This window comes from Glutamicibacter sp. 363, assembly GCF_052379505.1.
Lineage (GTDB): Bacteria > Actinomycetota > Actinomycetes > Actinomycetales > Micrococcaceae > Glutamicibacter.
Window position 1 is genome coordinate 1 of record NZ_JBQSYR010000027.1, and the last position, 52,906, is coordinate 52,906.

63 protein-coding genes and 2 pseudogenes are annotated in these 52,906 nt (G+C 60.2%); 30 read left to right on the top strand and 35 right to left on the bottom strand.

The window, feature by feature from the left end; genetic code table 11:
* Positions 1-352: 352 nt before the first annotated feature.
* Positions 353-488, bottom strand: a pseudogene (locus ACT3UA_RS15145) (IS30 family transposase); the annotation flags it as partial.
* Positions 489-611: 123 nt separating this feature from the next.
* Here ACT3UA_RS15145 and ACT3UA_RS15150 point away from each other — a divergent pair.
* Positions 612-1,634, top strand: a complete 1,023-nt coding sequence (locus ACT3UA_RS15150; protein ID WP_444617170.1) for a hypothetical protein — start codon at positions 612-614, stop codon at positions 1,632-1,634.
* Positions 1,635-1,721: 87 nt separating this feature from the next.
* Here ACT3UA_RS15150 and ACT3UA_RS15155 read toward each other — a convergent pair whose 3' ends face one another.
* The 6 genes from ACT3UA_RS15155 to ACT3UA_RS15180 all read right to left on the bottom strand — a co-directional run bounded on the left by ACT3UA_RS15155 (position 1,722) and on the right by ACT3UA_RS15180 (position 7,250).
* Positions 1,722-2,039, bottom strand: coding sequence for a sigma factor-like helix-turn-helix DNA-binding protein (locus ACT3UA_RS15155; protein ID WP_217990436.1), 318 nt, complete (start codon positions 2,037-2,039; stop codon positions 1,722-1,724).
* Positions 2,040-2,049: 10 nt separating this feature from the next.
* Positions 2,050-2,196: a hypothetical protein gene (locus tag ACT3UA_RS15160; RefSeq protein ID WP_141393616.1), complete on the bottom strand. Its 147-nt coding sequence runs from the start codon at positions 2,194-2,196 to the stop codon at positions 2,050-2,052.
* A gap of 268 nt (positions 2,197-2,464) precedes the next feature.
* Positions 2,465-4,438, bottom strand: a complete 1,974-nt coding sequence (locus tag ACT3UA_RS15165; protein ID WP_444617194.1) for an ATP-dependent nuclease — start codon at positions 4,436-4,438, stop codon at positions 2,465-2,467.
* 253 nt (positions 4,439-4,691) lie between these two features.
* The gene (locus ACT3UA_RS15170; RefSeq protein ID WP_176484300.1) at positions 4,692-5,327 is read right to left on the bottom strand and encodes a hypothetical protein; all 636 of its coding nucleotides are present in this window, start codon (positions 5,325-5,327) and stop codon (positions 4,692-4,694) included.
* Positions 5,328-5,529: 202 nt separating this feature from the next.
* The gene (locus ACT3UA_RS15175) at positions 5,530-6,312 is read right to left on the bottom strand and encodes a MerR family transcriptional regulator (protein ID WP_217990435.1); all 783 of its coding nucleotides are present in this window, start codon (positions 6,310-6,312) and stop codon (positions 5,530-5,532) included.
* Between the two features lie 29 nt (positions 6,313-6,341).
* Positions 6,342-7,250 (bottom strand): DUF2268 domain-containing protein, encoded by a 909-nt coding sequence (locus ACT3UA_RS15180; protein WP_096288923.1) that lies wholly within the window; start codon positions 7,248-7,250, stop codon positions 6,342-6,344.
* Positions 7,251-7,620: 370 nt separating this feature from the next.
* Between ACT3UA_RS15180 and ACT3UA_RS15185 the strand changes: the two are divergent.
* The 3 genes and pseudogenes from ACT3UA_RS15185 to ACT3UA_RS15195 all read left to right on the top strand — a co-directional run.
* A pseudogene (locus ACT3UA_RS15185) lies at positions 7,621-8,454 on the top strand (ApeA N-terminal domain 1-containing protein); the annotation flags it as partial.
* A 48-nt stretch (positions 8,455-8,502) separates the two neighbouring features.
* Complete coding sequence (locus ACT3UA_RS15190; RefSeq protein ID WP_444617196.1) at positions 8,503-9,036, top strand: HEPN domain-containing protein; 534 nt, start codon at positions 8,503-8,505, stop codon at positions 9,034-9,036.
* 326 nt (positions 9,037-9,362) lie between these two features.
* Positions 9,363-10,355: an Abi family protein gene (locus ACT3UA_RS15195; protein ID WP_444617173.1), complete on the top strand. Its 993-nt coding sequence runs from the start codon at positions 9,363-9,365 to the stop codon at positions 10,353-10,355.
* Between the two features lie 105 nt (positions 10,356-10,460).
* Here the strand turns inward: ACT3UA_RS15195 and ACT3UA_RS15200 are convergent, their stop codons facing one another.
* Positions 10,461-10,835 (bottom strand): VOC family protein, encoded by a 375-nt coding sequence (locus ACT3UA_RS15200; protein WP_096288919.1) that lies wholly within the window; start codon positions 10,833-10,835, stop codon positions 10,461-10,463.
* 416 nt (positions 10,836-11,251) lie between these two features.
* On the opposite strand from ACT3UA_RS15200, the gene ACT3UA_RS15205 reads away from it, so the two are divergent.
* Positions 11,252-11,557, top strand: a complete 306-nt coding sequence (locus tag ACT3UA_RS15205) for a helix-turn-helix domain-containing protein (RefSeq protein ID WP_096288917.1) — start codon at positions 11,252-11,254, stop codon at positions 11,555-11,557.
* Between the two features lie 337 nt (positions 11,558-11,894).
* On the opposite strand, the gene ACT3UA_RS15210 is transcribed toward ACT3UA_RS15205, so the two are convergent.
* Entirely contained in the window at positions 11,895-12,839 is a 945-nt protein-coding gene (locus tag ACT3UA_RS15210; protein WP_217990434.1) for an NADP-dependent oxidoreductase, read from the bottom strand.
* A 71-nt stretch (positions 12,840-12,910) separates the two neighbouring features.
* Between ACT3UA_RS15210 and ACT3UA_RS15215 the strand changes: the two genes are divergently transcribed.
* The 4 genes from ACT3UA_RS15215 (at position 12,911) to ACT3UA_RS15230 (ending at position 15,625) form a co-directional block, all read left to right on the top strand.
* Positions 12,911-13,867 (top strand): GlxA family transcriptional regulator, encoded by a 957-nt coding sequence (locus tag ACT3UA_RS15215; RefSeq protein ID WP_096288915.1) that lies wholly within the window; start codon positions 12,911-12,913, stop codon positions 13,865-13,867.
* A 703-nt stretch (positions 13,868-14,570) separates the two neighbouring features.
* The gene (locus ACT3UA_RS15220) at positions 14,571-14,807 is read left to right on the top strand and encodes a dicarboxylate/amino acid:cation symporter (RefSeq protein ID WP_141393613.1); all 237 of its coding nucleotides are present in this window, start codon (positions 14,571-14,573) and stop codon (positions 14,805-14,807) included.
* A 247-nt stretch (positions 14,808-15,054) separates the two neighbouring features.
* Complete coding sequence (locus ACT3UA_RS15225) at positions 15,055-15,336, top strand: type II toxin-antitoxin system RelE/ParE family toxin (RefSeq protein WP_096288909.1); 282 nt, start codon at positions 15,055-15,057, stop codon at positions 15,334-15,336.
* Complete coding sequence (locus tag ACT3UA_RS15230; protein WP_096288907.1) at positions 15,323-15,625, top strand: HigA family addiction module antitoxin; 303 nt, start codon at positions 15,323-15,325, stop codon at positions 15,623-15,625. Before ACT3UA_RS15225 ends, ACT3UA_RS15230 begins: the two co-directional genes overlap by 14 nt.
* A 705-nt stretch (positions 15,626-16,330) precedes the next feature.
* Here the strand turns inward: ACT3UA_RS15230 and ACT3UA_RS15235 are convergent.
* The gene (locus ACT3UA_RS15235) at positions 16,331-16,999 is read right to left on the bottom strand and encodes a FadR/GntR family transcriptional regulator (protein WP_096288905.1); all 669 of its coding nucleotides are present in this window, start codon (positions 16,997-16,999) and stop codon (positions 16,331-16,333) included.
* Positions 17,000-17,170: 171 nt separating this feature from the next.
* Here ACT3UA_RS15235 and ACT3UA_RS15240 point away from each other — a divergent pair, with 171 nt between their 5' ends.
* On the top strand, positions 17,171-18,985 hold the full coding sequence (locus tag ACT3UA_RS15240; RefSeq protein ID WP_096288903.1) for a 2-isopropylmalate synthase: 1,815 nt from the start codon (positions 17,171-17,173) through the stop codon (positions 18,983-18,985).
* 240 nt (positions 18,986-19,225) lie between these two features.
* Here ACT3UA_RS15240 and ACT3UA_RS15245 read toward each other — a convergent pair whose 3' ends face one another.
* The 5 genes from ACT3UA_RS15245 to ACT3UA_RS15265 form a co-directional block, all read right to left on the bottom strand.
* The gene (locus tag ACT3UA_RS15245; RefSeq protein WP_096288901.1) at positions 19,226-19,993 is read right to left on the bottom strand and encodes an SCO1664 family protein; all 768 of its coding nucleotides are present in this window, start codon (positions 19,991-19,993) and stop codon (positions 19,226-19,228) included.
* Complete coding sequence (locus ACT3UA_RS15250; RefSeq protein ID WP_096288899.1) at positions 19,993-20,553, bottom strand: DUF3090 domain-containing protein; 561 nt, start codon at positions 20,551-20,553, stop codon at positions 19,993-19,995. Before ACT3UA_RS15250 ends, ACT3UA_RS15245 begins: the two co-directional genes overlap by 1 nt.
* Positions 20,554-20,562: 9 nt before the next feature.
* Positions 20,563-21,270, bottom strand: a complete 708-nt coding sequence (locus tag ACT3UA_RS15255) for a histidine phosphatase family protein (RefSeq protein WP_096288897.1) — start codon at positions 21,268-21,270, stop codon at positions 20,563-20,565.
* A gap of 136 nt (positions 21,271-21,406) precedes the next feature.
* Positions 21,407-22,486 (bottom strand): hypothetical protein, encoded by a 1,080-nt coding sequence (locus ACT3UA_RS15260; protein ID WP_444617179.1) that lies wholly within the window; start codon positions 22,484-22,486, stop codon positions 21,407-21,409.
* Entirely contained in the window at positions 22,483-22,860 is a 378-nt protein-coding gene (locus ACT3UA_RS15265) for a PadR family transcriptional regulator (RefSeq protein WP_096288893.1), read from the bottom strand. Before ACT3UA_RS15265 ends, ACT3UA_RS15260 begins: the two co-directional genes overlap by 4 nt.
* 136 nt (positions 22,861-22,996) lie before the next feature.
* Between ACT3UA_RS15265 and ACT3UA_RS15270 the strand changes: the two genes are divergently transcribed.
* Positions 22,997-23,494 carry a GNAT family N-acetyltransferase gene (locus ACT3UA_RS15270; protein ID WP_096288945.1) on the top strand — a complete coding sequence of 166 codons (498 nt, stop codon included), beginning with the start codon at positions 22,997-22,999 and terminating at the stop codon, positions 23,492-23,494.
* Between the two features lie 275 nt (positions 23,495-23,769).
* Positions 23,770-24,309: a 2'-5' RNA ligase family protein gene (locus ACT3UA_RS15275; RefSeq protein ID WP_096288890.1), complete on the top strand. Its 540-nt coding sequence runs from the start codon at positions 23,770-23,772 to the stop codon at positions 24,307-24,309.
* Between the two features lie 75 nt (positions 24,310-24,384).
* Here ACT3UA_RS15275 and ACT3UA_RS15280 read toward each other — a convergent pair whose 3' ends face one another.
* The 3 genes from ACT3UA_RS15280 to ACT3UA_RS15290 form a co-directional block, all read right to left on the bottom strand.
* Positions 24,385-25,272: a macrolide 2'-phosphotransferase gene (locus ACT3UA_RS15280; RefSeq protein ID WP_096288943.1), complete on the bottom strand. Its 888-nt coding sequence runs from the start codon at positions 25,270-25,272 to the stop codon at positions 24,385-24,387.
* A 273-nt stretch (positions 25,273-25,545) separates the two neighbouring features.
* Entirely contained in the window at positions 25,546-26,544 is a 999-nt protein-coding gene (locus ACT3UA_RS15285; RefSeq protein WP_096288888.1) for an SRPBCC family protein, read from the bottom strand.
* Positions 26,541-26,786: a hypothetical protein gene (locus ACT3UA_RS15290; RefSeq protein ID WP_096288886.1), complete on the bottom strand. Its 246-nt coding sequence runs from the start codon at positions 26,784-26,786 to the stop codon at positions 26,541-26,543. Before ACT3UA_RS15290 ends, ACT3UA_RS15285 begins: the two co-directional genes overlap by 4 nt.
* 315 nt (positions 26,787-27,101) lie before the next feature.
* On the opposite strand from ACT3UA_RS15290, the gene ACT3UA_RS15295 reads away from it, so the two are divergent.
* The 3 genes from ACT3UA_RS15295 to ACT3UA_RS15305 all read left to right on the top strand — a co-directional run bounded on the left by ACT3UA_RS15295 (position 27,102) and on the right by ACT3UA_RS15305 (position 28,604).
* Entirely contained in the window at positions 27,102-27,746 is a 645-nt protein-coding gene (locus ACT3UA_RS15295) for a dihydrofolate reductase family protein (protein ID WP_096288884.1), read from the top strand.
* A gap of 153 nt (positions 27,747-27,899) precedes the next feature.
* Positions 27,900-28,199 carry a DUF7716 domain-containing protein gene (locus ACT3UA_RS15300; protein WP_141393612.1) on the top strand — a complete coding sequence of 100 codons (300 nt, stop codon included), beginning with the start codon at positions 27,900-27,902 and terminating at the stop codon, positions 28,197-28,199.
* A gap of 3 nt (positions 28,200-28,202) precedes the next feature.
* Positions 28,203-28,604, top strand: a complete 402-nt coding sequence (locus tag ACT3UA_RS15305; RefSeq protein ID WP_096288880.1) for an SMI1/KNR4 family protein — start codon at positions 28,203-28,205, stop codon at positions 28,602-28,604.
* A 340-nt stretch (positions 28,605-28,944) separates the two neighbouring features.
* Here the strand turns inward: ACT3UA_RS15305 and ACT3UA_RS15310 are convergent, their stop codons facing one another.
* The 5 genes from ACT3UA_RS15310 to ACT3UA_RS15330 form a co-directional block, all read right to left on the bottom strand.
* The gene (locus ACT3UA_RS15310) at positions 28,945-29,535 is read right to left on the bottom strand and encodes a GNAT family N-acetyltransferase (protein ID WP_096288878.1); all 591 of its coding nucleotides are present in this window, start codon (positions 29,533-29,535) and stop codon (positions 28,945-28,947) included.
* Positions 29,532-30,137 carry a TetR/AcrR family transcriptional regulator gene (locus ACT3UA_RS15315; protein ID WP_255248534.1) on the bottom strand — a complete coding sequence of 202 codons (606 nt, stop codon included), beginning with the start codon at positions 30,135-30,137 and terminating at the stop codon, positions 29,532-29,534. Before ACT3UA_RS15315 ends, ACT3UA_RS15310 begins: the two co-directional genes overlap by 4 nt.
* A 325-nt stretch (positions 30,138-30,462) precedes the next feature.
* Positions 30,463-31,641, bottom strand: coding sequence for a Cmx/CmrA family chloramphenicol efflux MFS transporter (locus ACT3UA_RS15320; protein WP_096288874.1), 1,179 nt, complete (start codon positions 31,639-31,641; stop codon positions 30,463-30,465).
* A gap of 239 nt (positions 31,642-31,880) precedes the next feature.
* Positions 31,881-32,528 (bottom strand): NAD(P)-dependent oxidoreductase, encoded by a 648-nt coding sequence (locus tag ACT3UA_RS15325; protein ID WP_096288872.1) that lies wholly within the window; start codon positions 32,526-32,528, stop codon positions 31,881-31,883.
* On the bottom strand, positions 32,525-33,445 hold the full coding sequence (locus ACT3UA_RS15330) for an EamA family transporter (RefSeq protein ID WP_096288870.1): 921 nt from the start codon (positions 33,443-33,445) through the stop codon (positions 32,525-32,527). The genes ACT3UA_RS15325 and ACT3UA_RS15330 overlap by 4 nt, the downstream gene beginning before the upstream one ends.
* A 57-nt stretch (positions 33,446-33,502) precedes the next feature.
* On the opposite strand from ACT3UA_RS15330, the gene ACT3UA_RS15335 reads away from it, so the two are divergent.
* From ACT3UA_RS15335 to ACT3UA_RS15355, 5 genes are all read left to right on the top strand, one after another.
* On the top strand, positions 33,503-34,402 hold the full coding sequence (locus tag ACT3UA_RS15335; protein ID WP_255248533.1) for a LysR family transcriptional regulator: 900 nt from the start codon (positions 33,503-33,505) through the stop codon (positions 34,400-34,402).
* 109 nt (positions 34,403-34,511) lie between these two features.
* Positions 34,512-35,060 carry a GNAT family N-acetyltransferase gene (locus ACT3UA_RS15340; RefSeq protein WP_096288866.1) on the top strand — a complete coding sequence of 183 codons (549 nt, stop codon included), beginning with the start codon at positions 34,512-34,514 and terminating at the stop codon, positions 35,058-35,060.
* Between the two features lie 84 nt (positions 35,061-35,144).
* Entirely contained in the window at positions 35,145-35,504 is a 360-nt protein-coding gene (cmtR, locus tag ACT3UA_RS15345; RefSeq protein ID WP_096288864.1) for a Cd(II)/Pb(II)-sensing metalloregulatory transcriptional regulator CmtR, read from the top strand.
* Entirely contained in the window at positions 35,504-36,184 is a 681-nt protein-coding gene (locus tag ACT3UA_RS15350) for a cation transporter (RefSeq protein WP_096288862.1), read from the top strand. The genes cmtR and ACT3UA_RS15350 overlap by 1 nt, the downstream gene beginning before the upstream one ends.
* A gap of 36 nt (positions 36,185-36,220) precedes the next feature.
* On the top strand, positions 36,221-36,628 hold the full coding sequence (locus ACT3UA_RS15355) for a hypothetical protein (RefSeq protein ID WP_096288860.1): 408 nt from the start codon (positions 36,221-36,223) through the stop codon (positions 36,626-36,628).
* A gap of 68 nt (positions 36,629-36,696) precedes the next feature.
* Here ACT3UA_RS15355 and ACT3UA_RS15360 read toward each other — a convergent pair whose 3' ends face one another.
* Together ACT3UA_RS15360 and ACT3UA_RS15365 are read right to left on the bottom strand one after the other, a co-directional pair.
* Positions 36,697-37,419, bottom strand: a complete 723-nt coding sequence (locus tag ACT3UA_RS15360) for a hypothetical protein (RefSeq protein WP_096288858.1) — start codon at positions 37,417-37,419, stop codon at positions 36,697-36,699.
* Between the two features lie 29 nt (positions 37,420-37,448).
* Positions 37,449-38,018 (bottom strand): CDP-alcohol phosphatidyltransferase family protein, encoded by a 570-nt coding sequence (locus ACT3UA_RS15365; protein ID WP_096288856.1) that lies wholly within the window; start codon positions 38,016-38,018, stop codon positions 37,449-37,451.
* A 171-nt stretch (positions 38,019-38,189) separates the two neighbouring features.
* Between ACT3UA_RS15365 and ACT3UA_RS15370 the strand changes: the two genes are divergently transcribed.
* On the top strand, positions 38,190-38,957 hold the full coding sequence (locus ACT3UA_RS15370) for an isocitrate lyase/PEP mutase family protein (RefSeq protein ID WP_096288853.1): 768 nt from the start codon (positions 38,190-38,192) through the stop codon (positions 38,955-38,957).
* A 117-nt stretch (positions 38,958-39,074) separates the two neighbouring features.
* Here the strand turns inward: ACT3UA_RS15370 and ACT3UA_RS15375 are convergent, their stop codons facing one another.
* From ACT3UA_RS15375 to ACT3UA_RS15390, 4 genes are all read right to left on the bottom strand, one after another.
* On the bottom strand, positions 39,075-39,569 hold the full coding sequence (locus tag ACT3UA_RS15375; RefSeq protein WP_096288851.1) for a DinB family protein: 495 nt from the start codon (positions 39,567-39,569) through the stop codon (positions 39,075-39,077).
* Between the two features lie 32 nt (positions 39,570-39,601).
* Positions 39,602-40,714 (bottom strand): DNA alkylation repair protein, encoded by a 1,113-nt coding sequence (locus tag ACT3UA_RS15380; RefSeq protein ID WP_096288941.1) that lies wholly within the window; start codon positions 40,712-40,714, stop codon positions 39,602-39,604.
* A gap of 143 nt (positions 40,715-40,857) precedes the next feature.
* Positions 40,858-41,154 (bottom strand): Fe-S cluster assembly protein HesB, encoded by a 297-nt coding sequence (locus tag ACT3UA_RS15385; RefSeq protein ID WP_096288849.1) that lies wholly within the window; start codon positions 41,152-41,154, stop codon positions 40,858-40,860.
* Positions 41,155-41,316: 162 nt separating this feature from the next.
* Positions 41,317-41,910, bottom strand: a complete 594-nt coding sequence (locus ACT3UA_RS15390) for an N-acetyltransferase (RefSeq protein WP_255248532.1) — start codon at positions 41,908-41,910, stop codon at positions 41,317-41,319.
* 94 nt (positions 41,911-42,004) lie between these two features.
* Here ACT3UA_RS15390 and ACT3UA_RS15395 point away from each other — a divergent pair, with 94 nt between their 5' ends.
* Positions 42,005-42,589 carry a DapH/DapD/GlmU-related protein gene (locus ACT3UA_RS15395; RefSeq protein WP_096288845.1) on the top strand — a complete coding sequence of 195 codons (585 nt, stop codon included), beginning with the start codon at positions 42,005-42,007 and terminating at the stop codon, positions 42,587-42,589.
* 13 nt (positions 42,590-42,602) lie between these two features.
* On the opposite strand, the gene ACT3UA_RS15400 is transcribed toward ACT3UA_RS15395, so the two are convergent.
* From ACT3UA_RS15400 to ACT3UA_RS15415, 4 genes are all read right to left on the bottom strand, one after another.
* Positions 42,603-42,953 (bottom strand): TfoX/Sxy family protein, encoded by a 351-nt coding sequence (locus tag ACT3UA_RS15400; RefSeq protein WP_096288843.1) that lies wholly within the window; start codon positions 42,951-42,953, stop codon positions 42,603-42,605.
* Between the two features lie 12 nt (positions 42,954-42,965).
* On the bottom strand, positions 42,966-43,325 hold the full coding sequence (locus tag ACT3UA_RS15405; RefSeq protein ID WP_096288841.1) for a nuclear transport factor 2 family protein: 360 nt from the start codon (positions 43,323-43,325) through the stop codon (positions 42,966-42,968).
* 17 nt (positions 43,326-43,342) lie between these two features.
* On the bottom strand, positions 43,343-44,098 hold the full coding sequence (locus ACT3UA_RS15410) for a hypothetical protein (RefSeq protein WP_096288839.1): 756 nt from the start codon (positions 44,096-44,098) through the stop codon (positions 43,343-43,345).
* 114 nt (positions 44,099-44,212) lie between these two features.
* Positions 44,213-44,677 (bottom strand): phage tail protein, encoded by a 465-nt coding sequence (locus ACT3UA_RS15415; RefSeq protein ID WP_096288837.1) that lies wholly within the window; start codon positions 44,675-44,677, stop codon positions 44,213-44,215.
* A gap of 149 nt (positions 44,678-44,826) precedes the next feature.
* Between ACT3UA_RS15415 and ACT3UA_RS15420 the strand changes: the two genes are divergently transcribed.
* From ACT3UA_RS15420 to ACT3UA_RS15440, 5 genes are all read left to right on the top strand, one after another.
* Positions 44,827-45,297 carry a methyltransferase family protein gene (locus ACT3UA_RS15420; RefSeq protein ID WP_096288939.1) on the top strand — a complete coding sequence of 157 codons (471 nt, stop codon included), beginning with the start codon at positions 44,827-44,829 and terminating at the stop codon, positions 45,295-45,297.
* A gap of 9 nt (positions 45,298-45,306) precedes the next feature.
* Positions 45,307-46,035, top strand: coding sequence for a VOC family protein (locus tag ACT3UA_RS15425; protein ID WP_096288835.1), 729 nt, complete (start codon positions 45,307-45,309; stop codon positions 46,033-46,035).
* A complete protein-coding gene (locus tag ACT3UA_RS15430; protein WP_096288833.1) occupies positions 46,032-46,781 on the top strand; it encodes a class I SAM-dependent methyltransferase in 750 nt (249 codons plus the stop codon). The genes ACT3UA_RS15425 and ACT3UA_RS15430 overlap by 4 nt, the downstream gene beginning before the upstream one ends.
* 43 nt (positions 46,782-46,824) lie before the next feature.
* Entirely contained in the window at positions 46,825-47,649 is an 825-nt protein-coding gene (locus ACT3UA_RS15435) for an alpha/beta fold hydrolase (RefSeq protein WP_217990432.1), read from the top strand.
* A 277-nt stretch (positions 47,650-47,926) separates the two neighbouring features.
* A complete protein-coding gene (locus ACT3UA_RS15440; protein ID WP_176484297.1) occupies positions 47,927-48,829 on the top strand; it encodes a serine hydrolase domain-containing protein in 903 nt (300 codons plus the stop codon).
* Between the two features lie 60 nt (positions 48,830-48,889).
* Here the strand turns inward: ACT3UA_RS15440 and ACT3UA_RS15445 are convergent, their stop codons facing one another.
* Positions 48,890-50,122 carry a glycosyltransferase 87 family protein gene (locus ACT3UA_RS15445; protein ID WP_096288827.1) on the bottom strand — a complete coding sequence of 411 codons (1,233 nt, stop codon included), beginning with the start codon at positions 50,120-50,122 and terminating at the stop codon, positions 48,890-48,892.
* A gap of 57 nt (positions 50,123-50,179) precedes the next feature.
* Entirely contained in the window at positions 50,180-50,464 is a 285-nt protein-coding gene (locus ACT3UA_RS15450; protein ID WP_096288825.1) for a DUF6355 family natural product biosynthesis protein, read from the bottom strand.
* A gap of 428 nt (positions 50,465-50,892) precedes the next feature.
* On the opposite strand from ACT3UA_RS15450, the gene ACT3UA_RS15455 reads away from it, so the two are divergent.
* The 3 genes from ACT3UA_RS15455 to ACT3UA_RS15465 all read left to right on the top strand — a co-directional run bounded on the left by ACT3UA_RS15455 (position 50,893) and on the right by ACT3UA_RS15465 (position 52,406).
* A complete protein-coding gene (locus ACT3UA_RS15455) occupies positions 50,893-51,138 on the top strand; it encodes a hypothetical protein (protein ID WP_096288823.1) in 246 nt (81 codons plus the stop codon).
* 196 nt (positions 51,139-51,334) lie between these two features.
* A complete protein-coding gene (locus tag ACT3UA_RS15460; RefSeq protein WP_141393610.1) occupies positions 51,335-51,985 on the top strand; it encodes a hypothetical protein in 651 nt (216 codons plus the stop codon).
* Positions 51,978-52,406 (top strand): hypothetical protein, encoded by a 429-nt coding sequence (locus tag ACT3UA_RS15465; RefSeq protein ID WP_128471010.1) that lies wholly within the window; start codon positions 51,978-51,980, stop codon positions 52,404-52,406. The genes ACT3UA_RS15460 and ACT3UA_RS15465 overlap by 8 nt, the downstream gene beginning before the upstream one ends.
* The last annotated feature ends 500 nt before the right edge of the window (positions 52,407-52,906 follow it).

Here is a 52,906-nt window from a genome sequence, read left to right on the forward strand (position 1 = left end):
CTGACCCTAAAAGTGGGATAGCGTTGTACAACAAACTGACTATAGCAAATATCAATGCGCTTTTTAGGTTATCCGAGTGAATAAAAGTGCCGTTGATAATGATTAATACTGCATTCACAGCGAAGTTGACCAGTACTGCTGCGCTACCACCCCGGGAAGCCGCAACCGTCGTGTACGAACTCGACGCCTCACTGCGTCGGGTCGGCGCATATTGCAGGAGGGACTCTGCGTGCAGGCAGAGGTTGGTATGTGCGGCGACGTCGTGGAGTTTAGATTTAACGTCTAACTTTTAGAGCTTTAGATGCCTGGTTTTTATAGGGCGGACTCTAGCGGTCGATGCAACACCAGACGGCTAAGCCACTAATAGTAATTCATCAAGACGCTCGGCTGGAGTTTTCCAGCCGAGCGTTTTGCGTTGTCGCCCTGTTGAGGTAAATACACACATGCTCCAAGTCCGCTGGACCATAAACAGATAGATCAGCACCCTTGCGGCCTGATGCGGGACTATTGTCTAGCTAGTCCAACTTTTGGAACCCAGTTCAATTGGTGAGGAGTCCTTATGCGTCTGTTCGATTGTCGATTATGTCGGGTAAGCCGGGGACAATGAGATTGTGAATAATTTTAACTTCCTCAGTGAATGGGATTCCGCACCGAAGCCGCCTGTAAAGGTTTCTTCGCGCGGCTTCAGACTGGCCATCGAGGAATCGATGATCGGCAGTTATACACGGGAGACTCTCGAAGCAGTGCTGCATGAAGAGCTTCGTTTACCGTGGCCAAAAAAGGATTATCACCCGAACGATTCCAACTTCAGTAAGCGTGATGTCATCAAGGGCTATACCTCGGGGTGGGAACTCCCGCAGCTAGTTGCTCTGGCTCGACGCGTGGTTGCTGAGCTTGACGTGGAAGAGGTGCTTCGGGCTGACGTCATTGCTCTGCTAAATGAGTACGATCGAGGCGGTGGTGTTGGTGCGCCGACGAAGAACCTCATATTCGCTGCGAATGGTCCCAAACCAGATCTGGTGATTCGTGACGCCGTCAGTAATGACATTGAGATCGTCCGAAATGGCGAGTTCTGCTTGATTTATGATCAACCTGTTCCTGCCGATGGGTTGAAGTTTAGGCAGCTAATTCAGTGGTGGCGTAAGCGCGAGGGACTCCCGGATTCGGTACTTGAGCGGGATGCTGGGATCAATCTTCATCAGCGATTGAGAGCTTCAATCGGAGGCAATCCGGTAGAGCTTTGTGTCTTTGACGCATATGCATCTCGATACAACGGAGACAATTTTGATGTCCCAGTGCTGATCCCACAGGTGTATCTACATTTTGACCCTTCGACGCAACTGGCTCGTCGCGCGGCTGGGCAAAATGGCAGTCCGCTTGCCCGTCAGCGTATGGATTTCCTGATTTTGTTTTCTGATAGGCATCGCGTCGTTATTGAAGTGGATGGAAAACAGCACTATGCCAATGGGGAGATAGCAAGTCCTACGCTATATAGCGACATGGTCGCTGAAGACCGTCGACTTAAGTTGACTGGATACGAGGTCTACCGGTTCGGTGGGGCTGAACTGATGAAACCCAATGCTCCTCAACTGCTCACCGAGTTCTTTGACCAGCTCTCGGAACGCATGCTCTAGGATGTCATTGCCTGCGCGACAGATCTTAAAAGTGACGGCTGACCATTATGGTTCGTCGCTGATGTTGGCGACTCCGGCGCTGTCGATTCATGTCAGCGTGCTATGTACCGTACCTACGGAAACGCCGAGCGCACGAGCGATTTCTCTTATTGACTCACCTTTATCCCGACGTGCCAGAATGATAATTCGCTTATCATCATGAATCACCCGTGAGCGGCCAACAACCTTGCCGTACTTGCGTGCCGCTTCGAGCCCGTTCGTGGTCTTACACACGATGTTGCGCCGACGGCATTCTGCCAAGGCCAATGCCATATCCAAGACGAAGCTTCGTTGGGTGTGTTCACCGGCGGCGATACCTCCTAGTACTTTGACCGCGATGCCGCGCGTGAACAGGTCATTGAGCACGACGGGACCTTCAAGCAGGCTTCCTACCCAGGCGACCAACCTCCTGCGCCGTGAGCATGTCATCAGGCCGTAAGTAGGCGATGACTGCGCTAAGTCCCGGACGATGGTCAAGGGCGAGCTTGCTCTTGACGTTCTCTTCGAAAACTTTGACGCAGATCTTATCTAACGCATCGTGCTAGCATTCTGTTTCTTGCTTCGTTGTGCTGACCCGTACCAATCCGAACAGTGTCACAACAATCTCCGGTCAATAAACCTGTTCCGTTACATCTGTCCGTACTATCAATTGTTAAACGCTCTGCGAGCTGTACGAAGCTGCACCTGGTGTCAATCTCAACACGACGCTTCATCGATGCGGTTGGATCTTCGCCGGCCATTTGACCATGGAGGTTCCATGGCCAGCGAAGGATTCAATATAAGAAGTGTTGTCACCCGTTGGCGGTGCGAACTAAGGTCCTGATGCTCTCGACTGGCAATGCTATTTGGCCGCTAGGTTCTTCTTCGCAGTTTGTTGAAGCAAGGGCGTATGTTGCGGCATTCTTATTGCCTACACCCTGGCCGCTTTTAACTAATGTCTGAAGGGTATCGTTCCAGCTTGGCCAGTCGTTGTTGATGATTGTCTCAAGCGTGTCGTCGACCGCGTGAAGCTCAGGAGACAACGCTCCAATTGGGTAATCGAGCTCGTCCAGGTTGAAGTAGCGTTGGAGAGCACGGTTGTCTCCGACATGGTTGCGCACGGCATGTTTGATGGCCCTCGCGTTCTCTTTGATCTTGTCAGGATTCGTCTCATGCTTTTTCTTCTCGGTCATCCGCGCTTCGCAGCCTGAGTCATTGTCGAAGACGACCATCGTCGGAATTTTTAGTTCACTCAGAATTGCATGGGGGATGTAGAGATGTCCTTTGCCTTGTGCCGCGGCGACAGCAATGCCGTCAGCGGAAAGGTGCTTGGATCGCGCAGCAATGCCTTCGAACACGGCCTTATCGTCATCGCCCTCTACCAGCATCACGGCATCGGCAAAGAGGGCTTCGGATAGGTGCTGATTGCAAACCATATCCCACCGAGCGGTCACGACCTTCGGGTCGACGTAACCCGTCAATCTGGATGCAACCGCATCCAGTTTTGCATGCGAGACCGTGACCTCAGCGTGCTGATCTGGGGCAGCGATGCTTCGCCGAACGCGTCGAATCTCATCGAAGTACCGCGCGTCTACAAAATAGGGTGAGTGCGTTGCGTAGGTGATCTGCAAACCGTTGGCGGGATCACTTGCGAGTGTCCGCAGTACGCTGGAGAATGCACGAGCTTGAGTGGGATGCTGGAAGAGCTCTGGCTCTTCAATGGCTAGGCAAATGACGCTCTCGGAATCTTCGCTGGCGCTCTTGCTGGCAAGCATTTTTAGGCTGGAGATCAATAGGGCACGTTGGAATCCATGTCCTTGCCGGTCGACATCAGTTTGAGTCAACTGGTCCCTGACGGTCACTCGGATTTTCGACATTTGAGGTTTCATTTCGGGCTCTTCGGCCGACAATTGGATCTTGCGACCGGAGGTGAACGCCTCGATTTCATTGCTTAGGTCAGCACCGAGCTTCTCAAGCTGGGAATTGAGATGCTCTTTCGAGATGGCTTCGCGACGAGCTGCTACTTCCTCGGCGAGCTGGGAATACGCTTCGTCGGCAGCTGCTCGGTCAACCGTCTTTTCGAGGATGCGACTAATAATCGTGCCTCTGGCATCCTGACTTTCTTCGTTCGCTCGAAGATCTGCTGTTACCAAGACGAAATCAAAGATTCCAGACAGAACGTTCTGTCCGTTGAATCCAAATAGATGATTTCCACCTGATTCAGACTCTTCAAGGTGCTCAGGATGAGTGCGCTCCCAGTCATCCATGGCGGACTCAACTTTGGGGGCGGAAGTCCACTTAGGTAGATCATGATCCGGGTGAGCATCGAGAACCTTTTGCCAGGCTTCCTTTTTGGGGCCAGCTCCAACAGCATTTCGGACATCTTCGAATGGCGGGAAGGCCAAGGCGTTGCCGGTCATCTTGTCCTGGCCATTGGACCACGTGCGCCAAGCCGTGAAAGTATCTGTGCCCGCTGGAGCATACTTGTCGCCCAGGGCCGCGCGATCTGTGCTAGTCAAAGTGTCAAAGGTGACTCGCACTCGTACTCGCTGTTGGTTGCTTCCCGACCAGACATCCTTCTCGTCAATGACTCCACCGTTGAAGAACCAGTCCAACGCACGAAGCACTGAGCTTTTTCCGGCCCCATTGGGGCCAATAAAAGTCGTGATCTGGCTAAAATCGATGTCGGCTTTGTTTAGGCATCGAAAATTCTCAATACCGACTGACATCACACGCATACATACCGCCTTTGGTCTGTTCCACTGATTCGCTGGCAAGTCTTCCATGGACAAGTGACATTTATGCTGCATGACGCAAGGCAAGACCTCGGCTGCATCTGCAACTGGTGTCTTGCCTTCTCTATATCCAACGGGCTGGTGACCCTAGAGAAGGATCTTCAGCACCGTGTCTCCGAGTTCGCCGCACATCTTGTTGAACTTGACTGCTTCGGCCTTCTTATCGGTTATGGCGGCCCCGTCGTCAATGCCGTGCATCTGACTCAAGTACCTGTCGGTGACTTCTGCTGGCGGCCGACTAGTTCTACGCCGTTAGCGTCTGGAACCCATCTGATCTAGTGTGACCCTTCGGCGTAGCCGGCTGGTGCCAGGGTGCCGCTGCCTTCGACGCTGAAGGATCCCAATGCTCATGTACCGAGCGCATGATACCTGTGTGTCGACTACACAGATAGCTGCTGGTCGGCCTGATGGTCTGACATGTCGAGCTATGCGCTGCGTTCTCACCGACGACGGCCTTCAGATACGCGCTGTGATCCTCGTCGCTGATGTCGTAGTCACCGGCTGCCAACTTTGCATCTAACCAATCACGGCGCTTGTTGGAGCAACGCAACTCTCTGCTCAGCGTCTTGAACCTGGACCCATGCTGGGTGAGGTAGCCTTTAGCAGATAGAATTTCTTTGCGCTCCTTCAACAACGCGCGACCCGCGGTGTACTCGATATCGCGTTCTTCAAGAAGCCCTACGTGCAACCGCAGTTGCTCGCTGACGGCAGGGTCGAGATGGTCGCCGAACTCGTTCAACCAGGCTTTGCTGATGCCGGAAGGAACCTGCGAGTCATCAAAGCGCTGCGCAGTGGACAGCACTTTCCACGCATGCTGCTCTTCGAACTCAGCCATGGCCTCGACTGCGTGCTGTTTGCGTTGATTGGGATGACGCACCATGCGAAGCAGGGACTGTCGCAGGGCATCAGGTGGAGCTTTTTCTTGTCCAACCGAAGGGGCCAGTTCATTCTTTTGAAGCCGAGGGCGTTTTTGCGCTCAGCGCCAACGGCTGCGAGGAACGTAGCATGGCGGTAAGGCAAACATCTTAAAGAAGAGTGACACCGTTGAACTTAGATTTTCAAACTAACCTCGGTGGAGCAGTTCACTCCCTAGAGAGGGACTTTAACGCTCGCATGTGAAATCGCAATGCGTTTGCGGCGAACCCCGCGGCTTCCGCTGTGCCAAAGGCGATATGGAAGTCGGGGTTCGATTCGTACTGAGCCGCTAGACCTCGGATCAGGTCGATGGACTTCGCCGTATCGCCTGTGTGGTTAGGAGTAACAGGAATCTCTTTGAACCACTCCAGATGAACGGCCGCGTGTTCTTGCGCGACGGGGGAGCCCACATCATGTCCTTCTTCCTGGATCTCACGCCAGCAGACGAGAAGGGCGTCGGCTCTGGCCTTCCAATCCTTCTGTTGCTGGAGTGACTTATCGTGCCACCACTGATTCGACGCGTCGAATGCTTCGAGACCCCATCGCTCGACAACCTCAGTCTTGTATCGGTCGTTGAATCCTTTGAGCATGACATCCATGCGAGGTTCGCGGCCCTGTCGACGCATTGACAAGGTGTGTTCCACCGCGTTGATGCGTCGATCCAGGGCAGAGCGTTCACGAGCCAGAAACTCCAAATGTCCAGCGAGTGCTTCGATTTCCACCTCAGGCGTCACGAGCGCATCGAGCACGGTCGCGATGTCAAGCAGTGGCATGCCCGTGTCACGCAACAGCAGGATTCGTTGCAGCCGGGCGACCGCGTCGGGACCATAGTAGCGATAGCCGTTGGACCCAACGCGGTCTGGTTCGAGCAGCCCAATCTGGTGGTAGTGGCGCAGCGTGCGGCCACTGATGCCCGCACGCTGCGCGAGTTGGTGCACGGTCCATTCCAAGGACTGCCTTCTGTTGGTTGACTTCGTTCTCAGTATTCCCGATTGAGACGCAAGCCCAGTTGAGGCGCTGCGACACATAGAACCTCGTCCACTGACGTGCCGATGCTCTGAGCCGCGGTGGTACCCGCGGCATCAAGATACGCTTGTACAAGCCGTGCACCGTCGGCATAGCCCGTACCGGTGCGCAGACCCACTGGCTCTGCGCCCAGGAGACGAGCATTAGCGTCACCATGCACCCAGGCCGTGAAGTTCTGCATTCCGGTGGTGTGCAGGCCGCTCGCGACTTTCGCAAGGACTTCGTCATCATTATGGGTGCTCTCGCTGACGAAGTGCGTATATCCACGGTCACCGTACAGCTCCGCAGCGAACACGTCTGCAAGCCCTTCCGAGATCACCTGTTCGCCTACGGTGACCGTCATCGGATCCCATACGACTCCGCCGGGTGAGTACCGCACATTGTGGTGCAGTACATGAACGGCAATCGCTTCGAGCTGTTCGAGAACCTGGGGCGTGGGCCAGATAGTGATGGTGATGTAGCCGCTGATTCCGCCGAATGCGGACAGCCCCTGGATTTCGTTAACGAAGTGTTTGTTAGCGGGATCGCCCAATACGAGAAGAACTTGCAGATCGGGCACCTCTATGTCCGGCTTGGCTAACCGCAGGGCTGCGGATCCGGACTTGAGCGCCTCGGTGATGCGGTTCCAGGCGTCTGCCTCGACGAGACGTTCGAGGCCCTCCTGAATTGGTTCGGTTGTGCTCTCCCAATCGAAGCCGAAATTCTGGCGGTGTACGGTGGCCAAGTCCACACCTCCGGGAATGAAGTGGTACATCCCGACCAGTGGCGACCACATCTCCCGGACAAGGTCGGCGCGGTCGTCGGGTGTCGCTGTTAGGACTCGGCGCATGCTCGACTCGCTGTCAATCATTGAAATAGTCATAGTAAGAAACCGTAAACCTTGCCGCAACGGCAAGGTCAAATCTGGAAAGTAGCGAACTGCGTATAGAGGTTGGTATATGTGGCAACGTGGTGGAGTTCCGCTTCAACGTCTAATCATTCTTGTCGCGTCTGCCCTCGGTTTCTATTGAAGCCGGGGGCATTCGTGCGTTCTACGGCAACGGCTGCGAGGGATAAAATGCGATGGTGCGGTTTATACCTTGGGGGATGGCTATGCCGTAATATTTAGATTCTCAAACTGATATCTGGCAGCGAGACAAGAAGGAGCCCTGATAGCGAGCGCGATGTCTAACGATCCTTTAAAACTCGACAATGCTGGCGAGTGGGCTGGCCTGTGGTAGCTTCCGGGCGACCCGGAAGAGAAGGTCCCAGGCGTTCTCCGATACGACCCAGACCATGGGCTCTCACTCTCGTTGATCGGCACGTTCGAAGATCGTGTCACGTCCAACCCTGCCTCTGGCGTGACCGCGTTCCACGAGGGGATCCGTACTTGGGATACGATCCATGGGGCAGCCGAGCGGCGCGATGTGACTCTGCTGGGTTGCATCCCGAAGAACAGCAAGAGGACATCAGGTGCGAGGGCGAAGAGCCCCGACAAGCAGATCGTGGCGGCTACGACCGCGATCATCGGTGCGCATGTCAGCGGCGAGGTGGACCCGGTGTTCGCTGGGGCAGAGGTCTCGGTCGAGGATTTGGGTCTCTGGGCGGCGTCTTCCGTGTTCGAAGGAATCCTCGGCGCTCCCGACGGCAAGATCGACGGGACCGGGCGTATCTCGGTGAAGCCCCTCGAAGCGCAGTCGGTCGTTGTCGAAGACACCGAGTATCGCCTTGTGCACACTCACACGTTGCCGCATTTCGACCAGCGCAAGGGTGGCACTGTCGGACGTATGAAAGACACAGTCTCCATTCGCGTCACGCCAGGCGATTCTTTCTCGTTGAGGGCTGCTCTGCAGACGGCGAGCCTGGTGCAGGACCTGATCTCCCTGGCGACGCATCGCGCCGCCGGAGTGATCTGGCTCCGGCTAGAGGTTGCCGGTACCGAGTCACTGCTGCCGAACGGTCGGCCCCTGCCGCGCCGGCGCGCCGATGTGCTCTACTCGCCCGTCGCGCTGGGCGAGCATGACGCAAAGGGCGTCGAGCACCACCGAGTGTTCTTCACCTGCGACTCGCTCCCGTTTGAGGAGGTCCTGCCCCGTTGGTGTGAGACCCATGGCCGCCTGCGGGCAGCGACGAACATGATATTGGGCCTGCGCTACGCGCCGGCCCGCTTCGTCGAGAACAATCTCCTGACTGCAGTCGGTGCCGCCGAGGTTCTGCACCGTAACCTCCGCATCGACGAGAAGCCGTTTCCCAAGGCGGAGTTCGCGGCAATGCGAGAGGCGATGCTGGCGCAGGTCCCTGATGAGCACCGAGACAGGTTCAAAGGGGCCATCCGCAACGATCCGACGCTCCGGGACCGGCTCCACGCCCTCTCCACGCGCCCCGATCAGGAAGCGATCGCGCAGCTTGTGCCGGACGTCGACCACTGGGCAAGGAGGACGACGCGGGCGCGCAATGACCTCGCGCACGAGGGCAGCACGCCGAACCATTCCATCGAGGAGCTGTTCGCCATCGTCGAGGTGACGACCGCGGTCGTGATCCTCAACGTCCTGCACGAGATCGGCCTGCCGGCGGACCGGCAGCGAGAGATCGTGCGGGCGCACCCGCAGCTGAGGGCAACGTTCCGGACCGCGAGCGAGTGGCTGGTTGCGTCGAATCCTGACTCCTGAGTGACCGGATCTCGCGGGTGCTCATCGGAGGGGCAAACCTCTGCCTCGCCTCGTGCTCGCACGGGGCCGTCTTCATGATGAGGCGCAACGGTGGGCACCACATAGCGAAGCGAAACGCTGCAGTCCGACCGCAAGCGACTCGTCCCAAAGTCTGCGCGTCGTCAGATGCTGGTATGTGAGGCGATGTGGTGGAGTTTAGATTTCCGTTCGACCGTCTCGTAGGGACGATCCGGCCTGCGATGTGCGGTTTGCATCGTTCTCACGCGCCTGTTGCAGCATTGCAATACCTCCGGGAAGCGACGCGGGCGTTGCGCGTTGCAGGCCGCATGCGTAAGATAGAAACTACTAAGACCGGTTCCGCCTACCTCGGTAGGCCCAGGGCCGGTCCTCATTTTTATCAGGCGGTGTTCATCGTCGAAGACGTCAAGAGCTACAAACATTACACCGAGCAAGTGGAGATCCTAGCGGATCGCGGCATGGATATGGGAGACCAAGAGTCAGCTGTCGCGACGCTTCGGCGAGTAAATTACTACCGGCTGAGCGGCTACTGGTACCCGTTCAGAAGGCAGACTCCCAATGGCCGTCACGATGACTTTTACACCGGCACGCGCTTCGGCGATGTCGTCGCACTATACGAGTTCGATGCGCGCCTTCGCGCCGCCACGTTTGCAGCGCTGGCTCCGATAGAGCTGGCCATCCGTGCGCTACTCGGGCATGAGCTCGGGCGCATTGATCCCTGCGCTCATTTGCAATCTTCACTGCTAGGCCCCACGGCGCGCAGCGGCGGCGGGTACGCAAAATGGGTGAAGCGTTACGAGGACGAGCTGAACCGGTCGCGTGAGGACTTCGTGGAGCACCACCACAAGAAATACGGCGGGAAGCTGCCGGTATGGGCAGCAACTGATCTGCTGGATTGGGGGAGCCTGACGTACCTCTATGGCTTCGCCCCTCGCCGCGTCCAAGACGTCGTTGCTGATGCATGTGGGCTCAGTGCGCCCCAGCTAACTAGTTGGCTCAAGTCGCTCAATCTCGTGCGAAATACGTGTGGCCATCACGGACGTCTGTTCAACCGCGTCCACACGATTACGCCCAAGCTCCCTAAGGTTAGTCGCCACCCTGACCTCGATGCCGTCTGCGCGGACTGGAGTCGCACGTTCGGTCAACTCACGCTGGTGCAGTTCCTATCTGACAGGTTGGGCACTGGTCGCAGCAGACTTCTCCCTGCGGTGGTGGCGAGCTTTCCGGTGGTCCAGATTGTCCCGATAATGCACATGGGCGTCCCCGACGGCTGGCAGGACAACAGCCCGCTCTGGGCCTGAGCGTGCGTTGCAGTCAGAGGTTGGTATGTACCGGAAGCCGGGTGTTTTCCGGCTTCCGGTGAACTTGCGGGCCGGTGGCTGATAACCGCTAACTGCGAGCGGATTTCACAGGTAGGGGCGTGTGATTAGCTCGAGGTAGTGGCCTGAGGGATCGAGCAGATAGACGCCGCGACCGCCGTGCTCATTGTTGATCTCGCCGGGTCGGGATCGCTGAGGGTCGGCCCAGAGCTCCTGCCGCCGGTCGACGATCTTCGCGTATGCGCGATCGAAATGCGCGTCATCGAGCAGGTAGGCGTAGTGCTGCGGCGGGAACTCCATCGGTGGGCTTGCGAACTGCAGCAGGACGCCATCGGCGATTTTGATGTTGACGAACGGACCCCAGGCCGGAGCTTCGTCCGCTTCGAGCAGGTCTCGATAGAACCTGGCCATATCGGCAGGGTCCGTTGAGGCGATGATCGTGTGATTGAAGCGCGCTGTCATGATTCTCCTGGTGGTGGCGTGAGTGAGCTCCGCTGACCTCACGCAAGGATGGACACGAATCAGGGAACAACCAGAGAGCCGTTCCCGGTGCGTCCGACTTGGGCCTGACTTGTCATCATCGCGGAGAGCCTACCTCCCCGTTGGATGGAGGTCAATCATCATTTGTTCTGACCAGAGCGCAGAAGTTGTTCGGTGCCCGAACTGGGTTGAATTCCGCTTCAACGTCTGACGCACAAGTTCTGGATAATTGCCTGCAGATCTTGCAGGGTCTAAACTGTTGGCGTCTGGGGTGTAGACATCGAGCTGATCGCGGGCGACAAGGCTGGCGATTAGTAGCGTTTGTACAAGAGGAGCATTCCACTGGCTGACGTACTGTTCGATGAGCACCTGCGCAGATCGAGAGGAGAACGATCGAGATGGCCAAGACCCTGAAGGACTTCGTCGCCAAGCACCCCGTGGACCGGGAGCTCGTTGAAGCGCACAAGGAGCGGATGCTCGCCGAGGTGCGTGCGTACCGCCTCCGCGAGTTGCGCGAAGGGGCGGGCCTGACCCAGGCCCAGCTCGCCGAGCGCATCGGCGTGGGCCAGCGCCAAGTCTCCAAGATCGAGCATGGCGACCTCGACAGCGCGAAGATCGGCACGATCCGCAGCTACCTCGAGGCAGTCGGTGGCGGGCTGGCAATCGAGTTCGTGGTCGGCGACCAGCGCGTCCGGGTGGCCTGAGCCCAGACGTTTGCCAACCGTGGCGACGTGGTGGAGTGCCGCTTCAACGCCTAAAACTCCTGACTAGAATGAATTTATCCTTCTTGAGATCGGTGTAGTTTCGTTGAAGCTGTAGCCGACTTGTCGCAGCCGTCGCGAACGTGTTGATTTCGATGGTGGGCCCATCGGAGGCCTAGCAATCGTCCCTCGATCCGGCGGCCATCGGAGTTCGGGGTCGGTTTCGTTGAGCCTAACGTTCGAGCAGCCTGTGGTTGGCGACAAAGGACACCAGGGGCGAGAGCGAAGCTAACCGGACTCCGTTGAAGACACGGTTGGCTTCGCTCTCGCGTGCCCGAACTCAGACGGTCAGAACGATTTTCCCTGCGACGTGTCCGCTCTCGCCGAGTTCGTGGGCGCGGTGCCCATCTCTCAGAGGGAAGGTAGCTGCGATCACGGGGCGGACAGCCCCGTCGTGGAGGAGTTCGGCGATCGCCTGCATGCCCGCTTGGTCGCCTTCTACGAGCATCATCTCGTGGCGGGCACCGATGGCGCTGGCTTCGGCAGAATGGTCAGTGGTGGTGTTCAATGCGATGGAGACGATGGTGCCGCCGGCTCGGAGGGTTCGCAGGGAGCGAGGAACGTAGTCGCCGCCGATTGTGTCCAGTACTACGTCAATGTCTTGTGCGGCTGCCGAGAAGTCATCTTTGGTGTAATCGATGACTTCGTCTGCTCCCAGCGACGTGACCAGTTCATGGTTCTTGGAACTCGCCGTCCCGATCACATATGCACCCTTGGCTTTGGCGATCTGCACGGCGAAGTGACCAACTCCACCAGCGGCCGCATGGATGAGAACTCGCTGTCCCGGTTGCACGTCGGCGACATTGACGAGCGCCTGCCACGCGGTCAACGCTGCGAGTGGCACGGCAGAAGCTGCTTCATGATCGATGTTCGCCGGCTTCCGGGTCAAGTGCCGCGCAGGGGAAACGACGAACTCGGCCGCGGCTCCGTGCCCCTGCGGGTAAGGGAGCATTCCGAACACCTCATCACCCGCCTTGTGGATGGAGACACCGAGGCCGACCTCCTCGACGACGCCCGACACATCCCAGCCGAGCACTTTCGATCCGTCCCCTAGGAATCCGGGGATACGCCGGTGCACCCAGTCTGTCGGGCTCAGTCCCGTCGCGCGGACCCGGACGAGGACTTCGGCTGGTCCAGGGGTCGGGCGCGGCTGTTCAGTCAAGTGGAGTACTTCTGGCCCGCCGAGAATGTTCTGGGTGAGCGCTTGCATGGTGTGATCTGTCATGGTTCCAATTCTGGTCTCCTCGCGTCGCCCTGACGAGTGGCCCGCTGGCCATTATGTGGGAGGATTGGGCCATGCATCGTGTTGTAGTTCTCGCATCCCAAGGAGTGCTTCCCTTCGAGCTGAGTATCGCGACGCGGCTGTTCGGTTCCGCGCTCGACGAGAATGGTGAGCCTCTGTATGAGGTGATCACCTGCTCACCAGATGGGCACCCGGTCCGCACGGCCGCAGACTTCACGATCACGGTGACGCACGACGCGTCCGCTCTCGCGACCGCGGACACTATCGTCATCCCCGCGGGGGAACACCACGCGAACATCACCGGGCCGGAGCAGCTCCCAGAGGACCTCGCTGCCGCCGTCGCGCTCGTCCCGCCCGCTGCGCGCATCGTTGCCATTTGCCTGGCGTCGTATGTGCTCGCTGCGGCGGGTCTACTCGAAGGGTGTCGCGCCACAACGCATTGGAAGAGAACTGAGCATTTCATCGCTTCCTACCCGGCCATCGAGGTAGAAGTTGATGTGCTCTATGTGCAAAGTGGACGGATCTTCACGTCCGCCGGAGCCGCGGCCGGCATCGACCTGTGCCTGCAGCTGATCCGCATCGACCACGGCAGCCGGGTTGCGAACGATGTTGCACGACGCTGCGTCATTCCGCCCTGGCGTGACGGTGGACAGGCGCAGTACGTGGAAAGACCTGTGCCCCATTCTGACGACTCGAGCACCTCTGGGACCCGAACGTTTGCACTCCGACACCTTCAGCGTCCGCTACCCGTCGCCGAGCTGGCCGAACACGCCGGAATGAGTCGCCGGACCTTCACCCGACGATTCCGCGCGGAAGTCGGACAAAGCGTCGGGGAGTGGCTCACCCGACAACGAATCGAACTCGCGAGAGCGCTCCTTGAGACCACAACGCTCCCCATTGATCAGGTCGCAGAGCAAGCCGGATTCGGAAGCGCCTTCACGCTCCGTGACCACTTCCGCGCTTCTCTTGGCACGTCTCCTAGCCAATATCGGAACAGTTTCCACGAATAGCAACAGGGCCCGGCATGCCAGTCTCGCCCCGGAGCAGCAAGCGACGAGGGATAGAAATATCGGAACCCGGATTCTGCGCCTTGGCCACCGGCGAGAGGTCTATCGATGAGGGACAGTATGGCTCAGAGTCAGAGGTTATTCCGTACCGTAATGCGGTGGAGTTCCGCTTCAATATCTAAGCTTGGCAAGCGCTCGGTCTTCTTCGGCATCGTCGAGCCCGCCTGCGGCGAACGATTATGGTGTTGTTCGTAGGCATAAACGTCGGGCGAATCATTAAACTTGAGCCGGGCTATTGTGTCATGCAGGAGGGCCCGAGGCATGGCGATCGTGACGCAGTCGCGCTAGCCCGGTTCCATGATCCACAGCGGCAGCGTAGCAGGCTCTATCCATGAATTGATGCCAAGAACTGAGCGCCATCCGGCAGGCATGAATCGGATCAATCCCGAGGGCACAATCGTCGAGGAAGACTCAGTGAATTGCGATCATCGCAGCTAGACCGGATTGGGCCTGTTGGCCCCATCGAATACGAGACCATCTAGGATCTGGCCGTGACCCTCGCGGTCCGGCACCCCACCGCCGCCTAATCTTCTTGCAACCCTCAGACGGGTGGCTGAGGTGATCGCGAGGCAATTTGCTCCGCTCAGAAACGCCACCTATCCTGAGCGAGGTATTCAGAAACATCTATAGGTGGGAGGTATCGCAAGTGAGAAAAATTTCACGGGTTGCCATGCAACGCGTGGCGCTATACCTCGGCATCTCCGTTTTTGGCATGGGCCTGCTGATTGGAGCGTATTGCCTGATATCGGGTAGGTCGCCGGTAGAAGTTCTTGAAAACCTGTGGGTCGCATTGTTATTCGCTTTCTTTGTGGCCGTAGCCACCGCGTTGCGCGACCAGCGGAAAGACGAAGCACCGCGTTCCAAGGGAACGAATCGCAAGTGAGGTGGGGGCCTTCTTTTTGTTCCGTCTGGGCAGCTCAGGCCAGTCGCTGCTGGGCATGCTGAGCGAGGTCTCCGGGGGAGAGTCAGACGAGGACATCCGTGAGGCGAATACACTGTGCAGATTCGTTGTGCCCGACCGCGAGAGCTACAGCTAGTGCCCACTTTTCCAATGGCATACGTGCCAGAACGCGGCTGTATTCAGGTTTAACGTCTAGCGTTATTGGCGCACTCCGTTATATACTGGAACTGTGATCAGATCGTTTGGCAGCAAGGATACCGAGCGTCTGTGGCTTCGTGAGCGCGTGCCGTCCATTGATCCTCGGATACTCCGGGTGGCGCTGCGCAAGCTCCGCCAGGTGGGGTCAGCGACGAACCTGGATGACTTGCGAAGTCCGCCGGGCAATCGGCTCGAAGCCTTGAAAGGCGACCGGGCCGGCCAGCACAGCATACGTGTTAATGACCAATGGCGGATCTGCTTCAAATGGACAGACGCCGGACCAGAGGAGGTGGAGATCGTTGACTACCACTGAGAAGATGCAGCCCATCCACCCGGGCGAGGTCCTCATGGAGGACTTCATCGAGGGATTCGGGATCACGCAGAACAAGCTCGCTGTGTCGATCGGAGTGCCGCCGCGGCGCATCAACGAGATCGTGCACGGCAAGCGTGGGATCTCGGCGGACACCGCGCTGCGGCTCGCGAAGTACTTCGGCACATCGGCCGAGTTCTGGCTCAACCTGCAGAGCCACTATGAGCTCGATCGCGCAGAGGATATCGCAGGGGAGCAGATCGCTTCGATCACGCCGCTGAAGGTGGCATGAACGGTGGAGTGCGGGTCGCAGGCCCCGATCGACACATGCCAAATGATGTCGCGCTCCTGCTCGTCACGGTTTCCCAGTAGTTCGGGCAACCGGAATCCAACGCCGAGCTGCGTTTCACCGTTGTCGGCCGAGCAGTGCACGGTTCAGGCCTCGGTACCTCGATGCGCAGGGTTATCGATGACTCCGCCCACCACGGGGCCTGCTTCCTGGAAGTGAAGACGCTCGCAGCCTCTCATCGGGATGCCGGATTCACGCGTACACGCGCTTTCTCCGCGAAGTGGGGGATTTTTGCCGCTGGTGGAGGCTGAACTATGGGGTGAAGCCGGTTTCTTGGGAAGCAGCTGCTTCCTGAGAATCCGGGCGTAAAGAATTGCCGGCTCGTGATCTGAACGAGTGCGGGCAAGGGAGCGGACCGACGAGGTGGACTCTGACACTCGTCAACGGCTTGTCGCCCAGAAAGCCTTGCGCCTATGTCGAGCGAGCCCGTCGAGAAGATTTGGCCCACAGTATTTCTGTCGGAATGCGATTTCGCGAGAGGTTGCTCCGTGCTAGAACCCGGTGGAGCTAAGCTTCAACGTGTAAAAATTCATTGAAAAGTGCTTGTAGGCCCGCGGGCTGAGGACGGCTTTTATACCCGGCGTGGTGATGCCGCCGCGAGAACCATTTCCAACGATACTTCTCTGGCAGGAGCCGGCTAGAACTTGCCTATGCGAGGCTGTCTCGCAGCGACATCAGGTGAGCGCGGCTGCGCTGAGCGGCCGTGTCCGCGTCTCGATCGAAGATCGCGTCGGCGAGCCCACCGTGAAGGTCCTGGTCCGCCGTGTGCCCAAATGTCTTGCGGATTCGCAGCATTTCGATCATCGCCTCGCGAAGCCGCGGGGTGAAGCTGTCGAACAGATCCAGAAGTATTGGATTGTGCGCTGCGGCCACGATCGCGCGGTGGAACGCGGTGTCGGCATCGACGTGGCTCTCGATTTCATCGCGGTATTCGGCGCGGGCGGAGAGGGCCTGCCGGATCGCACGGACATCCGCCGGGGTCCGGCGTGCGGCTGCGAGCGAGGCGGCTTCCGTTTCGATGGCGATACGTGCCTCGATGACCGAGATGATGCCGGCGCGACGCAAGACGATATCCCAGTCTTCCGAGACATCCAGGGCTGTGATGAAGACACCCGATCCCTGCCGGGCGGCCAGGACTCCGCGCCCTGCCAGCTGGCGAATGGCCTCGCGCAGTGTGGATCGTCCGACGCCGAGCTGGGGAGCAAGAGTGGTCTCGCCCGGGAGTTTTTCTCCCAGCGCCCATTCGCCCGACCGGATGCGTTCGAGTAGCAGATCCGCTACCTGATCCGCCAACGGTGTTCGAGTCACTTGTGCCACGTTATCGCCTTCCAACTCATCAGCTTGTCTGAGGAGTTGTGCTACAGTCTATCCATGTTCTTCGATAATTTCCTTCTACTTCGCCGCCACGGCGGGGCGTAGCCGGACCGGCTCCCCGTCGTGGAGTCGAATGCTGTGCCGGTCGCAATTCTTGGACTGAAGGAATCAAAAATGACAAAGACCTCTTTTCCCCATATCTCGACTCCGGCAGGCGCCGTGCCGGATAATGCACCGAGCTGGAACCAGCAGCGATATTCACAGATGCCCTCGCACCGCTACACCAATGCCTACTCTCGAGTCGACGTGCCACTTGACGCACGCGACTGGCCGTCGAAGCAGCTCACCGAGGCTCCGCAGTGGGTTCCGGTCGACTTGCGCGATGGCAACCAAGCGCTCGCTGAGCCGATGGACCCGGCACGCAAGCGCCGCTTCTTCGAGCTCATGGTCGCCATGGGCTACAAAGAGATCGAGGTCGGATACCCTTCGGCATCACAGACCGACTACGACTTCGTGCGGCTGATCGCGGAAACTGGCATCGCCCCGAATGACGTGACGATCGTCGTATTCACCCCAGCTCGTCGAGAGCTCATCGAGCGGACGGTTGCCTCGATCAAGGGGATTTCCAACCCGGTCGTGATCCACATGTATACGGCGACCGCCCCAACGTGGCGCAACCTGGTGCTCGGATACGAGCGGGAAGCGCTCAAAGAAATGATTTTGGCCGGCGGACGTGATGTGCTCGAATTTGCCGGGGACATGCCGAACGTACGCTTCGAATTTTCGCCAGAGGTTTTTAATCTGACCGAACCGGACTATGTACTCGACATCTGCAACAGCATGACAGAGCTGTGGGATGCGAGGCCTGAGCGTCCGGTGATTCTCAATCTTCCGGCCACCGTCGAAATCGCAACTCCAAATGTGTATGCCGACCAGATCGAATACATGCACAAAAATCTTGCACGCCGCGATTCCGTCATCCTGTCGGTGCATCCGCATAATGACCGCGGTACCGGGATCGCCTGCGCCGAGCTTGCGGTCCTCGCCGGAGCTCAACGCGTCGAGGGGTGCATCTTTGGAAACGGCGAACGCACCGGAAACGTTGACATCGCGACACTGGCGCTGAATCTCCATGCCCAAGGCATCGACCCGATGATCGATTTTTCCGACATCGATGAGATCCGTCGAACGGTGGAGTATTGCAATCGTCTGGAGGTGCACCCGCGCCACCCCTACGTCGGGGACCTCGTGCACACCGCCTTCAGCGGCACCCACCAGGATGCGATTAAAAAGGGGTTTATCGCTCATCGCGTTCAGGCAAGCGCCGAACAGCGTCTGGAACACGATATTCCCTGGAACGTCCCCTACCTGCCGATCGACCCGGCCGATTTAGGGCGCAATTATGCTGCCGTGATACGCGTGAACTCCCAATCGGGCAAGGGCGGAATCGCATATCTGCTCGAAGCTGAGTACGGGATTGAGCTGCCACGGCGCCTGCAGATTGACTTCGCCCGCCACGTGCAGCGGCATACGGACTCCACCGGCAGCGAAGCCAGTGCAGCCGGACTGTGGAGTGTCTTTCAGCAGGTCTATCTGCATCAGGGCACATCGGCCGAGCGCCTCGCGTTGCACAGCTATCAGGTTGTAGATATGGAGGGAGCCGCTCGTATAGAGGTTGTTCTCGACGATTCCGGGCAGCAACACAGCAGCACGCATGATGGTGTTGGGCCGGTTGAGGCTTTGACTTCCGCACTGGAGATTCACGGCATCGCAGTTGACGTCCTCAGCTTGCACCAGACCAGCGTGGGTGCAGGCAACGACAGCGAGGCATTAACTCTGCTTGAATGCCGAACCGATGACGGCATTTTCTGGACCGCTGGACGTGGGCGTTCGGTGCTGGCGGCAAGCATGTCGGCTGTTATGTCAGCGGCCAATCGGGTCACCGCCCAGAGGCAGCCGGCAAAATCGGGGGCTATTGGCCTGCCGTAGTCTTCCCGTTCGAGAAGCTGCCAGGTTTCCGGCAGAGCACGCCTGGCGGTGGTTTCGTGTGGCGACGTGGTGAATTCAGGTTCAATGCCGTGGTCGCTGAGCTACGCTAAACCTTTGCGATGGCCGCCATGAACAAATGTTCGTGGCGGTCATGCGCATTTCCGAGCGGTTGCCACCTTGGTGCAGCCATCAGATTTTTTGCACAACCAACCAGCGGCGAAAATTGTGTCCGTAATTTCCTTAGAACAGCGGCCAGGGAACCGCTGGCATCTCACCGCTCGGTGCCGGAAACTGCCCTGCCGAGCTCAACTTGGCGCAGCGCGCGGCGAGAGATGCGAGTTCTTCGCCGCTGAGCAACTCCGCCAGGCTTTGGCCCAGTTCACCGTGCAGCCCTTCGCTGACACGGTTTATGCCCGCTTCTTCCTCGGCCGTTAGCTTATCTCCGCGCCATCCCCACAGCACCGTGCGCAGCTTGTGCTCCCGGTGAAAGGTGAGCCCGTGGTCCACGCCGTGCCGGTGACCGCCGGCCAGGGCGAGGATGTGGTCGCCTTTGCGGTCGGCGTTGTTGACGATGACGTCGAACACCGCCATGCGTCGCAGAGCAGGCGAGTCTTCGTGAACGAGGGAGACCGCTCGACCTTGCTCATCTTGTCCCTGGAGAACCTGTTTCCAACCAGTTGACGGCACCTGGTCCGCCGCGATCAGGTTCACGGCGTCTTGGGCGGGATCCGGCTCCTGCCAAAGCTGCACCATGCCAACGCCGAGCGGACCATCGCGCAGCCAGGTGCGGGGCACCACGTCCCAGCCGAGGGCCTGCGAGACCTGGTAGGCGGCCACCTCCCGGTGGGCCAGCGTTCCCTGGGGGAAATCCCACAGCGGGCTTTCGCCGGCGATCGGCTTGTAGACGACCACCGTCTCGCCGATGCTGCCTAGAAAGGTGGCGTTTGACGCGGTGGTGATGCGGCCGGTGAGCGTCAACTCGGCGGCCATGAGTTCAGGAGATTGCATTAGGCCTCGGGAAGGGTGCAGGTGTGTCCGTCGGCGTCCACGGGATACCCGCACAGCAGGCACATCGGACGCCCGGCATCTACGATCTCGCGGGTGCGCTTGGCGAATGCGCGGGCGGTGCCCACCGGCATCCGGACGCGCAGCATTTCGGTCTCCTCGGCTTCGTCGGGGTGAAGCGACTCCTCACCGAGCTGCGCATCGGGATCTTCCTCGACGAGGGGATGGGCCTCGATCACGATCTGGGACGTGGTTGGGTCCCAGCCCAGGCTCATTGCGCCAGCGCGGAACTGCTCCTGGTCCTCTTCAATCGGGTCATTGTCGACAAGTTCAGGGGGAGTCCCGGTGGGAATGCTGAACGGGTTGCCGTCGACGGTGAGGAGCTGGTCGAGAATGTCATCGATATTCTCCGCGAGCTGAGCCGACTGCTGCTTTTCCAGCACGATGCTCACCAGCTGCTTGCCCGCGCGCACCTGCAGGTAGAACGTACGCGACCCTGGAAGGCCGGTGACGCCAACGACGACCCGATCGGGCCAGGAAAATTCGTGAATACGTGTAGGCATATAAATATTCTAGGCTCCTGAAGTCCGTGGTGTCTGTTGCCCTGCGCCGCCGCCCACCGGGGCATCTGCCGAGTGGAGACCTTTGGCCAGCCACGAGAGATCACCCGCATCGGTATTCATCGCGTAGACGCTTGGCCGACCAGCGCCGTAGCGCACGATCGATATGGAGGCGGGGCCCACGTTGATGCGCTGGAACAGGTCAAGGTGCATGCCGAGCGCGTCGGCGAGAACTGACTTGATGATATCCCCGTGGCTTACCGCCGCCCAGACGGCCTCAGGCCCGTGCTCGGCTTCAAAAGCCGCATCGTGGCGTCGAATCGCCGCGACTGATCGCGCCTGCATCTGTGCCATGGATTCACCGCCGGGAAAGGTGACTGCTGAGGGTTGCGACTGCACCACGGGCCAGAGCTCTTCGGTTGCCAGCTCGCTGAGCGTGCGGCCTTGCCACTGGCCGTAATCGCATTCGATGAGATCAAGATCGGTGGGTGCGTAGGGAGCGCCAGCCTGGCGGTCCAGAATGTACCGTGCGGTCTGCTGGCAACGCTCAAGAGGGCTTGACACCACCCCGGCTAGGGGCACGGGCGCGAGCCGCTCCCCGGCCAGTGCCGCCTGATCCATCCCGGTCTGATCCAGATTGACGCCGGACGCCCGGCCGGCCAACAGGCCCGTGGCGTTGGCGGTGGTGCGGCCGTGCCGCACGAGAAGAACTGTTGCCATCCACCCAGCCTATCCATTTGCCGACGGCAAACACAGCGACCGTTCCGTTGTTGCCCGGGGCGGAATCATGTAACTGCAAGGATTGGCGAAAGCTGAGCTTCGATGTCGAATGCGAACTCCGCTTTATAGCACGAGGCTACTGATTCTTGAAAGATGCCCGCCAGCTCTGAACTGCATAGCAGGCAGTGCCGATCAGCAATGCTGCGAAAATCGCTGTCTGCCAGGTCAAGAATGATTGCGCGTTGAGGATCGAAACTAGGATGAGTGCCGCGATGAGCGTGCTGCCGGCTGTCCAAGCCCACGCCGCACGGCGTGCGCGATAGGACGCATTCGGTGTGAAGCTGGCCGCGTAACTGGCAGGAGTACCGAATTCCTCGTGCAGAGAGGCCTCGGCCTCGGCAGCGTAGGCGCGGGTTTCGTTCACGATCACGCGAATCCGCCGGTCACTGAGATCACCACGAAGCCGGAGGTTCCCCTGAAGCTCACCCACCCATTCGTCTTGAGTTGTTGCTGCTACTGGTGCGAGGTGCATAACGGTCTTTGGCTTGCGTTTCAGGACGACGCCGATTGCGTAGTGAAAGAGCACGTACAGCGGTGCCGGTGCCAGATACCAAAAAACGCTTCCTGTCCCAGCCGAACCTTGCATAAGTACGGTGAGACCGCTGAGGGCGAGAGTGCCAACGATTAAAGTCACGGCGGTCCAGACCATCGCCATCAGGCGCGTAAATTTGCGCACCGCCAGATTCCAAACCTGCACTAGGCCTATGGTTGCTGCTGCCAAAAAGAAGGGAAGGGCGAACATCATCCAGCTCAAGGGTGCTGTCCACCCATCGTCGATCAGCGCAACAATGGTTACTGCTACCGCAATCAATGTCGCGCTGAAGCAGACGGCTTGCGTGAACTGCCCCGTGGAGAGCAGTTCGTGCCGGTCGTAGGCAGGGGTTCCGGACTGCTGCCAGCGCTCCTGCTGATCCTTGGCCCAGACCTTTGGATCCCCAAACAGGTCTTCCGCCGGTTCCTGCGCATCTCTGAGTACCGGCAAAAGCTTGATGAGTGCCTCTTTGGCGGTAGAAAGCTTGACGTCGTCGAGCATGAGGCGCCCTGCAACGGTTCGAAGCCACTCAACGTCGCTTTCCGCTCCCCGGGCCGCACGAAATTCTTCGATGAGCCCGGTGAGATCAAGCTCGATGAGTGGTTGTGGGGAATGCTGAGTCATGGCTTCCTTCCTTGGAGGTCCGAGTCGTAATCAGTAGCTGGTTTTGGCGCGCCTAGCGATTCGGCTAGAGCATGCCAGGCCCGGCGTTCCTCTTGGAGCCTTGTATACCCGGGCGGAGTCAGTGCATAGTTGCGTTTTCCGGGGCCGTTCTGCCCTTGTTCCCATTGCGCGATCACGGCGCCATCGTTTTCCAGGCCGGTGAGCAGCGGGTAGAGGGATCCGCCTTTTGGGCGCCCGAAGCCAAGTTCGTTAACTGCCTGCGCGATTCCGTACCCGTGCAGCGGCCCATTCTCAAGACTGGCGAGAACAGCCGTTCCCAGTGCGGCGCGGGTCCACGTTGACGGCCATTCCGGTTTCACCTCATCGTCGTTCATGTATCTAAGTATAACGTGTATCTAGATATTTGAACCACGAAGTTTGCGGCGGCTGTTGCTCTGCCAATCGACGTGCTGGGCTACGCTCGGATAGGACGGTTAGCGCGCTTTGCGAGAGGTCGATGCGGTTGTGAAGATGAATAGTGCACCTTGGACGGCGGGACGTGATGCCCAGCTCCCGGAAGACACCGCACGATTGTTGTCAACCGTTCCCGAATGGTTTGGGCAGCCTGAATCCAATGCGGAGTACATCGACGCCGCGCGCACCAAAGAAACCTGGACGGTTCGGGACAACGCAGGGAAAGTCATCGGACTCACGCTGGTCGACCGGCATTTTCCGCACGTCGCGGAAATCCATCTGACAGTTGTTGATCGTGAATTCCATGGATCCGGCGTGGGCAGTGCGATGGTTGAGGCGCTCGAAGCCGAGGCGCTCGGCAACGGGGTCAAGCTGCTGGAAGTGAAGACGCTCGGAGCATCGCATCCGGATGAAGGATATCGACGCACGCGCCACTTTTATGAAAAGTGCGGTTTTCTTGCTCTGGAGGAGACCAACCTGTGGGGCGAAGATACCCCTTGTCTGATTATGGTGAAGCCGCTATTCCCGAAGGCAACAATCAGGCGTCGAAGCTGAACCGACTATTCTTGGGTCTGATCTGTACCGCACTGCAATCCGGGATTCGCGCAATTATATGGACCGCCGGGAAGCCCTTGAACTGCCTCAAGCACTAGGCCTCTAAGCTGTGGCAAAGCCAAGGGAGTAAGCACTCTGTTGTTTACCCCGGCCAACGAGAGTTATTGGGAATACCTCTGCCTTTTCATCGACCCGCTCCATGAGCGATATGGTGGGGAAGCCCAACCGGTAAACTGTCGCCGTCAAGGGATAAGGTGCAGGATAAGGAAGCGCTGATGAGAAGCTCGCCAGAAAACATCTTGTTGCGATTGGCGGATGCCGAGGAGCAACAGATCCGCGAGGTGTTCGCGCGTCTTTCCGAGTGTGGGTTTCCGGTGCAACAGCAGACGCCGCATATCACCATCACCTTTTCACCTGCAATGGCCGATGAGGTTGCGCAATGTTCTGCGCGGTTGCTTCCTGCGCTGATCCCGGCACGGCTGGAGCGTGTGGGCACCGTTGTTTTCGGAACGAAGCGAAAGCAAACCGTCGCCTGGTTGCTTGAAACCTCCGAAGAACTGGAATCTGCTGCACGCGAGATTAGCGCGCTGAACCCGGATGGTCGAGGGTCGAGATGGACTCCGCATCTGACGATGGGCCTGCGGTTGCCACGAGAAATCGTCCCGGACTACATTCGTGCATTGGATGAGCTGACTCCACGGAATTTGGAGCAGCTCACCGCTATCCGGGCGGCACTGTGGAAACCAATCAGCGGTGAGCTCACCGTACTTGCCGAGGCGAGCAACGCTCACGAGACAAGAATCCGAGCGGACTAGATTGCACTTGTCGGCCGGACAGCCATGGACGAAGTCCGGTACTCAGCGCGGCGGCAAAGTCTCTGGGCAGTCGGCCTAGGAATTGAGCTGGGCCGCTGCGGCCTTGAGATGTTCGTCGGCCCCGGTCTGCAGCGCGAAGAGGCCGTAATCAACGGCGGCGGTACTGAAAAGTTCGGCGCAGTGCTCCGCCAAAAGCGGAGAAACCACCCCGCCTTGAGCTACGTACCGGGCCACGGTGGCATCGAACGCCTGCGGAGAAACGCTTGCCTGGTGGAAGACGAAATCCCGGGCCGGGTCGCCGATGGCCGCGGTGGTCCAGTCCAGTATGCTGTCGATGCGCTCGCCGGTCATCAGTTGGTGCGCGGGATAAATTTCTCCGTGCGTCACGGTGGTGTGCTGCGGCCAGTACCGGTCATCGGCCAACCAGGCGTTCCAGCGGTCCTGCAAATCTGGGGCTACCTCAAATTCGTTCACGACTGTGGCGATGTCCTCTCGCTTGCGTTGGCGCACGGAGTCGGGAGTGAACACCTCGATCCCGCTGTCGGCAACTACCCGTGGATCCACCGCATGCAATTGCGCAATCACATCCGCCAAGGAGTGCGCGTAGTGCCGGGATTCCAGGTCGAAATGCCAGTGTGGCTGCCCTGCCTCGTCGAGGGTGAGCCCCGGTTCGCCGGGCAATAGCGGATAGGCGATCAACTGCTCGCTATGGATTTTCCAATCGGGAATCGCTACGTCCAGGTGCGGCGCTAGGCAGTGGAGCAGCCGGCCTTCTACCGCCGCGCGTTCGGTGACATCGGGGCGACGTGGAATCCGCAGTACCCAGGAATCGCCGGAATTTGTGGTGCCGATGGCGACCTGGAAATCCAAGCCTAGTTCGTTGATGGTGATACTCGAAGGATCCAGCGTCAATCCGTGGATCTCGGCCAGCGCACAAATTTCTCGAATCGCAGAGTTTTCCATGATCCCAGCCTTGCTGGTTGAGCGGGAAAAGTACATAGCGGTGCTGGCACCTGGCCGGCTGAACATCACCGAGCCGCTGAGCACGAGGGCCCCGTCAAGGCCGCGAAGCCCAACCTTTCGTCGAGGGACTGGGGTGGCGATTCGATCCAGGCATGGCGCTGGCCCGTTTGAATTTAGTCTCCCTCGCCTCTGGAATCTGGACGGGCCCGATAGTTGGTTTGTCGCTTGGACTGGCAGCGAAGAGGCACCACAGAGCTGTGAGCAGTGGAGCGCTTAGCGGAAAACTCGGCCGATGCCACCGCTCAGTTGCGACAGCTGCATCCAGATCCCGAAACGAACGAGCGGGCGAAGGAGCAGTTCGATCCATGGGTGAACGACGCGGTTGGCATTGCGTTCCCAGCGCAGGTGGATATGAAGCTGGGTGCCGCCAGCTGCAGGCTCCAACTCAATACGTATTCGCTTGATGTTGGCCCGCGCCGATTCTGGAAAGGTGAACTGCCACTCGATCAATGTTGCGTCTCTGCATGCGACAAGCTCGACATCCTGGGTCTGGAATTCAGGCTTAATTCGAAGCTGCTTGCCATCGGGCCGCTGCGTGCGAGTGCGTGCGCTCCAGCGTTCGCCAATATGGATGCGTCCCAGTGGATCGTTGCCGGCGATTTCATTGATAGTCGGTTCCCACTGAGGTATCCGCGACGGGCTGTAGAGCAAAACCCAGACCTGTTCAACGGCAGCGGGAATAAATGCCTCGATGCTTCCCGAACGTTGGTCCGGCCGAATGCTGTGTCGTGGCTTGAAGGCAGTGAAGTGCTGGGCTTCATCGATTAGCGCGATCACCTGATCGGGTGCCGTATTTAGCCGCCGTAGTATTTGGTCGATCATGCCGCTCGGCTCCGTCATGAGTTCACCCAGTACGTCAGCGGCAGTTCCCCGACGCCCGCCGCCGCTCGCGCGTTTGATCACGGCTAACGCGCGGTCGCTCCATTCGTAGCCACCGGTTTCATGGAAGACGATCCGCCCTTGTGGCGGGAGTCCGCTGTTGACGCCGAGCGAGGCGAGTTGTGCCGAATGCTGCTCGTTGACGGCAGCTCTTGCCGATTCAAGAGTGATCCCCATGCTTCGCAGGACCTGTCCGGCGCTCTGCTCGCTGAGGACGAGTGCAAGAAGCAGATGCTCGATGTCGGCGGTGCGCTGTCCGATGCGGGAGGCTTCCTCCATGGCGGCGAGCGAGAGCGTGTGCGATGTAGTTGCCGCGTCGCTGAACTTGCTCAATGGGCCCTCCTTGCTACGGGGATAGTCTGATCGACCTTCTTCGCGTACTTCTTGTGCGCTGCCTGGCGGGAGACCCCGAGTGCGTCGGCAATGTTCTGCCAGCTCATGCCCAAGCGCAGGGCCGCCTCAACTTGCGCGAGTTCGAGCCGCTCGGTGAGTGCACGCAGGGAAGCGATAGCGCGAAGCCCGGAGCGTGGGTCGCTGGTGTCTGCCGCGACCGTGGTGATCTGTGTTGACTCCATGCTGTCAACCTACGTTGCCAAGCAATCGCCTGTCAACAAAGGTTGCTAGCCGGGTGTCTGTGGCGGGGGATTGGTTGGACTTACCGGTGATTGTTAGGTGTGGCGACGAGATAGGAGCCCGCATCAAGATCTAATAATGCCAAGAAACCCGCATTCTGAGAGGCGTTTTCCCGGATCGCAGCAGTGGAGCTGAGAACATCATGCCCGTCAAGGAGCTCGCTCTCCAGATATTCGGCCGCCAAACCGATTGCGGATCGAAAATGCTCTGCGCTAGGGTTCAAGTGATTCCAGCTCTCAAGAGCTTAGGGAGTTGCCATGGTCCGGACGCGGGTACATAACTTGCTAGTTTCCTCGGATGGCTATGCCGCAGGTGAGTACGTGACGCTCGAGAAGCCGATCGGTGACGCCCGCGCGCTTTTCGGCAAATTCGACGGACGCGTCATCCACGGCATCCATGGCATCGATGACCCGGTGACCGTGGATCGGGCCATGTTCAGCATGTGGGGCCAGGGGATCGGGGCGGAGATCATGGGCCGCCGTAAATTCGGTCCGCAGATGGGCGAATGGCCCGATGACGGCTGGGAAGGGTGGTGGGGAGACGAACCGCCCTTCCTCACCCCGGTGTACATCCTGACCCACTATCCGCGCCAGAAACTCGAATTCGCCAACGGCACCAGCTTCCACTTCGTCGATGCGTCGCCGGAGCAAGCGCTTGGCCTGGCGCAGGAAGCGGCCGGCGGGTTGGATGTCCGGATTGGCGGTGGACCATCGACCGTGAGCCAGTTCTTGCAGGCTGATCTCATCGACTTCCTGCATGTGGTGATCGTTCCGATCGTGCTCGGTTCCGGAGTCCGGATCTGGGATCACCTGGCCGGCTTGGAAGACCGCTTCAGCGTCGAATCCATTGGCACCTCCAGCGGACTGACCCATCAGTTGTGGAACAGGACGAGCCGCGAGTGAAGTTCTCATGTGGCCACCAAGTGGAAACCATGAACTGGAATTCTGCCTTTCTGCGTCCAATGCCTGCCTGGGAGCTGTAAATGCATCCTGCCGCACGCCGCTGGCCTGTCTGAACGAGGGAAGCTGAGAACCATGAGAATGCTGCTGGGGGATGTGTTGCGGACCGCGGGCGATCTGCCGTGGACGCACGCGCTGTATGCTTCCGCAGGCCGGCGGCTCTTCGAGGAGTCCGCGCCGGTGCTGGTCTGGGATGTGGATGACGTCTCCGATGCCGCCACGGATCTGCCGGCCGAAGCGATCGCGCTCGACTACGAGTATGTCCTCGCGATCGATGACGTGCAAAGCATCGTCGCCAATGCCCTAGCGCAGCGACCTGGCGCGACAACCGCGGAGCTGCTCCTCGCGTTCCAGCACTATCTAGACCGCGACGCTTTCATCGTGTGGGAAGGGTGAACCATGCTCTCAAGAGAGGCACTGAGCGAGAAGTTCACCCTGCATCCGCCCGCCTCGCCCGCTGTTCTGGAAACCGAGCGGGGCGAGTATGGCGGTCCGCTGCCCGAGGAATATGTGGATTTGCTTCGGATCTCCAACGGTCTGTACACCGAAGGGAACCTGAGCATCCTCGGGGCCGAGGGCGTAGTGCAACGCAACGTCGACTACGAGGTGCAGGCCTACCTGCCCGGCTACTTCATGATCGGCGACGACGGCGGCGGGACCGCGATCCTGCTGAACCTGCAGGACCGTGGCATCTACGAGGTGGACATGGGCGTCATGGATGAGCAGAGCATGGAACGCAACGCCGGTTCCCTCGATGAATTGCTCCGGCTCGGCACGTGCCTGGCCGAGCGCAACGGCTAGCGAGGGAACAAGCACCGGCGGGCACCTTGATGAAATTGATCAATCTAGTTAAGCCATTGAGCTGCGTCTGATTCCGGTGCGGGCGCCAGCCTCGGGCGCGTTGCCCTGCCCGTGGCTATTGAATGTTTCTGCTGGGATCGGCTGACTTTTCGCAAGCAGCTACACGGTGCGGGAATAGCGGTATCCCCAAAAATCGCGAGCACGCTCAATCCGGGACGAGCTCAGGGGGTTCAACGCAGGATCCAACGGGCCATTCAATTACTACGGAGCACAGTGGCAATGGAGTAGCACCTTGAAAAGTCGCAAAGCTGTGGTTCCGTCAAGTCCATTGTTCTCCTCGTTATTCTGAGCTCCGGATTCTCATCGACAGATAGTTCGAGAATCCGGCACGCTTGGCAAACTTCACCGGGCGCGAGTGCGATTCACGGAATCCGAGCTTGCGGTATAGCGCCAACGCGGCGGTGTTCGTATTCTTGATGTCTCGGAGCACGAATTCCTGGTAAGGCAACCGCAGCAAATGCTTCATCAGAGCGGTTGCGACGCCCTGGCCTTGACGTTGTGGCACGGTGGTCACGAAGCCGATCTCGGCCAGAGCGGGCCGTGCGTCCGCGTAGGCCCCGAGGAACTGGCTCCGAACGATAAAGTAGCTGATTGCTCCGTGCCAGTTTCCCAACGCACGCCGAAATTCACGTCCGCTGGGCTTGAAGCACTCCTGATCTCCTTCCGTCAGGGTCGCAACCGCCGCAGGTTCTCCATCGACCAGTGCAATATAGAAGCGCTCTAGGATGATCATGTGTTCGAAAGCGTCCGCCAGAACCTGCGGGTCTTTCGAGAAGTACTTGAAGTCGTCGGCAAATCCGTGGATTAGCACCGCGGTGATGTCCCGGCGGGAGTTCTCGCCAAGCTCGTCGCCACGTTTGATCTCGATCATGGGTTTCCCTCGCCAGTTAGTAGGCGAAGCACAACGTCTGCGCCTGAGTCGGTCAACGCGTCCTGGATGACCAGGCGCATGTTCGCAATACCCGACAGCATTGCGAAATAATAGGCGGTTAGTTGCTCCGGATCGCCATCTGCGAACTGTCCGGAGGTTTGTCCCCGACGGATGAGCTCGGCGAAGGCTTCCCAGAGAGAGCCCTGTTCGGCCGCGAGCCGTGCCGCCGTTCCTGCCGGGGTGTCGCTCAGGAATCCTTGGTTGATCACGAGATAGAACTCGGCTGCCTCTTGATCTCCCGCAAGGTCGGAGAGGAAGTCATGTGTGAAACCGCGCACTAAGGCGAGCGGATCGCCGTCGCCCGAAAGAGTATCGGAGACCGCTTCTAGGCCGGCCGCGGCTTGCTTGAGCAGGTCGTCGAAGAGGACTTCCTTGCTCGCATAATGCCGGTAGATGGATCCGATGCTGAGCCCAGCTTCTTCCGCGATGTGCCGGATGCTCGACGCAGCAAATCCATGCCGTGCAAAAATGCGGACGGCGGCGCGCTCGATCGCCTGGCGCGTAGTCTCGCGCAAGGCCCGATTCTGTTCTGCTACACGCACGAACACCTCCATAGAATGAACTGATGTTCATTCTATGGATTTCAGACCTGGCGTGCAATGCTCATCTGTTATCGAATGGCTGACCGTCGATGTTTTCGCCACGGAACAATAGCGGGATTCGCGATTCGCACGATCCGTAGTCCTTATCTGGATAATATCCAGCTCGTCCCTTCCCCGGAAGGCCAGGCTTGCGACTCGACGCAGATTTCCTTGCGGTCACCGCATCAGCATGATTGCTGCTCTGGCTCCTCGAATTGGCCGCTGAATAAGAGCTGCAGAGCTGTGCGCCCCGGGGCATTTGCGGCAGGCACCGAACTGCAGAGCGTCAGCAATTGGCGTCCGCAGGAGTCTTCGCCTGGGTGCGCCCCGCCAAGGGCATGATCAGCAGCGCGATCGCCGTCAGCGCGGAGGCCACCCAGATGGGGGAGAGCAGGCCCAGCCCGGTGGCCAGGCCGAATGCACCCAGCGCGGGCCCGGCAGCGGCTCCGATGTTCAGCGCCGCGGTGGCGTACGAGCCACCCATCGTCGGCGCCCCCGAAGCCGCGTACAGCACTTGTGTGATCAGGGTGCTGCCCACGCCGAACGACAGCGCTCCCTGCACGAACAGCAGGATTATCAGGGCGCCCGGATGGGATGCGCTCAAGGCCAAGGCAACCCAGCCTGCAAGCAGCAGCGGTCCGCCGAAGGCGAGCACGGCCCCCGAATGCCGATCCGCGAGCCGCCCCGCGAGCGTGACGCCGAGGAACGACCCGCCGCCGAAGATCACCAGGGCTACGGGTATCCACCCTTCGGCCAGCTGCGCGTGTTCGGTGACTACCGGTGCCAGGAAGGTGAACGCGGCGAAGGTGCCGCCGTTGACCAGGGCGCCGAGTCCCAGGGCGAGAATCAGGCGCGGCGTGGCTAGCTCGCCGAGTTCCACGCGCAGCCTCGGAGCGCCCGAAGCGTCCGCGGGCTGCCCGGCAGTTGGCCCGAGACCGCGCAGGATGCCAATGGCTGCGGGAATGCAGAGGACGGCGATCGCCCAGAATGTGGTGCGCCAGCCCATCGCCGTGCCCAGCAGCGCCCCCGCGGGCACGCCCGCGATGGTTGCGAGCGTGGTTCCAGCGAGCAGGATCGACAGCGCGCGCCCCTTCTGGTTCTCCGGCACGAGCGTGCCGGCCGCGCTCAGTGCGACGGCGAGAAATCCGGCGTTGGCGAGGGCGCCGAGCACGCGGGTGATGAGCAGAATCGAAAACAGGGGCGTTATCGCTCCGATCACGTGGCTTGCGGCAAAGAGGAGAAGGCAGAGCAGCAGCGTGAGCCGCGGCGGCCAACGCCGGGCGAAAGCGGCCATCACCGGCGCACCGATGACCATGCCTAGCGCAAAGGCGGAGGTCAGCAGCCCGGCAGTGCCGAGGGGCACACCAAGTTCGGTGGCGATAGCGGGCAGCAGGCCCGCGAGCATGAATTCTGAGGTGCCCATGACAAAAACGGCCAGGGCAAGCAGGTAGAGAGCAAAAGGCATCGAGGACTCCGAGGTGAGAGGTCAAAAGGGGGTTCCTTTTTGTCACCACGGCCAGGGGCCCGGATAAGTCAGGCACGCGTGCGCGCAGGGCGCGGCGCTGGTGCTTAGCGGTTCAGGGGACTGGCGGGGTGACCGGCAGTCCCCGACTTGTCTGACTCGGGACTCGACATGCCTGAAACTATACATGGTGCCGATGCGCCGCATTCCGGAATTTCCGCCGGGCTGCCCGGGAGAGTGGATCAGCAGGAGGCGGCTTGCGCGACGGTGAAATGCTGGCCGCCGCCAGGGCCCTCAAGTTCGTCGAGCACGGAGATGGCTAGGTCGGCCGCGGTGATCCGCGAGATGCCGTGCGCATCGGTGAGCAGTGTGCCCCGCCCGCGCCGATAACCGCCCGTGCGCTCGCCGGGTTCGAGAATCGCCGGCGGGCTCAGGTAGATCCATCCGCTGTAGGGGTGCCGCTGGCAGGTTTTGAACTGGTCGAGGCTGGCCTGCGCGACGTGCTTCCACGCAGCGGGCACGTAGTCGGGGTCTTCGATCAAGAGCCGGCCGGGATCCGTCGGGGAGCGCAGCGGTGCCGCGCCGCCGACGATCAGCACCCGAGTGCCGTGCTGCTCGGCGGCGTCCAAAACGCCTCGGGTGAGCGGCGCCAATCGGGACTCTTCGCCCGGGCCGAGCCGGATGGCGAGCACCGCCGCGTCGGCCTTGGCGAGCACCGGGTGCAACGCTGCGGTGTCGGCTGCATCAACGGCCAGTGTGCTCAGCCGGTCGTGGCGAGGTGCGGCGTGGTGCCCTCGGGAGAGCGCGATGACGTGGTGTCCGCGGTCGAGGGCTTCTGCGGCGATGGCTTTGCCGGCCATGCCGGTGGCGCCGAGAACTGCAATGTTCATGCGGGGAACCGTGCTTTCTTCTTCGTTGGGCCCAGTTGACCGGCGACCATGGCGATGAGCGCGACGGCGAAGCCGAAAAGTTGGCCTGGGGTGAGGACCTCGGCGGCGATGGCCGCGCCGAGGGTTGCGGCTACCAGCGGGGAAAGCAGCCCGAGCAGTGCGGTCGCGGTCACCGGCAGCCGGCGGATGCCGGAGAACCATAGTCCGTAGGTCAACAGCGCGCCGATCAGGCTCAGCCACAGGTATCCGGCGACCGCCGGGCCATCGATGCCCGGCGGGATTCCGTCGAAGAGCATGGCCGGGATGAGCAGCAGCAGTCCGGCGGCGGTGAGCTGCCAGCCGGCGAGTCCGATCGCCGAGACGCCCTCGGGCCTGCCCCATTTCTTCGTGAGCACGACGCCGGTGCCCATCGAGGCGGCCCCGGCTAGGCCCGCGAGGATGCCGAGGGGATCAAGGCCCGCGTCGGGACCGAGCACCACGAGGCCGACCCCGGCCATGCCGCCGAGGCCCCAGATGACCCGCCATGCGGAGAGCTTTTCGTGCAGGATTGCTCCGGCGAGCAGCGCCACCACGATCGGCTGCGACGCACCCAAGGTGGCGGCGATGCCGCCGGGCAGGTGCTGGGCGGCGAGGAACAAGAGCGGAAAGAACGCGCCCATGTTCAGCGTGCCGAGAACCAGGGACTTCCACCACCAGGACCCGCGCGGCAGCCGCCGGGCGATCAGCAGGGCGAGCAACCCGGCGGGCAGCGAGCGCATCAGCGCTGCGAAGAAGGGATGCCCCTCGGGCAGCAAGTGCGTCGTGACGATGTAGGTCGTGCCCCATACGGCCGGGGCGATCGCCGTCAGCAGCGTCCAGCCGATGCGCGAGGTCAGCAGGGTGCCGGGAACTGGCAGCGGGATCGTCGTTGTGTTCATATATTCATCTTCTGCCGAACCGAATCATGAGTCCAACACATTGTTGTCATGCCATCGATGAACTGCAATCATGAATGCATGGAACTTCAGCAGATGCGCTATGCGGTCGCGGTCGCCGAGGAACGCAGCTTCACCCGCGCCGCCGCGCGCTGCCACGTGGTGCAGTCCGCGCTCAGCCACCAGATCAAGGCCCTGGAACGCGAACTGGGTCTCAGCCTATTTGCCCGCACCAGCCGCCGCGTCGAAGTCACTGCCGCCGGCGAAGCGTTCCTCGTCTCGGCCAGGCTGAGCCTCGACGCGGCCGAACGCGCGGCCTCGGCTGCCGCCGCCGCGACCGGCGAGATCCGCGGCACGCTGACCATCGGGGTGATTCCGACGGTGACTGCGCTCGACATTCCCGCGGTGCTTGGAGCTTTCCACCGTGCACATCCAGCGGTGGGGATCAGGCTGCGCGGCGGAGGCAGCGACGAATTCATCGCAGCCATCGCCGACGGAAGCATGGATGTGGCCGTGCTGGGGCTCCCCGGGGCGATACCGCACGGCGGGGTCGACGCCAGCGTGCTGGCGCGTGAACGGCTCGTCGCCGTCGTATCCGCGCAGCATGCGCTCGCCGGCCGGGGAGAACTGCGGCTGGTGGAGCTGGCCGAGGAGACGTTTGTGGACTTCCCCGTAGGCACAACCGGACGAGCCCCCTCGGATCTTGCCTTCGCGGCGGCCGGGATCCGTCGTGAGGTCGCGTTCGAGGCGATGAGCACCGACCTCATGCTGGGCCTGGTGCGCAGCAACCTCGCCATCGCGCTCCTGTCCCCGGCGGTGATCCCCGACAGCGGCGACTTCCGCGCCATCCCGATCAGCGACGGGCCCACGCGCATCGAGTACCTGGCGTGGAGCGGCTTCAACCTCTCGCCGGCGGCCAAGGCTTTTCTGGACGGTCTGCATGGTTCTGCAAGCGCCTGAATCCCCACGGTCCGGGCCTCGCGGAGGCATTCCAATCGAGCCGGGCCGATCCACGACTTCAACCTCAGGCTCCGGGTTGAGATTCTCGAGATTGTGCCAGAATGATTTCATGATTCTGCCGACCCCGACCATGGAGACCGAACGCCTGCGCTTGCGTCCCTTCACGGATGCCGACGCGGAGGACCTTTTCGCCTTGCAAAGCGATGTCCAGGTGCTGCGTTATTGGGACTCGCCGCCCTGGGATGACCGGGCGTCGATCGCCCGATTCATGGTGGGGTGCAGGAAAATGGCGGAGGAAGGCAGCGGTGCCCGCGTGGCCATTGAACGCCGCTCCGACCAGGCTTTCATCGGCTGGTGCACGCTGAACAGCTGGAATCCGGCATTTCGAAGCGCTTCTCTGGGATATTGCCTCAACCAGGCCGCCTGGGGCAACGGCTATGCGACGGAAGCGGCGCACGCCCTGCTGCGCTGGGCGTTCGGCGCCTTCGACCTCAATCGCATCCAATCCGAGGTCGATACCCGCAATGCCGCATCGGCTCGGGTGCTCGAAAAACTGGGCTTCCGCTTGGAAGGCACCTTGCGCGAGGACTGCATCGTCGATGGCGTGGTATACGACTCCTGGGTGTATGGCTTGTTGCGCAGCGAGTGGGCCGGTTGAGCGGCACATGGCGATGTCAAAGGGATCGGGCACTTGATCTGGAGCCCCTGACATATAGGTCAGTATGCGCTGTATAGTCATTGTATGCTGACTATTGCTTCTCGCCTGGATGTCATGAACCGGCTCGGCCGGGCCATGGCCGATCCGACCCGCTCCCGCATCTTGATGACCCTGCTCGGTGGGGCGAGCTACCCGGCGGTGCTCTCGCGGGACCTGGAATTGACCCGCTCGAACGTCTCGAATCACCTGGCCTGCCTGCGCGATTGCGGGATCGTGGTCGCCGAACCCGAGGGCCGGCAAACCCGCTACGAGATCGCCGACCCGCACCTCGCCGCGGCGCTCACCGCGCTCGTGGACGTGACCTTGGCCGTGGACGAAAGCGCGACGTGCCTGGATCCGGCCTGTGTGGTCCCGGGCTGCTGCGCAAAGGGTGCCGTGCAGTGATGGCCGCGGAGCTCACGCTGGCACGGAGGGACGTGCTGCGGCGGCGGATCAAGATCGTCGTGGCAATCACGATCTCCTGGAACGTGATCGAGGCCGTGATCGCGCTGATCGCCGGTTCGGCCGCCTCCTCGGCGGCGCTGATCGGCTTCGGACTGGACTCGATCGTCGAGGTCCTCTCTGCCGCGGCGGTGGCTTGGCAGTTCGCCGCGCCCGACCCCGGACGCCGGGAGAAGACCGCGCTGCGGGTTATCGCGGTCTCGTTCTTCGCTTTGGCTGCCTACGTCTCGGTGGATGCCGTGCTTTCGCTCTCCGGGCTGCGCGAGCCGGAACACTCCCCGGTGGGTATCGCGATCGCCGGGTTGAGCCTCATCGTCATGCCGCTGTTCAGCTGGTTCGAGCGCCGCACGGGCCGCGAGCTCGGGTCCGCCTCCGCGGTCGCAGATTCCAAGCAGACCCTCATCTGCGCCTACCTGAGCGCCGCCCTGCTCGCCGGCCTGCTGCTCAACAGCCTGCTCGGGTGGGCATGGGCCGACTCGGTCGCCGCACTCGTGATCGCCGTCTTTGCCATCCGCGAAGGAGTCGAAGCGTGGAAGGGCGATGCCTGCTGTGCCGCCCCGCTGGCCGTGCTCACCGGGGAACGGGAGACAGAGGCGTGCAACGATGAGTGCAGTGACCACTGACCGAGCCAAAAGCTTCCCGATTGCTAATCTGGGAAGATGAACATTCGGCGAGCCGTGCTTCGCGGCCTGATGCTGTGGTTGATCTTCTCGCTGGTCGGGATCGGCATCGTGGCGGTACCCGACAATGGTGGTGCGGTTTTCCGGCTGAGCCAGGGGCATGGGCCTTCGCCGTGGGATCTGCTCGGTATCGCGATGCTGCTGCTCGGCTGGGTCCTTTTCCTCGTGCCGCTCATCCGGGCCCGAGCGCTGTGGCCGGTTCCCGGTCTCGTCCTCGGCGGGTTCTTGGCCGGCCTGGCAATAGTAGTGTGGTCGGTGCTCTCGGATACCGGATCGTGGTGGATTCTTGGTGCCTCGCTATCAGCCGGGGTCCAGCTGGTGGCCGCAATTGCGGTCGCCGCCGGGCGGAGCCCTAGCCGGCGCGGAGTTCGTCCGCAACGGGAATAGCCCCAAGGCAGCTCATGGCACGGGCCGCCGCATCTGGCTGCGGGGCTGCAACCGGTCGACGGCGGCCGCTACTTCGAGGCTAGCTGCCGTTGAATCCGCCGCCCGGTGCAGAAGCCCACGATCGGTTGCAATGCGATGCCGAGCGCCGCGAGCACGATCCACAGGGCCAGATTCGCCTCGGCAGGCGGGGACATGAACAACCCGGAGCCAAGCCACATGCCGATACCGGCGACGGCAAACAGGAATACGTAACCGAGGAGCTTGCACGGCATTTTGCTGGCCGTCATCCCCAGGAGAGCCAATGACGACCAGAAGAACGAGGCGATGACAAACAGCGCCGACAGCCCAAATGCCAGTGGCTCAGAGATGTACCAAGCGGCAACGGTTGTGCCGTAGATATTTTGGTCGACGGCTATGGGCCAACTGATCATGAAGATCAGCATCAGCAGGACTGCTGCCAGCGTGGAGAGCATTAAGAGTTGAGGCAGGCCTTTGGCGGGCAATCCCGAATCCGGGCGCTTGGAGTCAACGCCCAGGAAGGTGAAGAGCAATGCGCACATGGCGACGGCGATGCCGGACCATGCGCCATCTCGCTGGACTTCATTGATGTGGTTTGTGGTCAGGAGCCCGGTAGCGGACAGCAACACCAAGATGGTCCCCATGACCGCGACGAAGATCGCCTTGTAGAACATTGTCCGGAGCACCGGAATCCAGATCAGCGGCGAATCACCCTTGGCGCGCTTTGACGTTTGCTGATCCGATTTTGCTGCGCGTCGGTTAAGGGAACCCATCTGACTATTCTGCCTCAATGCGGCGGGAGCTAGGGTGCCTTGCGCTGTTCGCTGGCGGTCTTCCGCATGATCCGCAGGTAGCCGAAACCGACGAACAGATGCAGCAGGGCACCAGCGGCGAGAATGTAGACACCCGGGGTGAAGAGCACCGAAAGCTGATCGATGCGCCCCAGCGCAACACAGGCCAAGCCCAGCATCATGATCCCTGTTCTGATCTTTCCAAGCCATGTTGATTCCGGCGGGGAAGACAGGCGCAAGAAGAAGTAGGTGCACAGCAAGGTCAGATCGGTGATGAAGATGGCCAACCCGATCCACAGCGGAACCGATCCGTTCAGCACAAAGGCGATGGCGATGGCAACGATGCCGAGGCGGTCGGCGATGGGATCGAGCAGAATGCCGAGCCGGGAAACCTGGCCGAACTTGCGTGCGATGAAACCGTCGATCCAATCGCTCAGGCCGAAGGCCAGCAGCAAGATGGCGGTGAGCACCGGCCGCGTATCGGAGATCAGGTAGCCGCAGATGGGTATGACCAGCAGGAAGCGGAGCACCGTGATGGCGTTGGGGATCGTTGCCCAATCATGCTTACGTCCCGAGCGCATCGCCACCGTTTTCTCCTTTTCTCCTACGTTGAACGATTGCCTACTGTGGAGAAAATTACAAGAGCTCGGGAGGCTTCGCGGGGATTAAAACACTGATTGGAAGCCACCCTAGAGTGCGGATACGGTCACTGGTACGCTGAGCCTTGTTCAGCGACTCCAAGGAGAACCCACATGTCTGATGTCACACAGCTCGCCCAGAAGCTCACCGACCTGCACGATTCCGGCCGTACTTTGGTTCTTCCCACGGTTTGGGATACCTGGAGCGCCAATGTTGCGGTCAGTGCGGGATTTGAAGGTCTCACCATCGGAAGCCACCCCGTAGCGGATGCCACGGGCAGCGCAGATGGCGAAAAGATGGACTTCAAGGATTATTTGCGCCACAGCCAAGTCATTATGGATTCGGTCAGCATCCCGGTCAGCGTCGATGTTGAATCCGGCTACGGACTGGAACCAGCGGAACTTATCGGGCGGCTTCTCGATGCTGGCGCCGCCGGAGCGAACATCGAGGATGTGGTGCACTCCGAGTCAAAGCGCGTGCGCGAGCGCCAGGAACATGCCGATTACATCGCCGCCGCGCGCCAGAGCGCCGATGAGGCGGGTGTTTCCTTTGTTATCAATGGGCGCACCGACGCGTTGAAATTCGGCACCGACGTCTTCGCGGACCCCGCCGAAGAAGCGATCGCCCGGATGAAGCTGATGGAGCAGGCCGGCGCGCGTGCGGTCTACCCCGTGGGGCTGAGCACCGCCGAACAGGTCCGGCGCTTTGTCGACGCGGTGCAGATCCCGGTCAACGTCACCGCTCATCCGGTCAAAGCCCACGGCGCAGGGAACCTCGCGGAGCTCGGCTCGCTCGGAGTTCGCCGCGTGACCTTCGGCCCGCTATGGCAAATATGGTTGGCAGAACTTTCCGCGGCGGAACTGGCCAAATGGGTCAAGTAGCCCGTCGCGAAAGGTAATTTGCGCTGGAGCGCAGTCCTCGATCGGGACGGCTAACTTCCCGATCGAGGATGACCGATCCCCTGGGGGAGCGGCCAGCCTCAGACGTGGCTTCAGCGATCAGGCCAGGGTTCCGGCCGCGTAGGCGGCCTGTCCGACATGCTGGATTGCATCGTCGAGCATGGAGAGCAGCCGAACCCCGCGGGTCACCGGCGGCTCCCACGCGCGGTCGACGATCTCATCGAGCTGCGCTTCGCCCAAGGTTCGGACGTACCCGCTCAGCGCGGCGAGCGTTGCCTCGAGGTAGTCGAGCAGCAGCTGCTGGTCCTCGACGACAATGCTCCTCGCCTGCTCTGGGCTGTGCCCGTAGCCGAAGCCCATCCCGATCTCGCCGAGCTCAAACCGCTCGCCGAAGTCTTCCCAGACCTGGCGCCGGTCGTTGAGCTCGGCTAATTGCACATCGAGTTCCCGGGCGCTATGCCACAGCAGCCAGGCAATTGAATTCGGGTGTCCCGCAGGATGCGCGTTGAGCTGCGCGGCGCCGAGCGGTGGAAGATTTCGGGCGGCCGACAGCGGCCGCGTAGCCAGCTGGATGAGCATCTCTTTGGAATCCATATTCCACATTGTGCCCCGCTCGCCGCGCTATGTCAGCCCGGAGGCTCGGCGAGCAGCTCAAAGTGCACGGTGTGCGTGGGAACCCCATTGATCTGCAATGCGATCCCATGAAGCCCGGGATAATACCGGCGGGTGGTGATCGCCCGGAATGAATGGGAACGGCCGATGTCCAGGCTTTCGCCCGGTGCCAAGGTGCGCGTGGCAAGTTTGAAGACCTTGGCGCTGGTGGACCCGTTGGCCTTGAGATGGTGGACGAGGTAGTCGATGGCCAGCGCGCTCGGCTCGGCGCCGGCATTGCGGATGGCCGCGGTGAATTCCACGCTTCCACCCCATGGAACTTGTTGCTGGCCGAGCCGCGGGCCGTCGATCTCCAACGTCGCCGGAGCAAAGCCGAGGACCGCCAGGGCCTGGGGATCTCCGCGCTTGATCAAGGTACGCAGTCCGTGCTTCACCAGCGGCAGTGTGGTTTTCTCGGGAGCTTGCAGCCAGCGGCGAGCGGTCTGCGTGACCAGCTGCGGAGCATCGCGGCTCAGGTCGTTCAGGTGGTTCGCCACGGAACGACGCACATACTGGCTTTCATCGCGGTACAGCGCATCGAGGATGGGGATGGTGCGGCCGGGCGTCGCGGTGAGCTGCGGAACGCGAACCGCCCAGGGCAGATAGGGGCGGGTGCCCTCGCTGGCCAGCCGGCGCACGTGCTCGTCAGGGGACCGGGTCCACTCTTCGGCGATCTCCAGGGCCTTGTCCAGGTCATGGATGAGCAGCGTCCGAATGGCGAACTCCGCGGTCAATCTCCCGGTGAGCGCGGCCAGCAGGGCCATAGCGTCGTTGAATGCCGCGGAGGTATTCTCCCGTACCGCACGGGTCGCCACCGCGCTGGTCACCGGCCAGATCATCCAACCGGTGAAGGTCGCGGAACGCTCGCTGGCTTCTCGAATGACCGTTGCCAGCCGCGCGTAGTCTTCGGGGAATTCCGACAGCAGGGCATCGCGCAGGGCATCGGCGCGTTCGCGCAGGCTCAGCTCGGCCAGAGCGGCACTGGCTGCCGGCAGGAATTGCAAGGGCTGCTCCGGGACGATGGCCTGGATCTCATGGGCGAGCTGTTCGGCGACATCGGCACCGATGAGTTGATCGGCGAAAGGCATAATGCCATTGTTTCCCGCATCTGCGGGATCTGCGAATTCTGCGATCGGGGAATTCGGATGAAGCGCTGGGCTGATGCCCACAAAGCCTGCGAGGGCCGCCCGGCTGGGCGACCCTCGCGGGAAGCTTAAGGAGCGAACCGAGGTTAGCTTTTAGGGAGGATCTGGAAGCTGACGGCGCCTTGCTCGTCTACGGCCGCGTCGAGCACCTTGTCGTCGAGCTCATCGGTGATCAGCTCGTCGAGGTAAACCGGGCTTCCTTCGCCGCGAACTACCACGTCGGCTGGTTCCGGTGCGGGAACGATCTGCACCGCGAAGGCTGCTTCGTTCGGTGCTCCGGCACCTTCGGACTGATGGATTCGGAGTCCGGCATCTGCTGCCTCGGACTGGTTGGTGACGATCGCGGTAACGATCGTATCTGCCTGGTCGGTCAGTGTGAGCACGAGGCTCTCCTTCCGGTTGCGGACATGCCAAGATCAGGGCACGTGGGTGCCACCATTCCAAAAACAAGCACGAATCTCAACCCCGCTTAACACCTGCGAAATACGCATACGCATCACCGAGCTCTCCGGTACCCTCCTCCTTCGCAAAGGCGGCGCAGGGCTCTAGCCGAAGGCGAGGTAGGGCGCGGATTTCCCGGGCTCGCGCACCCTGAACCGCAGTTCCAGGTCGCTGCGCTCGATCAATTGCAGCTGATGTGCGTAGGGCTCGCTGATGACATACACGGTGTCGCGCAGCTGCCATTGCTCGGCGAACCATTGGCGCAGCGCAGCCAAGAGGCGTTCATCGAGCCCGGATTCCAGCCGCGATTCACGAACCCAGAAATAGATGACCGCCTCCAGCTCCGCCCAGGCGCCGGGGCCCACCGCGCTCACGGTGGATTTGGCCAGGAATTTGGCGCCGGGCGGGTAGACGTACACGCAGCCCAGGCACTCGGTTTCGCTGGGATCGAGCATCGTGTAGGTAAAGGCGCGATGCTCCTTGTGGAAGCGCTCATGCTCGATGAGGTCCTCGCGGTTCTCCGCCACGCTGAAGTCATCGGCCGGCCACGGGTCCTGCTCCCAGAGCCGCAAGGACTCGCGGGTTTCCATCACCGCCGCGTAGTCCAATGCGGCGTCCTCGGCGGTGAGCGGACGCAGCAAGAACTCCTCGTTGCGCAATTGAACGGGAATCGGTGCGTTCGGATCGGTGATCAACACGGGCAGCTCCTGACGGCGAAGGGGGCAACCCAGCATAGATTGCTTGCAGGGAAATTGTGGCCGAAGTCCATGCGCGGTGCGCTAGCGTAAGACCATGAGCAACATTGCAGGACTCGAGGAACTTTTAACCGCCCTGAACGCGGGCCAGAGCATCACCGGAGGTTCCGGGCATCACCAGGCGATGCATGCCGCGAGCCAGGAGGCGTTGCGCATCGCCGCTCAGCTGAACGGAAGCTACCACTCGCCCGCGGCGGTCCGTGCGCTGCTCGGCGAGCTGACCGGGAGAGAGGTGCCAGAATCCGTCCAGTTGTTTCCGCCATTTACGGCCGACTTCGGCAAGAATATCCACTTCGGCGAGAACGTGTTCGTCAACAGCGGCGCCAGATTCCAAGACCAGGGCGGGATCGAGATCGGCGAGGGGTCGCTGATCGGGCATAACGCGGTGATCACCACGTTGAACCATGACATCGTGCCCAGCCGGCGCGCGGATATGCACCCGGCACGGGTGGTGCTTGGCGCCGGCGTCTGGCTTGGCGCGAATGTGACGGTGCTCCCCGGGGTGCGCATCGGCGATGGCGCGGTGGTCGGTGCCGGGGCGGTGGTGACCAAGGACGTGCCGGCCGGGGCCATCGTCGTGGGAGTGCCCGCCAAGCAGGTGGGCAGCGTACCGCAAGAGTAGTCCAACGTCGGGTTCAGCGGCCGCCACCGGTCAGCGCACGGTTGAATTCCAGGGCTGTGCCCAGCCACGAAGCCAAAGCCTCGTCCTTCTCGAGGCTCGCGGCGTCCACCTGGATCCAGCCCGGCCCCATGCTCCGTCCGGTGCCCATTTCCGCCTGGCCGGCTCCGGGGCTCAGCAAGAGCTCGGCGTGGTTCGCCGGGGCAACATGAACCAATAACGCCCCTTCCTTGAGCGCGCCGACCAGTAGTTTCTCGTTGACCATAAATGAGTGGCCGCCGAACATCGATACCTCGCGCAGGACCGGCTCGCCGGCTAATTTCTCGCGAATGCGCTCGATGAGCAGCTGCTGGGCCGTGTGCATCATCTCTGCCCTCGCTTAGCGGGGCTCGGGCGGGGCATAGGACATCCGGTCAAAGACCAGCACGCTGTCGCTGATCTGGCCGTCGGAGACGGTAAAGCATTCGCCGGCCACGGCGGAGGAGGTGCTGGCGGTCTGCGGGTAGTAGAACAGCGCCACGCGGTTGCCCTCGGCGAATTCGGCGATCTGCGCGGTACCGGTCAGCAGCGGCGCGAACCCGGCGATGAACTGCCGGTAGGCCTGTTTGCCCTCCAGATCGAGGCCCGGCGCCCGGCAGGTGATGGCCTCGGCGACATAGCTCATCGCCAGCTCGACATCGCCCGAAGTCCAGGCCCGATGATAGTTCTTGACGATTTCCAACGCTGAGGATTGCTCCATGGTGGGTTCCTTGGGATTTAGAAGGTCAGTTTTGTGCGGAGGCCGCGGACGACGAAAAAGAGGATCACTGCCTGCGCGGCAAGCAGGAACGCGCCGGAGCCGACACCGTCCCAGCCCATTGCCAAGCCCGACTGCAGGGTGCCGATGCCGCTGGCCACGGGGTAGAACAGCGGCCAGAGGATCGCGAGGTTACGCACGCAGGCAAAGACGATGGCGAAGGCGAGGGCGATCAATCCGAAGCTCAGCGCCACCGGCAGCGGAACCGATCCCACATGCTGCAGGGCAAAACCGAGGCCGGTGAGCGCGATGGCCGGCAGCCAGCCGAAGGCGCGTTCCCAGCGTAGATAGAGCCAGCCGAAGACGAAGAAGGGCTCCCAAAACACCAACAGGTTGGCTAGCAGGTGGGGGAGGAGCTCGACCTGCTGCGCGGCGGCAGTGGTGATGAGCTGGTAGGCGGAGCCGGCCCCGAGGAGCGCGGCGATGATCAGGGAGCGGAGAAGGAATCTGCGGGTTATGCCGAGCCCGGCCCAGCCTTCCCGACGCTTCCTAAGCACGGTAAGCGCCGGAATGAGTGTGCCGAAAAGCAGGATGCCGACAATCAAGAACCCGCCGCCGAACGCGCTGCCGGCCCAATAGCAGGCCCAGAACGCCAGCAGCGTGCCCAAGGCAATGACGGTGTCGCGGCCGGGATCCCAAGCGAAGATCCGCCGCCGGATCCGCGGCGGCGAACCAGATGCGGTGGAATCGGAGGTCGGGGTGCTGGAACTCGACATGCTCATATCCTCGTCGGTGCGGTGAGTTGAGCCGCTTCTGGGTCCGAAGCGTGGCCCGGTGGCTCTTAGCCTAGAGCCGATTCCGATAGCTGGCTAGGGAGCTCCGCCGGACCGCTAGTATTCGCCCTTGAGCACGAAGTAGGATCCGCGGATAGTTCCGGCAAGTTTCGACTTCTGCCGGGCGAATTTGAAGCGCTGGGCAAGTTCCTCGGGCACGTCCATCCCCTCGGAGAGCTTGAATCCCACCGCACGCTTCGCACCGGGTGCCAGGGAGTAGTGCACATTGATCGAGAGACCGGATTCGTAGAAGAGGTAGGCGCGTTTGGCGCCATCGGCTTCGAAGAGGCTCGCCTGCAGCACCGGGGATGCGATCTGCAGGTCGCGTTCGTCGGCGAGGATGCGGTGCACCCAGTCGACAATTTCGGGGACGTCTTGGGCGGCACTGAGCAAGAGGTCGTGGTCGAACTTATTCTTCAGGTACCGGGCCTCATTGGCGCGCAATCCGGCGAGGGCATCGGCCACCGGTGAGCTTTCCAGACCCGCGGTGCTCACCTCTTTGAAATCGACTAGATAGGACATGCATGCTCCTGGAAAATATTGGGCCGACCGGTTATGCCGATCCTACCTTTGCTTGTGCCTGTTCACGAGATGGGCAGGGGCGCGAAATTCTAGCCGGGAGCGTAGCATCGAAGCATTAGACGGAGCCGCGAATTAGAGGAGCCATGTCGATGCTGCGCATTCCACCGCCGGTATTAGCGCTGGGCGCCGGTGCGCTGCAGGCGCTCCTGTCGCGCCATCGCCACAGCTCGCCGCGCTCACGAGTATTCGCGGGATTGCTGTTGCCGGTCTGCTTGGCGCTGGATATCTCCAGCCTCCGGGCCTTCCGCCGCCGGCAAACGACCATCAACCCGATGGCCTTGGACTCGATGAACGATCTGGTGACGGACTCGGCGAACGCCTTGACTCGCAATCCGATGTATCTGAGCCTGGCGGGGTTGCTCGTAGCGCACGCCCTGTGGCGGCGCAGCGCGCTGGCGTTGCTTCCGGCCGCGGGAGTTGTGCTGCTGCTGGACAGGGTGCAGATTCCCGCCGAGGAAGCAGCGCTCGAAAGGGCCTTCGGCCAGCGCTATCGCCGCTACCAGGAGCAGGTCCCGCGGTGGGTATCGGGGCGCACGATCCAGCGACTGCTCGCACGGTAGGCTGGGCGCATGTACCTGGAAAACATCGTTTTTGACTCGGTGGATCCGCAGCGTCTCGGCCGATTCTGGCAGGAGCTGCTGGGCTGCGAATTTCTGGACGAGGATGCCAGCGGATTCGAAACGCGCCTGCACATCCCCGACGGGCCGACCCTCGACCTGTGCTTTCAACGTGTTCCCGAAGCTCCGCGGGATCCGGTCCGGCTGCATCTGGACCTGCTCGGTGGCCAGGAGCAAGAACAGGTGATCGCCCACGCGCTCGCCTTGGGCGCGAGTCCCAAGGATATCGGGCAGCAGGATGTCCCTTGGGTGGTGCTGGGCGATCCTGAAGACAACGCCTTCTGCGTCATGGAAGGCCGCGCAAGCTATAGCAATACCGGACCTATCGCCGCGCTGCCCCTGGATTCCTCCGATGTGCGTCGCGACGCCGCCTTCTGGTCCTGGCTCACCGGCTGGGAGCAGACCGCGCTTGGCCGGCCCGGAACGCTGCGCCATCCAAGCTATCGCGGGCCGGTGCTGGAAATATGCCCCGAACCGCTGGCCAAGGGACCGGAAAAGAATCGACTGCACCTGGACGTGCGTTTGGAAGCCGCCGATGATGCCGAGGCGCTCGCCCGAGAGATCGTGCGCCGCGGTGGCACGGAATTGCATCCGAATTGGGGCGAACTGCCCTGGCGCGTCTATCAGGACCCCTCGGGCAACGAATTCTGTGTCCTGCCAGCGGCGGGAAATGACCTATGAGCCAGGAGCTTGAAGCCGACGCTTGCTTCGTCGATGCGCGCCTCGCCGAGCTCTATGACCCGCTTGATGCCGACCGCAGCGATCTGGAGCCCTATGCGCAGATCATCGACTCGTTGGGTGCGCGCAAGATCTTGGACGTGGGCTGCGGGACCGGAACCTTCGCCTGCCAACTGGCCGCGCGCGGACTGCAGGTCACGGGGGTCGATCCTGCGGGCGCCAGCTTGGCGGTGGCCGGCGCCAAGCCCCAGGCACCGCTGGTGCAATGGGTGCACGGGACGGTGGCGGACGTGCCGACAGGAGATTATGACGTGGCGGTGATGACCGCAAATGTCGCGATGGTTTTCACCGGCGATCTCCAGTGGCAGCAGACCCTGGAGCGCATCGCGCAGTTGCTGAAACCTGGCGGGCGGCTGATTTTCGAGGCACGGCGGCCCGAAGCGCGTGCCTGGCTGAATTGGACGCCGGAATTGACCCGCGAAACGACTCTGATCGATCGGCTGGGGCCGGTCAGCACCTGGATCGAAGTGCTGGACTACGCCGATGAGTTGCTCAGCTTCCGTGAGACCTTTCGCTTCGAGCAGGAGGGCAGCGAACTGGTCTCGCATTCCACACTTCGCTACCGCACTCGCCAAGAGCTGACGCGCACGGTGGAAGCCGCGGGATTCTCGGTTCAGACGGTGCAGGATGCTCCGGATAGGCCCGGGCGGCAGTTCGTGTTCATTGCCCGGCGCGACACGAGCGATTAGTCTCGTCTCCATTGGAGCGAACCACCAAAGGCAAGGAAACATCGTGAGAGAGCAACAGCCGGCCCAACCCCTGCCCGAGGGCATCGCCGCGGTCCACGGCACCGGATTTCCGGTGGTCCTGGTGCACGGCAACGGGGTGGACCACCGGATCCTCTTCGCCCTCGATGAGCAGTTGGAAACTGCCGGCACCCTGCAGCGCATCTACATCGACCTGCCCGGATTCGGTGGGACTCCAGCCTTGGCGGGCCGCGCCGGCCTGCCCGAATTCGCCGCCTGGCTCCAGAAGCTGTTGCAAAACCACCTGGGGGCACGCCCGTTCGCGCTGATCGGCAATTCGCTCGGCGGCCTGCTCGCCCAGGAGATGGCAGACCGCTTCGAATCCCAGGTGCGCGGCATGGTGCTGCTGGCGCCGGTGACCCGACCGGCGGCCGAGGAACGCACGGTGCCGGCGCGCAGCGTGTTGCACGAAGACGAACTGCTGCTCGAGGAGCTGGGTCCGGTCAATGCCGGGCACTACGCGCAGATGTCGGTGATCCAGACCCGCGCGAACTGGGAACAATTCGAGCGCCATGTGCTGCCCGGAGTGCTCGCCGCTGACCTGCGCGCCATGGCGCATCTGTCCACCCGCTACTTCTTGGAGACGCTGCCGGTGGACCGCGAGCGGATTTCGCAGATTCCGGTGCTCATCGCCTGCGGAAGGCAAGACCACATCGTCGGGTTCGAGGACGCCAAGGCGCTGCTGGTCCGCTACCCCAACGCTTCCTTCCTCGAACTGGACCGTGCCGGACACAACGCGCATATTGACCAGCCCGAGATTTTCGCCCAGGCGTTGGCGCGCTGGACCGCGACGCTCACTACTAGCGGCTAGCGCTCGCCGGTATCCTCGCCGCACCCTGCCAGGACTTGCCACTACTTCCGGGAGTTCTGATTCGTTGCGTCAGATGAAAACCTCCGGTGTGACTGATAACTTTAATTGGCGGTTTAGTTGCAGCTCTAAGAGTCGGTTCGTGCAGTCCCAGCAGGGGGAACGTTCTACGGGACAGTTCGGGGAAGCCGTTTGCGCAGTACACCGATGTGCAGAGGCGTGTTGATTTTTCTGAGGGAGTGAATCGGAACGATCTTTTCCTGATCTTAGAATGCCGAATATGCGCACCGAATACGATCGTTTAGGAAGCCGATTCAGCTGGGCACTTCTCCCTTTTGTCGGTACCGGGTGTCAGAATGGAGACATGCAGCATACGGTCCCTATTTACAGCATCGCGAAATCCTACACCGCCGCCGCCGTTATTTTGACGTTTAATCCTCAACAACACATCGGTGATCGCCTAGTCTGGTTACCTGCGCATTTGAAGTCTCTGTCGTTCGAAGACTTGCTCTCTCACCGTTCCGGGCTCAATGATTACTTTGTTTGGCCGGACTATCGAGCAGCAGTAGAAAACGCCGCAGAACCCTGGGACTCAAAGGACATTATCGCTCGTGCAGAGGTGCAAAACCCCGGCGTATTTCGCTATTCAAATATCGGGTATCTACTTTTACGCTTAGCTCTCGAAGATTTCCACCAGAAGCCTTTTTACAACGTGCTCGACAGCTTGATCTTTAGCCCTCTTGGTATTCAAGCGTCCCCTTTTGATTGCCCTGATGATTGGGAACAGTGCAATCATCCCGCGATCACTGAAGAACTGCGCAATTACAACCCAGGATGGGTGTACACCGGAACTTTCGCTGCCACGCCCGATGAAGCTGCACGCGGTATTGCATTAATCATGCGAAATGAGCTGGGGTCGGCTTTGCCTGAAGCAATGTTGAAAACCCATTTGGTTGGTGCTCCGCAGAATCATCCAATGTCGCCGGAAGCTGGATACGGGCTGGGACTTATGACGCGCGGTCTACCTCCAGTAGTTGTTGGGCACGGTGGGCAAGGCCCAGGGTTTAATCACTTCACTGCGGTCAGTTCCGATGGTTCTCGCTGGTGCGGAGCTACGAGCGTGCAGGAAGGTGAAGATCAGGATTTGATTCGTCGTTGCGTGGCGGCTGTGAATCCTCGGTGAGGACGCAGTAGATGCCACACCGAAAACGATGGTTTTTGAGCTGGTTGATCCGCTCTAAGACTATCGCTTGCTGCTTTGGCCCTCGGGTAGTCGTGCAGGATTAGAAGTACCTGTTTCTGAGATTTCGAACGAACTAGTCCGCAGAGCGAGAACGACTCCCAAAGCCAGCGTCAGCAGGAGCAAACCTTCGCGGAGGGCTGTACCAATCGCAGTGAGAATAATATTCTCAGGTAGCGACGTGAGCATCCAATCTCCGAGGTCGGTTGGTTGCATAAGAAGAAAGAGCAGTCCTGTTAATCCCCAGCGCCGGGTGCGGGCGTTCAGGGAGAGACGCAGGACAATAAACACCAGGAACACCCAATGGTGTATCCAGCTAACCGGTGAGAGCAATTGGATGCTTGCACCGGCTATAAGAACTGCATCGAGTGTTCGCTGTGCTTTGTGTAAGCGGTAAGCAAGGGCCAGAGCTGTCGTGGCTACGCCTAAGATGAAGAAGGCTTTGACTGCTAGGGGTGCATCCGGCCAAAAGTATGCGAGAGCGCCGGAAATGGAATTGTTCCCGCTCGTTGCGAAGTTGCTGCCCAGATCTACTTTGTCGCTTAGCGACAGGATCTCCACGCTCAGATAATGCCATGTATTTACGGGGAAGAGTACAGCGCCGATGGCCAGGGTTCCCAGACCTCCTGCACACATCCACATTGCTGCTCGGAACTGGCGAGTGATCAAAAGATAAAACAGAAAGAATGCCGGAGTGAGCTTGATTCCTGCTGCAATGCCCGTCAATAAGCCACGTGGGAGCCAAGAAATCCGCTGTGTCTTGTTAGCCGCTAGATCATAGAGGCAGGCAACAGCTAGCAGGATATTGATCTGTCCGAAAGCAAGATGCTGAGCGATCACTGTCGTTCCGCTCAGCAGGAGAAACAGGGCGATAACAAACTTGGATGAGGGATCCTGGCTGATAGAGCGGGCGAGGAATCTCAGCGCCCAAGCGAGTCCGCAAAGCATGACGAAGGTCCAGGCCACCCAGGCCAGCATTGGTGGGAGCCAAGCGAAAGGCTGGATGAGTAAAAGGGTGAAAGGGGTGTAGACGAACGGCAACCCCTCATCTGGCAACTGTCCGCTGAAAATATTGTGAGCGTAGATATTCTCGGTAGTGAAAGCCTGCCGCGCCGCGTCGTAGTAGACAAAAAAATCTACGGGCATGTAGGTCACGCGAGATAACGCCAGACACAGAAAAAGTAAGGTCATTGCCAGCGGGAGAAGATACTGAATTAAGTATTTCTGCTTTAGCACTGGCAACGACCTTACTTGTCTATTGGGTAGAGATTCTCTCTACTCACTCTATGACAATTAGCAAGAGCGAAGATAGAAGGCGTTGGTGATTGAGTAGATTCCACCGTCCTGTTTCCGCAGCAGAGTTGTGCCTGGACCGACGCACTGCTCGTAGTTTCCTACAACCTGGTCAATCTGGATGTAGGCATTGCCAGAACCGCAGTGGTTGTAGTAGCTGTATCCCCCGCTTGCGTAATAGCCGCAGGTGGCAGCTTGCGCGGCAGGGGCCGCTACAATTGCGCCCGAAGCAATAATGCCCAGCGCTAATGCGGCTCCTGTGAGGCGTTTCTTCAATCCGATCATTGTCTTACCTTCCCTTTTGAGATGCAGTGACAAGACCAAAATATGTATATTTAGATTTTTAAACTAGTAGTGATATTTAAATATTTTGAGTGTAGGATACGCAAATCAAATATCTGGACTAAGGGGCGGACACCTTCTGGAATCGGTGGCTAGAGCAGTAGGTGGGTCTGTAATATGCCTTTATGACTGCGACAATTATTCGCCCACTTAGGGGTCGGATTCAGGTAAGGGGTTTGCGCGCTCCCCGAACTGGACAGCCGACGAACAGGGAACTGTTTAGAACGGCAACTGGCGCTGCCATCCGACCGACATGGGTTGGGGCCCCTCCTGGGGAACCGGGCTGGAAAGGGTATTGGACGATCGCACGTCAACATCTAACGGACGTTGCCGAAGCGGTCGCTATCCGCGATGGACTCGTATTCATTGAGATGCACTACAGCACGGCCGAGCAGTGCGATACGAGATACCAGACAGCTGAAGGCAATGACTGCACGTGCTCCTGTGAAGGCAAATACCACGGCAAGGGTGAGCATGCAGCTTGGCTCGAAGTCGGCGATACGACGCTGTTTCGCGGGGGAGAAGAGAAGATCGTGACGCGTTCTCTAGATGATCAACAAGCCTTGCAGGATCGCGATGACAGGTTGGACGAACTCATTCGTCAGGTTGGAAATTGATCAGTTTTTCAGGGTGAGTCAATAGCGGTGGTTTTAGATCGCGATTACACCCGGAACCCTGAAGAGCCGAAAAAGTCATAACCTAGATGACGATTTACACATTTGCCTTTACTATTAAAATTGAGTTCATATCCAAGATGACCTCACCGTCTCTCGACGACCAGACAGCGTTCCAACACAAGAAAGGTTTCATCTCTTGAAATCTAAAACCTTTGGCTCCATCGCCGCAATAGCTCTATTGGCGTCTTCCTTGATGGTGACCCCAGCTATTGCAGCAACGAATAGCCCCACCGACTCAGTAGAGCCGATTTCGCATTTTGGGATTGACGCCAGCAACGTCAAGGTAGATGTTTCCTACGTTGATGTGGACAGATTGAACCAAGATGAGAAGCAGGCTTTGGAATTGCTTGCAGAACGAGTAGAGCAGGATGGAGGAGGAGTCATTCTTAGTGTGAGCTCTACCGAGTATGTGCCTGAAGCATCTTCGAATAAAGCAGCAACAACATTTGCTTTGCCTGGTGGGTGCAAGTTAGTAACAGGTGAGTACCATACCCCGAACAGCAGCAACTACAGCCATGTGTCCGGATGGGCGCACAACCGCTGCGACCAAGCCTTTTCGCACAGAATCGAATTAGATATCCATAAAAAGAAAGCCGGAGCTCCAGGTAGCGGAACCATTGTCGCCAGTGAAACAGAGTTCCACAACGAAGTTGAAACTGATTACACGTGCAAAACCGGCTATGTTGCTGAATTCAATACAGTGTCACAAGGACGTGTAACCATCGCTGGCAAAGGCTACATCGCAACAGGCGCTTCAGGCTGGAGGCGATACAACTGTGGTGGATAATTTCCCAGGAGAGCGGAGTGAGGTTGACTATTCTGCGAATGGCCATCAAGACCCAATATTCACAGAACATGCTCTTCTCAAACTGAATCAGCAGTGCTTGCCGTTACCTGAAGTTGACGTGGCAATTGACGCAATGAATCGTGCCACGAATTCAACGATTGCGACTAACAGCAAAGCAGATGTAGACGTATTGCGCCATCTGGCTCTTCTGTATCTGGAATCTTTCAGAAACAAGAACCTTTCCAGAGGTGAGCATAATAAAGCCATCATGAATGTCGCTTCCATAGTGGTTTCGCTTCGTGCCCCCGAAGCCCGTCTTATCTCTTCAGAGGAAATGGATAGCCTACTTTTGAAAATCTACTTGTACTTCTTCCTCGAAGAGTCCACCCCTATTCAGCTCGTGAATAGTCTGCTCAAGTAAGGATAAATACACGCGTGCACGAACTGTGCATCAGTAGATGGTGCAATCCACTCCTATAAGTGGAATGCTCCCCGATAGTTGGACTGTGAAATGAACTGCTCCCCGAAAATTGGACTGTAAAAAGTCGACACTTTTGAGGGAGCATTTTCATGCGTGCACGAAGCACACTCACCGCGAAACAACGGGACTAGGGAAAACTGCAAAAGAAGACAACTAACACATTTCGACATTGAGGTGACAACAATGCATAGAGTCGTACCGTGGTACTTCGCAGCCGCAGTTCGAATTTGATTCATGCTCTCTTGATTCTCTCCTCGCTGCTGCTCATATTGCTCTTCCTGAGCAGTGGTTCAGCCAGTCACTATGAGAAGAGAGCATCAGGGATAACGGCATTTTCCCGCCACTGAACGAGCTCGGCGAAATCCTTAACGTGTGGGCTGAGGAGAATCTAGCGTTATTTGTCGGTCCGGAAATTTTCAAGTCAAGTGAGACCACTAAGT

Excerpts from the sequence above, each read along its gene's own strand:
- ACT3UA_RS15165 (WP_444617194.1), bottom strand. The coding sequence starts at position 4,438 with ATGGAAGACTTGCCAGCGAATCAGTGGAACAGACCAAAGGCGGTATGT.
- ACT3UA_RS15170 (WP_176484300.1), bottom strand. The coding sequence starts at position 5,327 with ATGGTGCGTCATCCCAATCAACGCAAACAGCACGCAGTCGAGGCCATG.
- ACT3UA_RS15180 (WP_096288923.1), bottom strand. The coding sequence starts at position 7,250 with ATGACTATTTCAATGATTGACAGCGAGTCGAGCATGCGCCGAGTCCTA.
- ACT3UA_RS15190 (WP_444617196.1), top strand. The coding sequence starts at position 8,503 with ATGATATTGGGCCTGCGCTACGCGCCGGCCCGCTTCGTCGAGAACAAT.
- ACT3UA_RS15195 (WP_444617173.1), top strand. The coding sequence starts at position 9,363 with ATGCGTAAGATAGAAACTACTAAGACCGGTTCCGCCTACCTCGGTAGG.
- ACT3UA_RS15200 (WP_096288919.1), bottom strand. The coding sequence starts at position 10,835 with ATGACAGCGCGCTTCAATCACACGATCATCGCCTCAACGGACCCTGCC.
- ACT3UA_RS15205 (WP_096288917.1), top strand. The coding sequence starts at position 11,252 with ATGGCCAAGACCCTGAAGGACTTCGTCGCCAAGCACCCCGTGGACCGG.
- ACT3UA_RS15210 (WP_217990434.1), bottom strand. The coding sequence starts at position 12,839 with ATGACAGATCACACCATGCAAGCGCTCACCCAGAACATTCTCGGCGGG.
- ACT3UA_RS15215 (WP_096288915.1), top strand. The coding sequence starts at position 12,911 with ATGCATCGTGTTGTAGTTCTCGCATCCCAAGGAGTGCTTCCCTTCGAG.
- ACT3UA_RS15240 (WP_096288903.1), top strand. The coding sequence starts at position 17,171 with ATGACAAAGACCTCTTTTCCCCATATCTCGACTCCGGCAGGCGCCGTG.
- ACT3UA_RS15245 (WP_096288901.1), bottom strand. The coding sequence starts at position 19,993 with ATGCAATCTCCTGAACTCATGGCCGCCGAGTTGACGCTCACCGGCCGC.
- ACT3UA_RS15250 (WP_096288899.1), bottom strand. The coding sequence starts at position 20,553 with ATGCCTACACGTATTCACGAATTTTCCTGGCCCGATCGGGTCGTCGTT.
- ACT3UA_RS15255 (WP_096288897.1), bottom strand. The coding sequence starts at position 21,270 with ATGGCAACAGTTCTTCTCGTGCGGCACGGCCGCACCACCGCCAACGCC.
- ACT3UA_RS15260 (WP_444617179.1), bottom strand. The coding sequence starts at position 22,486 with ATGACTCAGCATTCCCCACAACCACTCATCGAGCTTGATCTCACCGGG.
- ACT3UA_RS15265 (WP_096288893.1), bottom strand. The coding sequence starts at position 22,860 with ATGAACGACGATGAGGTGAAACCGGAATGGCCGTCAACGTGGACCCGC.
- ACT3UA_RS15270 (WP_096288945.1), top strand. The coding sequence starts at position 22,997 with ATGAATAGTGCACCTTGGACGGCGGGACGTGATGCCCAGCTCCCGGAA.
- ACT3UA_RS15275 (WP_096288890.1), top strand. The coding sequence starts at position 23,770 with ATGAGAAGCTCGCCAGAAAACATCTTGTTGCGATTGGCGGATGCCGAG.
- ACT3UA_RS15280 (WP_096288943.1), bottom strand. The coding sequence starts at position 25,272 with ATGGAAAACTCTGCGATTCGAGAAATTTGTGCGCTGGCCGAGATCCAC.
- ACT3UA_RS15290 (WP_096288886.1), bottom strand. The coding sequence starts at position 26,786 with ATGGAGTCAACACAGATCACCACGGTCGCGGCAGACACCAGCGACCCA.
- ACT3UA_RS15295 (WP_096288884.1), top strand. The coding sequence starts at position 27,102 with ATGGTCCGGACGCGGGTACATAACTTGCTAGTTTCCTCGGATGGCTAT.
- ACT3UA_RS15305 (WP_096288880.1), top strand. The coding sequence starts at position 28,203 with ATGCTCTCAAGAGAGGCACTGAGCGAGAAGTTCACCCTGCATCCGCCC.
- ACT3UA_RS15310 (WP_096288878.1), bottom strand. The coding sequence starts at position 29,535 with ATGATCGAGATCAAACGTGGCGACGAGCTTGGCGAGAACTCCCGCCGG.
- ACT3UA_RS15320 (WP_096288874.1), bottom strand. The coding sequence starts at position 31,641 with ATGCCTTTTGCTCTCTACCTGCTTGCCCTGGCCGTTTTTGTCATGGGC.
- ACT3UA_RS15325 (WP_096288872.1), bottom strand. The coding sequence starts at position 32,528 with ATGAACATTGCAGTTCTCGGCGCCACCGGCATGGCCGGCAAAGCCATC.
- ACT3UA_RS15330 (WP_096288870.1), bottom strand. The coding sequence starts at position 33,445 with ATGAACACAACGACGATCCCGCTGCCAGTTCCCGGCACCCTGCTGACC.
- ACT3UA_RS15335 (WP_255248533.1), top strand. The coding sequence starts at position 33,503 with ATGAACTGCAATCATGAATGCATGGAACTTCAGCAGATGCGCTATGCG.
- ACT3UA_RS15340 (WP_096288866.1), top strand. The coding sequence starts at position 34,512 with ATGATTCTGCCGACCCCGACCATGGAGACCGAACGCCTGCGCTTGCGT.
- cmtR (WP_096288864.1), top strand. The coding sequence starts at position 35,145 with ATGCTGACTATTGCTTCTCGCCTGGATGTCATGAACCGGCTCGGCCGG.
- ACT3UA_RS15350 (WP_096288862.1), top strand. The coding sequence starts at position 35,504 with ATGGCCGCGGAGCTCACGCTGGCACGGAGGGACGTGCTGCGGCGGCGG.
- ACT3UA_RS15355 (WP_096288860.1), top strand. The coding sequence starts at position 36,221 with ATGAACATTCGGCGAGCCGTGCTTCGCGGCCTGATGCTGTGGTTGATC.
- ACT3UA_RS15360 (WP_096288858.1), bottom strand. The coding sequence starts at position 37,419 with ATGGGTTCCCTTAACCGACGCGCAGCAAAATCGGATCAGCAAACGTCA.
- ACT3UA_RS15365 (WP_096288856.1), bottom strand. The coding sequence starts at position 38,018 with ATGCGCTCGGGACGTAAGCATGATTGGGCAACGATCCCCAACGCCATC.
- ACT3UA_RS15370 (WP_096288853.1), top strand. The coding sequence starts at position 38,190 with ATGTCTGATGTCACACAGCTCGCCCAGAAGCTCACCGACCTGCACGAT.
- ACT3UA_RS15375 (WP_096288851.1), bottom strand. The coding sequence starts at position 39,569 with ATGGATTCCAAAGAGATGCTCATCCAGCTGGCTACGCGGCCGCTGTCG.
- ACT3UA_RS15380 (WP_096288941.1), bottom strand. The coding sequence starts at position 40,714 with ATGCCTTTCGCCGATCAACTCATCGGTGCCGATGTCGCCGAACAGCTC.
- ACT3UA_RS15395 (WP_096288845.1), top strand. The coding sequence starts at position 42,005 with ATGAGCAACATTGCAGGACTCGAGGAACTTTTAACCGCCCTGAACGCG.
- ACT3UA_RS15400 (WP_096288843.1), bottom strand. The coding sequence starts at position 42,953 with ATGATGCACACGGCCCAGCAGCTGCTCATCGAGCGCATTCGCGAGAAA.
- ACT3UA_RS15405 (WP_096288841.1), bottom strand. The coding sequence starts at position 43,325 with ATGGAGCAATCCTCAGCGTTGGAAATCGTCAAGAACTATCATCGGGCC.
- ACT3UA_RS15410 (WP_096288839.1), bottom strand. The coding sequence starts at position 44,098 with ATGTCGAGTTCCAGCACCCCGACCTCCGATTCCACCGCATCTGGTTCG.
- ACT3UA_RS15415 (WP_096288837.1), bottom strand. The coding sequence starts at position 44,677 with ATGTCCTATCTAGTCGATTTCAAAGAGGTGAGCACCGCGGGTCTGGAA.
- ACT3UA_RS15420 (WP_096288939.1), top strand. The coding sequence starts at position 44,827 with ATGCTGCGCATTCCACCGCCGGTATTAGCGCTGGGCGCCGGTGCGCTG.
- ACT3UA_RS15425 (WP_096288835.1), top strand. The coding sequence starts at position 45,307 with ATGTACCTGGAAAACATCGTTTTTGACTCGGTGGATCCGCAGCGTCTC.
- ACT3UA_RS15430 (WP_096288833.1), top strand. The coding sequence starts at position 46,032 with ATGAGCCAGGAGCTTGAAGCCGACGCTTGCTTCGTCGATGCGCGCCTC.
- ACT3UA_RS15440 (WP_176484297.1), top strand. The coding sequence starts at position 47,927 with ATGCGCACCGAATACGATCGTTTAGGAAGCCGATTCAGCTGGGCACTT.
- ACT3UA_RS15450 (WP_096288825.1), bottom strand. The coding sequence starts at position 50,464 with ATGATCGGATTGAAGAAACGCCTCACAGGAGCCGCATTAGCGCTGGGC.
- ACT3UA_RS15455 (WP_096288823.1), top strand. The coding sequence starts at position 50,893 with ATGCACTACAGCACGGCCGAGCAGTGCGATACGAGATACCAGACAGCT.